General features: G+C 72.2%; 28 protein-coding genes and 1 pseudogene. 15 read left to right on the forward strand and 14 right to left on the reverse strand.

Features of this window, described 5'->3' with window-relative positions; translation table 11 throughout:
• Window positions 1-16: 16 nt before the first annotated feature.
• Window positions 17-439: a hypothetical protein gene (locus ABT095_RS18030; protein ID WP_350530399.1), complete on the forward strand. Its 423-nt coding sequence runs from the start codon at window positions 17-19 to the stop codon at window positions 437-439.
• Window positions 440-451: 12 nt separating this feature from the next.
• On the opposite strand, the gene ABT095_RS18035 is transcribed toward ABT095_RS18030, so the two are convergent.
• The 7 genes from ABT095_RS18035 to ABT095_RS18065 all read right to left on the reverse strand — a co-directional run bounded on the left by ABT095_RS18035 (window position 452) and on the right by ABT095_RS18065 (window position 14,334).
• A complete protein-coding gene (locus tag ABT095_RS18035) occupies window positions 452-1,816 on the reverse strand; it encodes a serine hydrolase domain-containing protein (RefSeq protein WP_350530400.1) in 1,365 nt (454 codons plus the stop codon).
• Between the two features lie 231 nt (window positions 1,817-2,047).
• A complete protein-coding gene (locus tag ABT095_RS18040) occupies window positions 2,048-3,409 on the reverse strand; it encodes a M1 family metallopeptidase (protein WP_350530401.1) in 1,362 nt (453 codons plus the stop codon).
• The gene (locus tag ABT095_RS18045; protein ID WP_350530402.1) at window positions 3,406-7,272 is read right to left on the reverse strand and encodes a Pls/PosA family non-ribosomal peptide synthetase; all 3,867 of its coding nucleotides are present in this window, start codon (window positions 7,270-7,272) and stop codon (window positions 3,406-3,408) included. The genes ABT095_RS18040 and ABT095_RS18045 overlap by 4 nt, the downstream gene beginning before the upstream one ends.
• Window positions 7,273-7,513: 241 nt before the next feature.
• A complete protein-coding gene (locus ABT095_RS18050) occupies window positions 7,514-9,412 on the reverse strand; it encodes a condensation domain-containing protein (protein ID WP_350530403.1) in 1,899 nt (632 codons plus the stop codon).
• Window positions 9,378-10,868 (reverse strand): AMP-binding protein, encoded by a 1,491-nt coding sequence (locus tag ABT095_RS18055; RefSeq protein ID WP_350530404.1) that lies wholly within the window; start codon window positions 10,866-10,868, stop codon window positions 9,378-9,380. The genes ABT095_RS18050 and ABT095_RS18055 overlap by 35 nt, the downstream gene beginning before the upstream one ends.
• A complete protein-coding gene (gene asnB / locus ABT095_RS18060; RefSeq protein WP_350530405.1) occupies window positions 10,868-12,706 on the reverse strand; it encodes an asparagine synthase (glutamine-hydrolyzing) in 1,839 nt (612 codons plus the stop codon). Before asnB ends, ABT095_RS18055 begins: the two co-directional genes overlap by 1 nt.
• Window positions 12,707-12,858: 152 nt before the next feature.
• A complete protein-coding gene (locus ABT095_RS18065; RefSeq protein WP_350530406.1) occupies window positions 12,859-14,334 on the reverse strand; it encodes an ArnT family glycosyltransferase in 1,476 nt (491 codons plus the stop codon).
• Between the two features lie 104 nt (window positions 14,335-14,438).
• On the opposite strand from ABT095_RS18065, the gene ABT095_RS18070 reads away from it, so the two are divergent.
• Both ABT095_RS18070 and ABT095_RS18075 read left to right on the forward strand, forming a co-directional pair.
• On the forward strand, window positions 14,439-14,951 hold the full coding sequence (locus ABT095_RS18070) for a hypothetical protein (RefSeq protein ID WP_350530407.1): 513 nt from the start codon (window positions 14,439-14,441) through the stop codon (window positions 14,949-14,951).
• A 68-nt stretch (window positions 14,952-15,019) separates the two neighbouring features.
• Window positions 15,020-15,697: a DUF5995 family protein gene (locus ABT095_RS18075; protein ID WP_350530408.1), complete on the forward strand. Its 678-nt coding sequence runs from the start codon at window positions 15,020-15,022 to the stop codon at window positions 15,695-15,697.
• 1 nt (window position 15,698) lies between these two features.
• Here the strand turns inward: ABT095_RS18075 and ABT095_RS18080 are convergent, their stop codons facing one another.
• The gene (locus ABT095_RS18080; protein ID WP_350530409.1) at window positions 15,699-17,048 is read right to left on the reverse strand and encodes an SMI1/KNR4 family protein; all 1,350 of its coding nucleotides are present in this window, start codon (window positions 17,046-17,048) and stop codon (window positions 15,699-15,701) included.
• A 97-nt stretch (window positions 17,049-17,145) separates the two neighbouring features.
• Window positions 17,146-18,612 (reverse strand): GuaB1 family IMP dehydrogenase-related protein, encoded by a 1,467-nt coding sequence (locus tag ABT095_RS18085; RefSeq protein ID WP_350530410.1) that lies wholly within the window; start codon window positions 18,610-18,612, stop codon window positions 17,146-17,148.
• A 1,092-nt stretch (window positions 18,613-19,704) separates the two neighbouring features.
• Between ABT095_RS18085 and ABT095_RS18090 the strand changes: the two genes are divergently transcribed.
• The 3 genes from ABT095_RS18090 (at window position 19,705) to ABT095_RS18100 (ending at window position 23,285) form a co-directional block, all read left to right on the forward strand.
• On the forward strand, window positions 19,705-20,466 hold the full coding sequence (locus ABT095_RS18090) for a hypothetical protein (RefSeq protein ID WP_350530411.1): 762 nt from the start codon (window positions 19,705-19,707) through the stop codon (window positions 20,464-20,466).
• A 695-nt stretch (window positions 20,467-21,161) separates the two neighbouring features.
• Window positions 21,162-21,323, forward strand: a complete 162-nt coding sequence (locus tag ABT095_RS18095) for a hypothetical protein (RefSeq protein WP_350530412.1) — start codon at window positions 21,162-21,164, stop codon at window positions 21,321-21,323.
• Window positions 21,324-21,410: 87 nt separating this feature from the next.
• Window positions 21,411-23,285 (forward strand): DNA/RNA helicase domain-containing protein, encoded by a 1,875-nt coding sequence (locus ABT095_RS18100; RefSeq protein WP_350530413.1) that lies wholly within the window; start codon window positions 21,411-21,413, stop codon window positions 23,283-23,285.
• A 14-nt stretch (window positions 23,286-23,299) separates the two neighbouring features.
• Here ABT095_RS18100 and ABT095_RS18105 read toward each other — a convergent pair whose 3' ends face one another.
• The 3 genes from ABT095_RS18105 to ABT095_RS18115 form a co-directional block, all read right to left on the reverse strand.
• Window positions 23,300-24,049, reverse strand: coding sequence for an amidohydrolase family protein (locus tag ABT095_RS18105; RefSeq protein WP_350530414.1), 750 nt, complete (start codon window positions 24,047-24,049; stop codon window positions 23,300-23,302).
• 1,299 nt (window positions 24,050-25,348) lie between these two features.
• Window positions 25,349-26,359: a TRM11 family SAM-dependent methyltransferase gene (locus ABT095_RS18110; protein ID WP_350530415.1), complete on the reverse strand. Its 1,011-nt coding sequence runs from the start codon at window positions 26,357-26,359 to the stop codon at window positions 25,349-25,351.
• A 62-nt stretch (window positions 26,360-26,421) separates the two neighbouring features.
• Window positions 26,422-27,126: a hypothetical protein gene (locus tag ABT095_RS18115; RefSeq protein ID WP_350530416.1), complete on the reverse strand. Its 705-nt coding sequence runs from the start codon at window positions 27,124-27,126 to the stop codon at window positions 26,422-26,424.
• A 546-nt stretch (window positions 27,127-27,672) separates the two neighbouring features.
• Here ABT095_RS18115 and ABT095_RS18120 point away from each other — a divergent pair.
• From ABT095_RS18120 to ABT095_RS18160, 9 genes are all read left to right on the forward strand, one after another.
• Window positions 27,673-28,437, forward strand: a complete 765-nt coding sequence (locus ABT095_RS18120) for a sigma-70 RNA polymerase sigma factor region 4 domain-containing protein (protein ID WP_350530417.1) — start codon at window positions 27,673-27,675, stop codon at window positions 28,435-28,437.
• Window positions 28,438-28,718: 281 nt separating this feature from the next.
• Window positions 28,719-29,096: a pilin gene (locus tag ABT095_RS18125; RefSeq protein WP_350530418.1), complete on the forward strand. Its 378-nt coding sequence runs from the start codon at window positions 28,719-28,721 to the stop codon at window positions 29,094-29,096.
• 320 nt (window positions 29,097-29,416) lie between these two features.
• A complete protein-coding gene (locus ABT095_RS18130; protein ID WP_350530419.1) occupies window positions 29,417-31,024 on the forward strand; it encodes a TrbL/VirB6 family protein in 1,608 nt (535 codons plus the stop codon).
• Window positions 31,021-31,983 (forward strand): PrgI family protein, encoded by a 963-nt coding sequence (locus ABT095_RS18135; RefSeq protein ID WP_350530420.1) that lies wholly within the window; start codon window positions 31,021-31,023, stop codon window positions 31,981-31,983. Before ABT095_RS18130 ends, ABT095_RS18135 begins: the two co-directional genes overlap by 4 nt.
• Window positions 31,980-33,833: a VirB4 family type IV secretion system protein gene (locus tag ABT095_RS18140; protein WP_350530421.1), complete on the forward strand. Its 1,854-nt coding sequence runs from the start codon at window positions 31,980-31,982 to the stop codon at window positions 33,831-33,833. Before ABT095_RS18135 ends, ABT095_RS18140 begins: the two co-directional genes overlap by 4 nt.
• A complete protein-coding gene (locus ABT095_RS18145; protein WP_350530422.1) occupies window positions 33,830-36,259 on the forward strand; it encodes a DUF8128 domain-containing protein in 2,430 nt (809 codons plus the stop codon). Before ABT095_RS18140 ends, ABT095_RS18145 begins: the two co-directional genes overlap by 4 nt.
• Before the next feature lie 8 nt (window positions 36,260-36,267).
• Window positions 36,268-37,272: a replication-relaxation family protein gene (locus ABT095_RS18150; protein WP_350530423.1), complete on the forward strand. Its 1,005-nt coding sequence runs from the start codon at window positions 36,268-36,270 to the stop codon at window positions 37,270-37,272.
• Between the two features lie 15 nt (window positions 37,273-37,287).
• A complete protein-coding gene (locus tag ABT095_RS18155) occupies window positions 37,288-38,247 on the forward strand; it encodes a C40 family peptidase (protein WP_350530424.1) in 960 nt (319 codons plus the stop codon).
• Window positions 38,248-38,437: 190 nt separating this feature from the next.
• On the forward strand, window positions 38,438-39,373 hold the full coding sequence (locus ABT095_RS18160) for a hypothetical protein (protein ID WP_350530425.1): 936 nt from the start codon (window positions 38,438-38,440) through the stop codon (window positions 39,371-39,373).
• On the opposite strand, the pseudogene ABT095_RS18165 reads toward ABT095_RS18160, so the two are convergent.
• Both ABT095_RS18165 and ABT095_RS18170 read right to left on the reverse strand, forming a co-directional pair.
• Window positions 39,333-39,545, reverse strand: a pseudogene (locus tag ABT095_RS18165) (transposase); the annotation flags it as partial. The gene ABT095_RS18160 and the pseudogene ABT095_RS18165 sit on opposite strands and share 41 nt — an antisense overlap.
• Before the next feature lie 34 nt (window positions 39,546-39,579).
• Window positions 39,580-40,479 (reverse strand): IS3 family transposase, encoded by a 900-nt coding sequence (locus ABT095_RS18170; RefSeq protein WP_350530426.1) that lies wholly within the window; start codon window positions 40,477-40,479, stop codon window positions 39,580-39,582.
• Window positions 40,480-40,544 lie beyond the last annotated feature (65 nt).

Raw genomic sequence — 40,544 nt, forward strand, 5'->3', positions numbered from 1 at the left:
TCGAGAGGTTTTCGACGTGACCCTGCACACCGACACGGCCTGGATACTCTTCTTCGCGGGCGTCATCTTCACGGTGGCGCTGCTGCTCGGGGTGTGGAAGTGGCAGAAGATGTCCACCTCGCCGACCGGCCAGGCGCACCCCTACGTCGACATCGCCCACCGCTCGGCCCTGCTCTACTCCTTCGCGGCCGGGCTCGTCTCGGCCTTCGTGCAGTTCTCCGAGTGGCCCGCGGGGGTCAACCTCGCGGCCGGCGGCACCATGGTGGCACTCTTCCTGATCACCATCGCGAACTACACCCGCCTCGGCCTGCAGGGCACCACCGAGAACCAGATGCACAACCCCCCGAGCAGCATGCGCGGCGTCCTGGCCCTGCTGATCGTCGGCGAGATCGGCGGCTTCCTGGTCCTCCTCACCGGCTTCGCCGCCGCCCAGCTCTGACCGCAGGCGCCGTCAGTACGCCCGCCAGCCCTCCTCGTCCACCCCGCCCGGGACGGCGGCGGCCGGGCCGTAGGGCTCGCGGGTGAGGACGAAGGAGCCGAGGTCGAGGTGGCTGACGGCGCCGTCGGGGGTGTGGACCACCCGGAGGGTCTCGCCCGCGTAGTAGCCGTCGAGGCCGGTCCAAGTGCCGTCCGGCTCGGGGCGGAAGCGGGAGTCGCGGGTGCCGCCGCCGAGGGGGGCGAGCTCCAGGTGGCGGTCGGCCTTCACCCGCAGCACGTTCGGCGCGGCGCCCCAGTACCAGGGGCCGGTGAGGGCCAGCAGCTCCTGGTCGACCTCGGCGAGCGGGCGCCAGGGCTCGGGCAGCCGGGGCTCGTGCTCGGCGGTGAGGGCGATCAACCGGGCCGCGAGCAGCGGGGTGTTGGCACCGCTGGTGGCGTTGGAGAGGGCGAAGGCGGCCAGGCCGTCCGGCTCGCTGATCCACAGGCCGGCCGTGAAGCCGGGCATCGAGCCGGAGTGCCCGTACAGCACCCGGCCTTCGTGGCGGCGCAGTTGCAGCCCGAGGCCGTACGCGGAGGTCCAGCCGTCGTCCTCCGGGCCGACGGCGGGGCGGCGCATCTCCTCCAGGCTCGCCAGGCTCAGCACTGTCGCGTCCCCGCCCGCCAGGAAGGCCGCCCAGCGGGCCAGATCGGCGCCGGTGGACCAGAGTTGGCCCGCCGGGCCCATCAGGCCGGTGTCGGTGAGGGGCTCCGGCAGCATCACGTCCGCCCAGGGGTGGACGGCGAAGCCGCCGGCGTGCGGCGCGGCGGGGAGCAGCGTGGTGCGGGTCATGCCCAGCGGGGCCAGCACCTCCCGCCGCAGCACCTCTCCCCAGGGCCGGCCGCGCAGCCGCTCCACCAGCGCGCCGAGCAGGGCGTAGCCGGGGTTGGAGTAGTGGTGGCGCCGCCCGGCGGGGTGCTTGGGCGCGGGCTCCACCAGGTCGCCGACCGAGGGCCGGAGCGAGCCGTCGGTCCGCTCCCACCAGGGCGCGGGCGTCTCGGCGGCGAGCCCGGCGGAGTGCGCGAGCAGCTGGGCGACGGTGGCGCCGTCGGCCGGGGTGCCGGGCAGGTGGCGGGCCAGCGGGTCGGCGAGGTCGAGCAGGCCTTCGTCGCGCAGGCGCAGCACCAGGACGGCGACGAAGGTCTTGGTGAGCGAGCCGATCCGGTACTGCACGTCGAGGTCGGGCGCGTGCCCGTCGACCATGCTGCGCGCGCCGTCCCAGACCAACGACCCGTCCCGCAGCACCCCGGCGACCAGCGAGGGCGTCCGCCCCTCGGCCTGCGCGACGGCGAGCCGGTGCAGCAGGGCACGCCGGGTGGTCGGGAGCAGCTCGGCGGTCATCTGGGCCTCTCGGTCGTGCCTGGTGGTCGGACCCAACCTAGGTCACACCCCGTCAGCACGGCCAGCCGTTAGGGTCTGTCCGGCCGATCACGTCAGATCAGCGGGCGGCGTTGGGGTGCGTGCATCGGCGGCGCCGACGAAGAAGTCCATGCGGAGCATCGGCGACTGAGGAGAAGCCGGCGAGGCGCGTGCCCCGGCGTCGCCCGCCTGGCGTGATCGGCCGGACAGACCCTAAAGCCGTGGCAGCTCCGGCTGCTGGAGCCAGGCCTCGAACAGCGGGCCGAGCGGGGTGGTGGCGTAGCGCGAGGCGTGCGCCACCAGGTCCGCGGTGGCGACCACGCCGTGCCGGTTGAGCGAGGCCCAGTCCCGCAGCATGGCGAAGAACGGCTCTTCGCCGAGGGCCTGGCGCAGGGCGTGCACGGCCAGGCCGCCGCGCTGGTAGAGGCGGTCGTCGAACATGAGCTTGCGGCCCGGGTCGCCGAGCACCAAGTCCTGCGGGAGGCCGGCGAGCAGCCGGTGCGCGGCGGCCGCGTGGGCTGCGGCGACGGGGCCGCCGGCCTGCTCGGACCAGAGCCACTCCGCGTACTTGGCGAAGCCTTCGTTGAGCCAGATGTGCCGCCAGTCGGCGATGGTGACGCTGTTGCCGAACCACTGGTGGGCCAGCTCGTGCGCGATCAGCCGCTCGCGCTCCCAGCCGCCGCCGAGGTGGTTGGTGCCGAAGGTGGCCACGCCCTGGGCCTCGACCGGGACGTCGAGCTCCTCGTCCGCGACCACCACCGCGTACTCGCCGAACGGGTAGGGCCCGAAGACCTCGGTGAAGTGGGCCATCATCTCGGGCTGCCGGGCGAAGTCCCGGGTGAAGGCGGGCACCAGCCGGTCGGGCACGTACCCGGTCTGCGGCACGCCCGGGCGCGCGGCCACCGGCACCGGGCGGTAGTGCCCGATCGAGACCGTCACCAGGTACGGCGAGGTCGGCGCGCTCTGCTCGTACACCCAGGTGGTGCTGGAGGCCTTGGTGGTGCGGGTCAGCAGGCGGCCGCTCGCCACCACGGTGAACGGGGATGGGGTGGTGACGGCGATCTGGTAGGTCGCCTTGTCGGCCGAGCGGTCGTTGCAGGGGAACCAGGACGGCGCGCCGATCGGCTGGCTGGCCACCAGCGCGCCCTCCGTCAGCTCCTCCCAGCCCAGGCCGCCCCAGGGGCTGCGCACCGGGCGCGGGTTGCCCGCGTAGTGCACCTCGACGGTGAAGGCCGCGCCCGCCGCGAGCACCTTGGCCGGGCGGATCCGCAGCTTGCCGCCCCGGTGGGTGTACCGGGCGGCGGACTTGCCGTCGACCAGCACCCGGCCGATCCGGAACTCGGCCAGGTCCAGCGCGAACTCCTCCAGCGCTGTGTTGGCCACCGCGCTGACCCGGGCCTTGCCGGCCAGCCGGTTCGGGCCGGGCTGGTAGTCCAGCGTCAGCTCGTAGCGGTGGGCACGGAAGCGGTGGTCGCCGCTGTTCGGGAAGTACGGGTCCGGGGCGCCGGCGGCCGCGGGGGCGTGCTTGGACTTCACGGGGGCGAGGGCTTCCTGCGGGCCGGGACTGGTGGTCATGACGTGGTCTGCCACGCCTCGATCGGGTTGCCCAGCCACCGCGTGTCCGCGGGTACCGACTCGGCCCCCATCACCAGCGAGGCCGGGCCCAGCGTGCTGCGCTCGCCCACCGTGCTGCCGGGCAGCACGATGCCGCCCGGGCCCAGGGTGGCGCCCTCGCGGAGTTCCACAGTATCCATCCTCATGATCCGGTCGTGGAAGAGGTGGGTCTGCACCACACAGCCACGGTTGATGCTGACCCCGTCACCCAGCGTCACCAAGTCCGCCTCGGGCAGCCAGTAGCTCTCGCACCAGACGCCCCGGCCGACCCGTGCGCCGAGCGCCCGCAGCCACAGGTTGAGCGCCGGGGTGCCCGGCACCGACCCGATCAGCCACGGCACCGCGAGCACCTCGACGAAGGTGTCGGCGAGCTCGTTGCGCCACACGAAGCCGCTCCACAGCGGGTGCTCCACCGCGCGGAACCGACCGACCAGCACCCACTTGGCCACCACCGCGACCGCGCAGGCCACCGCACCCGCGCCCAGCAGCACCAGGCCCGAGAGCAGCCCGGCCGCCACCGGCGACCAGGCCGTGGCCAGCCGGGACAGCGCGGCGGCCGTCAGCAGGCCGAGCGCCCCGGAGGCGAGCACCGGCAGCACCCGGCCGACCTCGACCAGCCCGCGCGCCCAGAGCAGCCGGGCCGGCGGCTCGTAGGTCAGGCTCTGGTCGGCCTGGTCGGCGGCGCGCGGCAGCTTCATCGGCGGCATGCCCAGGTACGAGCTGCCCTTCTTGGCCTTCTCCGGGGTGGCCGACAGCACGCCGACCAGTCCGCGCTCGGGCACCGAGCGGCCGGGCGCGGTCATCCCCGAGTTGCCGAGGAAGGCCCGCTCGCCGACCTTCGCCTCACCCAGGCGCAGCCAGCCGTTGCCCAGCTCGTAGGGCGCCATCAGGGTGTCGTCGGCCAGGAACGCGCCGTCGCCGACCGTGGTCAGGCTGGGCAGGGCGAGCACGGTGGACACCTCGGCGCCCTTGCCGACCCGCATGCCGAGCGCCCGCAGCCACAGCGGGGTGACCAGCCCGGCGTACAGCGGGAAGAGCACCTCGCGGGCCTGGTCCATCAGCTGGGTGACCGTCCAGGCCTGCCAGCCGACCCGGCCGTGCAGCGGGTGCACACCGGTCACCAGGCCGACGCTCAGCAGCCGCACCAGGGCGACCAGCTGCGCCGCGTAGACGGCGCCGTACGCCAGGGTGGCGGGCAGCAGCCCGAGCAGCGCGCCGCCGAGGGCCTCGCCGAGGCCGACGCCCTGCGGGACGGTCAGCGAGAGCACGGCCAGCGCGGCCAGGCCCGGCAGCACCGGGAGCAGGCTCAGCACGGCCCCGCCCGCGCCGTACAGCGCGGCCCAGCCGGCCCGGCGCGGCGCGCGGGACTTGGGCCAGAACCGCTCGGCGCGGCCCAGCTTCACGGCGGGCGCGCCGCCCCAGCGCTGGCCGGTCGGCACCTGGCCGGTCACGCTGGAGCCGGCCACCACCTGGGCCCGCTTGCCGACCTTGGCGCCCGGCTGCAGCGAGGAGCGGGTGCCGACCACGGCGCCGGAGCCGACCTTGAGCTGGCCGATCTCCAGCCGGTCGCCGTCCAGCCAGTAGCCGGAGAGGTCCACCTCGGCCTCGACGGCGCAGCCGCGGCCGAGCTTGAGCATCCCGGTGACCGGGGGCAGCGAGTGCAGGTCCACCTCGGGGGCGACCTTGGCGCCCAGCGCGCGGGCGTAGCGGGTCAGCCAGGCGCCGGAGAGCGAGGTGGCGCCGGACAGCTCGGCCAGGCGCTCGGCCGTCCACAGCCGCAGGTGCACGCTGCCGCCGCGCGGGTGGCTGCCGGGGCGCACGCCGCGCAGCAGCAGCCGGGCGCCGCCGGCCGCCAGGGCGAGCCGGCCCGGCGGGGTCCAGAGCACCAGGGCCCCGGCGGCGACCGCCCACCAGGAGGCGGTGGGCGCCCAGGGGAAGTCCCCGAGGCGGGTGAGCAGGTTGCCGGCCGCGAGCAGGGCGACCGTCCAGCGCAGGCCGACCACGGTGAGGAGCGGGATCAGCAGGAGCAGCTGCAGCACCTTGGCCCTGGTCGGCACCAGGCTGACGGTCCGCGCCTCGCCGCCCTCGGCGGCGGAGCCCTCCAGGTGCCGGGCCAGCTTGCGCAGGGTCGGCTGCTGGTAGATGTCGAGCACCGCGACGCCCGGGTAGCGGGTGCGCAGCAGGGTGGTCAGCCGGGCCGCCGCCAGGCTGCCGCCGCCGATCGCGAAGAAGTCGTCGCGCGGCCCGCTCACCTGCACGCCGAGGATCTCGGCCCACTGCTCGGCCAGCCAGGCCTCGGTGCCGTACAGCTGCTCGCTCGGCCCGGCGCTCTCCAGCTCGGGCAGCGGCCAGGGCAGGGCATGGCGGTCGACCTTGCCGGAGGTGCGGGTGGGCAGGCTGTCGACCGGCGCGAGCAGCGGCACCAGGGCGGCGGGCAGCTCGGCGCGCAGCCGCTCGACGGCCTGCTCGCGGTCGAAGCCGTCCTGGATCACCAGGTAGCCGACCAGGAGCTGGTTGCCGCCGCGCGCGGTGCGGACGGCGGCAGCCGCCCCGGCCACGCCGGGCAGGGCCTGCAGGGCCGCGTCCACCTCGCCGAGCTCGATCCGGCGCCCGCCCAGCTTGATCTGCTCGTCGGTGCGGCCGAGGAAGCGCAGGCCCGCCGGGTCGGCCTGCACCAGGTCGCCGCTGCGGTAGGCGCGCTGCCAGCCGAGCGAGTCGAGCGGGGCGTACTTCTCGGCGTCCTTCTCGGGGTCGAGGTAGCGGGCCAGGCCGACGCCGCCGATCACCAGCTGGCCGGTGCCGCCCGCCGCGACGGGCTCGCCGGCCTCGTCCACCACGGCGAGGTCCCAGCCGTCCAGGGGCAGGCCGATCCTGACCGGGCCGTCGCCGGTGAGCAGTGCGGCGCAGGCGACCACGGTGGCCTCGGTGGGGCCGTAGGTGTTCCAGACCTCGCGGCCCTCGGTGACCAGGCGCTGCACCAGCTCGGGCGGGCAGGCCTCGCCGCCGAAGATCAGCAGGCGGACTTCGTTCAGGGCCTCGGCCGGCCAGAGCGCGGCCAGGGTCGGCACGGTGGAGACCACGGTGATCTCCTGCTCGGCCAGCCAGGGGCCGAGGTCGGCGCCGCTGCGCACCTGGGCGCGGGGCACCGGCACCAGGCAGGCGCCGTGCCGCCAGGCCAGCCACATCTCCTCGCAGGAGGCGTCGAAGGCCACCGAGAGCCCGGCCATCACGCGGTCGCCCGGGCCGATCGGCTCCTCCTGGAGGAAGAGCGCGGCCTCGGCGTCCACGAAGGCGGCGGCGCTGCGGTGGGTGACGGCCACGCCCTTGGGCTTGCCGGTCGAGCCGGAGGTGAAGATGATCCAGGCGTCATCGGCCGGGGTGGGGCGGCGCTCCTGGGCCCCCGGTCGCGGCGCCGTCACCTCGATCGAGCGCTCGGCGCCGATCACGGCGGCGACCTCGGCCTCGCCGAAGACCAGCTCGGCCCGCTCCTGAGGGTCCTCGGCGTCCACCGGGACGTACGCGGCGCCGGCCGCGAGCACGGCCAGGATCGACACGTACAGGTCGTTGGTGCCCGAGGGCACCCGTACGCCCACCCGGCTCCCCGCCCCGATCCCGGCGGCGGCCAGCCTGCGGCGCAGCTGCTCGACCTCGGCGGCCAGCGCGCGATAGCTCAGCACGGTGCGGCCGTCGTCCAGGGCGGGCTCGCCCGGGTGGTCACGGACGGTGGCGTCCAGGAGATCGACCAGGGTGCGCGGCGCGGCGGCCGGGCGGCCCGGGAACAGCGCTCGCGCTGTGGTGATCGGCAGGATCGGTTCTGCAGTCATGGCGCCCATCTGCTCCTCGCTCCGGACAACCCGACCGATGCTAGCCCGGGGCCGGAGCGGGCGCCTGGGGGCCTTTCCGGCCCAACTGGCCTTTCGGCGATCGAATCTGACGATCCGTCAGTGAACAATCAGGGCTGCCCGTACTGGACATGACGATCCGTCAGCTGTTTTGACGGTCTGTCAGATGAAATTCCGCCACGTGACCCACACCACAGCGAATACTGCTCCTTCCGGGCCGTGATCACCCGTTCAGGCGCACCTCGGACACCTGCGGCCAGCCGGGCGGCCACACCCGCCGTACGGCGCGGCGCCAGGTGCGGGGGTCTGCGGCAGCCGGGTCGGCGAGGGTCAGTGTCACGACCGCCCGCAGGGCGCCGGCCTCGCCGGTGAGCTCGACCGCTGCCGCGTGGACGCCGGGCAGGGCGGCCACCGCGGCCTCGGCCTCGGTGAGGTCGAGGCGGCGGCCGACCCAGTCGCGGACCCGGTCGGCCGGGCCGAGCAGCCGGATCCGGCCCTGGCCGTCGATCCAGGCCCGGTACCCGCTGGGCCGGGGGTCGTCGGCGAAGGCGAGCAGCCCGGGCACGCCCTGCGGCAGGGCCCGCCCCGCCGGGGTCACCACCCGGTAGCGGCGCCCGGCCGGCCCACCGGTCAGGACCGCCCCGCCGGCCGGCCACTCGCAGCGGCCCAGCCACCCCAGGGCTTCGTCCTCAAGGTCCAGCTGCTCCGCCCGGGCCGGCTGGAACCGCACCACCGGCCGCCCCGCCGGCTCACCGGGCGGCGCCGCCGCCTCCGCCCCGGGCTCGAAGAGCTCCGCCAGCGGCCGGCCGGGCTCCGCCGTCGCCGCCGCGAGCAGCCGGGCGTACCCGGCGGCGAACCGCCCGGCGGCGGCGCCGTCGAGCACCAGGGTGGAGTGGTCGAGCCGCCCGTACGCGCCCTCCCCCTCCCGCCGCAGCTGCAGGGTCAGGTCGAAGGACTGGGTGGAGTTCGGCGCGAAGAAGTCCCACTCGGCCTCGAGCCCCGGCACCTCGCCGAGGTCACGGACCACCGTCGGGTAGGAGACCCCGACTCCGTCGAAGGCGCCCTGGGTGACGTCCACCCCGTGCCGCTGCCGCAGCTGCCGCAGCACCCAGGCGAACGGCACCCGCCGGTGGCGCTGCACCAGCGCCAGCGCCCGCCCGCTCACGGCCAGCAGGTCGGTGAAGCTCGCCCCGGCGGGGACGTCGACCAGGCAGGGCACCACGTTGACCTGCAGCCCGATCAGCTCCCTGGTGCCCGGCTCGCTGGTGTCCGCCGGGATGCCGAGGACGAAGCGGGTGTTCCCGTACTCGTGCAGCCGCGCCGCCGCCCCGGCCACCAGCCCGGTGAAGAAGCTGACCCCGGCGGCCTTGGCCAGCGCGGCCAGCCGGGCGCAGGTCTCGGCGGGCAGGTCGAAGCGCGGGGTCGGCTCGACCGTCCGGCCGCCGGCCGGGAGCGCGCTCTCGCGGCGCGGCAGCACCAGCCCCGGCAGGTTGGGCAGGTCGGCGGCCAGCCAGTGCCCGACCACCTCGGCCAGCTCGGCGTCGATCGACGGATGTTCCGGGATGTCCACCGCCGCCCGTGGCCGCAACCCCTCCGGCGAGCGCAGCTCGCCGAGCGCGCTCAGGAACTGCCGGGCGAAGAGGAACTTCGACCGCCCGTCGAAGGCGATGTGGTGCACCGCCACCACCAAGGTCCGCCGCAGCTCGTCGTGTTCGAGCAGGTAGAAGGCGATCGGCGGCCGTTCGGTCAGCCGCCACGGCCGCAGCCGGTGCTCGCGGTGCCACCGGCGGGCGCAGCTCAGCTCCTCCCCGGGCGGGGCCGCGACCGTCACCTGCTCGAAGCTGAGCACCTGCTCCGCCGGGTGCACGGCGATCCGCGCCGGCGTCGCGCCCTCCCCGGGCACCACCAGCCCACGCAGCTGCGGATGGTCCGCACACACCGCCAGGCAGGCCGCCCGCAGCTGCCCGGCCGTCGCCGCGCCGCGCACCAGCACCGAGAAGATGCCGCCGTTGATGCTCTCGGGGTGGAGCAGCTGCTCCAGCCACATCGACTCCTGCGCGGGCGACAGCGGGACAACTACGGGCTGGTCAGGCGAGGGCCTCGCCGGTGCCGTCGAGTTCACGTCGTTTGACCTTCCCGCTGGTGGTGAGCGGCAGTTCGGCCACCCGCAGGAAGCGGGTGGGGACCATGTAGTCGGGCAGTTCCGCCGCGCAGGCGGCCCGCAGGGCCTCGGCGGTGGGCTCGGCCGCCGGGTCGAGCACCACGTAGGCGTGCAGGGTGGTGGAACCCGCCCGGGTGCGGCCGACCACGGCGGCCCGGCGCACGCCCGGCAGTTGACTGAGCACGGCCTCGATCTCCCCGGGCTCCACCCGGTAACCGCGCACCTTCAGCTGATCGTCGGCCCGGCCGACGAAGTGCAGCAGACCGTCCTCGCACCGCACTACGTCACCGGTGAAGTAGACCCGCCGCAATTGGCTGTCTGCATCCGCCAGTTCGCGGAACTTCTCGGCGGTGAGCCGGTCGTCACCGAGGTAGCCGACGGCCAGGCAACGCCCGCCGACCACCAGTTCGGCCTCCTCGCCCTCCTCGAAGGCCCGCAGTCTGCCCTCCGCCACCCGGTACAGCTCCGCGCTCACGGCGGGGCCGCCGAGCGCGGGGAGCACGGGCCAGTCGGCCGGATCCCCGGAGAGCCGGTGCTCGGTCACCACGTGCGTCTCGCTCGGCCCGTAGTGGTTGACCAACTCGGCGTCAAGGCCCGCGAAGAACGCCCGCACCTCACGGTTGACCACCAGCCGCTCCCCGGCCACCACCACCTCCCGCAGCGCCGGCAGCTGCCTGCCGGTGGCGCCGCAGGCGATGGCCAGCGCGTGCAGACCGGTGACCGGCAGGAAGGCCCGCACCACCGCCTGCTCGGCGAGCAGCCGGCCGAGCAGGAACGGATCGCGCCGCTGCTCGTCGTCCGCGACCACCAGGGCAGCGCCACTGGCCCAGGCGGCCACCAACTCCTGGTAGCCGACGTCGAATCCGACCGAGGCCGCGTGGCAGGTCCTCGGCACCTCGGGCAACACCCAGCCCGCCCGGTGCCAGTCCGCGATGTCCGCGAGCACCACCGAGGGCACCGCGACGCACTTGGGCGCACCGGTCGAGCCCGAGGTGCCGATCACGTACGCCAGCGGCCCGCTCTCGGCCAACATTGCTCCGCAGACGGGAAGTTCGTCGACCGGGAGCTCGGCGACCCCGAGCCCGGCCTCCGCCGTGCCCGGGTCGCGCAGCACCAGAACCGTGCCCGAGACCTTCACCAGGTGGGCCGTGCGCGCCTGCGGCACCGACGGGTCGAGCGAGTTGACGGCCGCGCCGGCCCGCCAGACGCCGAGCAGGGCGGCGCACCGCCACCAGCCGCGCGGGGCCAGCAGCCCCACCACCTCGCCCGGCCGGACCCCGCGTGCGGCCAGCCCGGCCGCGATCTCCCCGGAGAGCCGGTCGAGTTCGGCGAAGCTGTGCTCCCGGCCGCCCGCCACCACGGCGGCCCGCCCTGGGTGCGCCGCACAGGCGGCCAGCAAGCCCTCGACCAGGGTCATCAGAGCTCCACGGTGACGCCGGAGGAGAGCCAGTGGTGCAGCTGGACGGCGGCCTCCACACTCATCCTGGTCACCCCGGCCCGCAGGCCGAAGGAGGCTTCGTACAGCGCGGAGTCGACCCGGTCGGCGTCGAGCAGCTCGTTGACCGGGGCGCTGCGGTCGGCCCGGATGGCGCGCAGCTGCTCGCGCAGCGCGATCCGGTAGGCCGGGTCCTGCACGGTCGGGTACGGGGACTTCTTGCGCTCGAGGACGGCGGCCGGCAGCAGGTCGCGCACGGCGGCCCGCAGCAGGCTCTTCTCCCGCCCGTCGGCGACCTTCATCTCCCACGGCACGTTGTAGACGTACTCGGCGAGCTCGTGGTCGCAGAACGGCACCCGGCCTTCGACCGAGGCGGCCATCCCGAGCCGGTCCTTGCGGTCGAGCACCACCCGCAGGTAGCGGGTCATGTTCAGGTAGGTGATCTCGCGCATCCGCCGCTCCCGCGGGCTCTCGTCACCGCTGAGCGGCACCTCGGCGAGCGCCTCCCGGTAGCGCTCGCGGACGTACCCGGGGAAGTCGAGCTCGGCGTACAGCTTGCGGTCGAGCAGGCCGGAGAGGAACTCCATCCGGTGCGAGGCGCCGAGCCAGGGGAAGGTCTTGGAGTCCACGTAGAACGGGTCGTGGAACCAGACGTACCCGCCGAAGAGTTCGTCGGAGCCGTCGCCGGTCAGCGTGACGGTGGAGAACTTCCGGACTTCCTGCGACAGCCGGTGCAGGGACACGTACATGTCCAGTCCGGCCGCCGGGCGGTCCATCGCCCGCACCACCTCGGCCTGGGCCCGCGGGTCGGCCAGGTCGTCCCGGTGGATCAGCAACTCCCGGTGCTCGCTGCCGAGATGGGCCACCATCTGGTGCACGTACGGCGCGTCCGCCGAGTCGTGCACCTCGTCGGGGCGGAAGTTCTCCAGGTGGTAGGCGAACTCCATCGAGAAGGTCCGCAGTGGCGCCTGGCCGCCGAGCTGGCGGTTGACCAGCGCGCAGACGGCGGAGGAGTCGAGGCCGCCGGAGAGCATCGAGGAGATCGGCACGTCCGCCTCGACCTGCCGCCGGACGATGTCCTCGAGCAGCTCGCGCACCCGGCGCTCGGTGGCGGCCAGGTCGTCGGTGTGCGCGGCGGGGGCGAACTGCCAGTAGCGGGCCCGGCTCACGCCGTTTCGCCCGTAGCGCACCACCTCGCCGGGGATCACCTCGCGGGTGTGCTTGAAGACCGAGTACCCGGGTGTCGGGGTGAAGGAGAAGGCCTCGAGCAGGCCCTCGCGGTCGACCACCGGGCCGACCAGGCCGGTGGTGAACAGCGCCTTGGGCTCGGAGCCGAAGGCGAAGCCCCGCGGCGTCTCGGCGTAGAACAGCGGGTAGATGCCGAACCGGTCGCGGACCAGCACGAGTTCCTCGCGCCGCACGTCCCAGACCGCGAAGGCGAACATGCCGCGCAGCCGCTCGGCGCAGGCCGGGCCCCACTCCTGGTAGGCGCGCAGCACCACCTCGGTGTCGCTACGGTCGCGGAACTCATGGCCCCGGCGCCGCAGTTCGTCCCGCAGCTCGGTGAAGTTGAACACCTCGCCGGTGTAGCTGAGCACCACGCTCTCGCGGCCCTCGGCATCGGTGGCGATCGCGGGCTGGTGCCCGCCCTCCAGGTCGACCACCGCCAGCCGGCGCGGCACGAACACGGCGCACGGGGAGACCCACTCGCTCACCGCGTCGGGCCCGCGAAGCGGGAGGGCGTCACGCATCGCGGTGACGAGATCCTGCCGCCCGGAGAGATCGTCAACGAACGAGACCAGGCCAACTATGCCGCACATGAATCGGATCTCCCCGCCGCTACGAAGATTTGCCACAACTCCGGTTGCCGGATGATCGATTCAACAATTACCCCCGAGGAGCGTCAAGGCTCCCGGAGGGCGGCGGGGTTTCATCAACCTGCCATCATTGCTGGCCAGTTCGCCTTTCGGGATCAGTAGTAGTGCCGCAGCCGGGGCCAGAGCCGCGCCCAGGGCGCCACCGGCCCGGCGCAGAGCACCACGGCCGCGTGCTGCTCCTGGTTCGCCAACCCCTGGCCGTTGTCCACCCGGCCGACCTGTCGGCAGCCGGTGAACTCCCGCTCCACCGCGCCGAGCCCGTCCGGGTGCACGATCAGCACCGGCCCGTCCGCCGTGGCCGGCGGCGGCCCCCAGTCGGCCAGGCTCATGTGGCCCGAGTACGGCGCGGGCAGGCCGAGCGCCGGACCGTAGTGGGCCAGCGCCCCGGCCTCGCCGTAGTTGGCGGCGAACAGCACGGCCCGGGGCCGCAGTTCGGCCGGGATCTGCCGCCAGCCGTCGGCCGCGGCCATGGCCAGCTGCGGCCAGCCGACCTGCTCGCCCTGCTCGGGGTAGATCCAGGTGACGGCCGGCAGCAGCTTCGGCGGCAGCACCGGCAGCGTGATCACCACGTTCACCAGCGCCGCCGCCAGCAGCCCGCCGGTCAGCACCCGCCCGGTACCGGCGGCGGCGGTCGCGCAGCCCGCCGCCGTGAGCACGAGGAGCAGCGGCAGCGCGTAGTACGGCTTGCCGCCGCTCACCAGCACCGCCACGCACAGCAGCGGGTACGCGTAGCCGAGGGCCCGCGCCCACCGCAGCTCGGGGCTGCGGGTCAGGCTCCGGTGGCCGCGCAGCCAGACCGGTACCAACGCCGGGGAGAGGTACAGCAGTTGCATCGGCACGAACATCAGCCGGTTGCCCAGGCCGTCCTTGGCGCTGATCCCCGCCGCCACCGTCAGCTCGGGCCAGCCGTGCGCGGCCTCCCACCACAGGTCGGGCAGCGCGACCGCCAGCCCCACCGCCGCCCCGGCCAGCGGCCACCAGCCCCGCAGCACCCCGCGCGGGCCGCCCGCCAGCAGGGCGAGCAGCAGCGAGGCCACCAGCAGCAGCACCAGGTCCTTGTTCAGCAGCGCCAGGCCGGTCACCGCCCCGACGGCGGGCCACCAGCGGCCGTCACCCGTCCGCAGCAGCCGGGCCGTCAGCAGGCAGACGGCCAGCCAGGCCGTCACGTCCACCGAGCTGGTCAGCAGCAGGTGCCCGACGGCCAGCACGAAGGCCGAGCCGGCCGCCGCCCAGGCGGCCAGCAGCTGCCCGCGCCGGGCCGCCCCGAACTCCCTCGCCAGCAGGGCCGTCAGCAGCACGCTCCCGGCCGCCAGCAGTGCGGGCACCACCCGCAGGCCGGTCGGGCTCTCCCCGAACACCGCCGTCGAGGCCCGCGCCAGCAGGGGCGTCAGCGGCGGCTGGTCGACGTACCCCCAGGCCGGGTGCCGCCCCGCCATCAGGAAGTACAGCTCGTCCCGATGGAAGCCGTACCGCCCCGACAGCACCAGCAGCAGCCCGGCCACCCCGGCGGCCACCCCCGCCACGGCTCTCCCCGCGAACGGCCGCAGCCGCGGCACACCCCCGCCGTCCATTCCGCTCCCCCGTCCCCCGATCGGCCCCGGGCCTGTCATCCGCACCACCCCGGGAGAAGCATTCTGCCGTGCAGCGGGGCTCCTGGTCCCCGAAGGTGGGGTGCATGGACCACGACAGCGGCTGGGCCGTAGCAGAGGCGGTCGCCGCCTGCGTCACGGCCGGCACGGTGCTGTTCGGCGCCCTGCTGGCCTTCCCTCAGGCCAGACGCAACCGCCAGCGCGAGGTGTCGGACATCTACGTCAGGCGCTACTGGCAGCTGCTGGACCAGATGCCCGAGTCCGTCCTGCGCGGCTTGGACGTCGGGGAGGCGGATGACCGTCTGGTCCGCCTCTACCTCCGGCTCTGCGAGGATCAGGCGGAGCTCCGCGAGGAGGGCTGGGTCTCCCGGGCCAGGTGGCTGGAGTGGCGCGGTGCCATCCGGGCCCAGCTCGAGCTCCCGCTCTATCTGCGCGTCTGGGAGGAGGCCCTGACGGACTCGGACAACGGCCAGGGTGGAAGCTTCCGCCACCTGCGCCAGCTCGTCTGGGACGCCCACTACGACCCCCGTCCGCTCTGGCCGGGCAGCTCGCTCCAGCGGCTGCGGCTCGGCGTCCGCCGCCTGCTCGGGCTGGACTGACCCGCCCCGCCCGTTCCCCCGCCCGCCCCGCCGTGGGAGGCTGGCCGCCAACCCCGAGGGAGGCCCGGATGGACACCGCCCAGTCCCTGACGGTCGATCAGGTGATAGCCCAGCTCACCGCGCTGGACGCCGCGCTGCCCGAGGCGGACGGCGTCCGGGTCTTCAACGACATGTACCTCACCGTCACCGAGCTGGTCCGCGACCACCTCGCGGCCGCCTACTTCGAGGACGCCCCCGGCATGGCCGGCCTGGACGCCGTGTTCGCCGCCCGGTACCTGGCCGCCGTCTCCGCGAGCGCCGACGGCGGTACGCCGAGCGCCTGTTGGCGCCCGCTCTTCGAGCTGCGCACCCGGCCGGGCATCGCACCGATCCAGTACGCCCTGGCCGGGATGAACGCCCACATCGAGTACGACCTGCCGCTCGCCGTCCTGGCGCACTGCCGCACGGCGGGCCGCACCCCCGCCCAGGTCGAGGCCGACTACCACCGGATCAACGACCTGCTGGCCCAGGTCGAGGGCCAGGTCCGCCGCGAACTCCTCCCCGAGCCGGGCCCGTTGCAGCTCGCCGACCCCCTGATGCACGTGATCGGCGTCTGGTCCGTCGACCGCGCCCGCGACGCCGCCTGGGCCACCGTCGTCAGCCTCTGGGAGCTGCGCCACGTCCCCTTCGCCGCCGAGGCCCTGACCACCGCCCTCGACGGCTCGGTCGGCATGGTCAGCCGGGCGCTGCTCGCTCCGCTCGCCTGACTCAGGCCGCCGGGAGCCGCCCCTTCACGCTGGTGCGGGCGATCGGCTGGCGCCCCCGGAGGGCGAGGAGTTCGTTCGCGACCTCCACGACCGCCAGCGGGTGCTCGTCGCCGCGCACCTCGATGCCGGCGGCGGACAGCCCCGCGGGGACGGCCCCGGCGTCGAGCAGTACGCGCCACTCCTGCGCACCGAGCCCCAGGTACTCCAGGCCGGTCAGGCCGGCGACCTCCAGCGGGGAGGCGAGTGTGCCGGGGTACGCGACCAGGGTGCGCACCTTCGGCAGTCCGGCGATGGGGGCGAGACCGAGGGGCGGCCCGCTGTGGCTGAAGATCTCCACGACCTCCAGGTCGGGGTGGGCGGCCGGCCCGAGCTCGGCCAGGTCGCGCCCGTCACCGATCCACGCTGTGTGCGGCAGCCGCTGCCCCTCGCCGACGGCGGCCCGACCGGCCGGCACCGCCTGCTCGAAGCCGTTCAGGACCAGTTGTGTCAGGGACTCGCCCCACAGCTCCGCACCGATGTACTCGCCGTGGTTGATGAGGACGACCTGCCCGAGGTGGCCGCGCGGGCCGGGCGTCAGGTCGACGGCGAAGCAGTCGCCGCCGTTGGTGCCGAAGACGATCCAGCCCGGCGATCCGGCCAGCGTCTGGACGGCGGCGTCGGGAGCGGCGACGGCCACCGTGGTCGCGGCCTCCTCCCACGGCGCGGCGCGCGGGGCCGCCTCGGCGAGGAACAGGAGCTCCAGGGGGAACGCCTCGCAGCCGATCGCGAGCGCCGCGGGCGGAGGCCAGCCGTCCAGCGCGCCGGGCTCCGCCCCGACCGCCCGGTAGAGCGCCTTGAGCTCCTCGGGCAGCGGGACGCCGAGCCGCTGCTCCGCTGCCGCGAACTCCTCCTCGGTCGCCGCCACGGCCCCGGGCAGCCGCTCCCGGAGCGTCCGCTCCAGCAGAGCCGGGTCCGCGGACGGCGCCGGCGCGGCTGCGGGCACCGGCTCCGGCAGTCGGCGCCACGGCGCGGCGACGGCGCCCTCGGCCAGCAGGAGCGTGCCCGGGGCCGGGCTCACACCGCCGTAACGGGGCTCCACGGCAGGGCCGGTGACGAAGACGTGCAGCTCCGTCCGCCCGTCCGGCGCGAAGTCCGCCGCGAACAGCACCTCGCCGACGCCCGCCTCCGCCAGAGCGCGCTGCACCGGCGCCGCCTCGGCGGCCGGCCCCTGGTGGCTCAGCGGCAGGCTCCACCCCGTCGTACTGACGCGTCCCGTCACGTGGCCGGTGCCGACCGCGAGACGGTCGGCGTGCTCGGTCCGCAGGAGCGCCAGCAGCGGTTCCCAGGTGGCGAAGTCGTGGAGCGCGGGCACGGGTGTCCTCCGGTGGGTACGGCAGTCGTGGTGACGGCCCGCAGGACCCTACCGACCGTCACCGACAGCCGCGCCACGCGCGGGTGCTCCGGGCCGCTTACGCCCAGCTGGAGTGCAGGGGCTTGCCCTCGGCGTAGCCGGCGGCGCTCTGCAGGCCGACGATGGCCTTCTCGTGGAAGTCCTCGAGGTTCTCCGCGCCCGCGTAGGTGCAGGAGCTGCGGACGCCCGCGACGATCGAGTCGATCAGGTCCTCGACGCCCGGGCGGGCCGGGTCGAGGAACATCCGGGAGTGCGAGATGCCCTCCTCGAACAGCGCCTTGCGGGCGCGGTCGTACGCCGACTCGGCCGAGGTGCGGTTGCTGACGGCCCGCTTGGAGGCCATCCCGAAGCTCTCCTTGTACTGGCGGCCGTCGGCGGTGGACTGCAGGTCGCCGGGCGACTCGTACGTCCCGGCGAACCAGGAGCCGATCATCACGTTGGAGGCACCGGCGGCCAGCGCCATCGCCACGTCACGCGGGTGGCGGACACCGCCGTCGGCCCAGACGTGCTTGCCGAGCCGGCGCGCCTCGGCGGCGCACTCCAGGACGGCGGAGAACTGGGGACGGCCGACGCCGGTCATCATCCGGGTGGTGCACATGGCGCCGGGGCCGACACCGACCTTGAGGATGTCCGCGCCCGCCTCGACCAGGTCGCGCACACCGGCGGCGGAGACCACGTTGCCCGCCACGATCGGGATCTGCGGGTCCAGCGAGCGGACGGCGCGCAGCGCGCTGATCATCGACTCCTGGTGGCCGTGCGCGGTGTCGACCACGAGCACGTCCGCACCCGCCTCGATCAGGGTCCGGGCCTTGCCGGCCACGTCGCCGTTGATGCCGACGGTGGCGGCGATCCGGAGCCTGCCGTTGGCGTCCACCGCGGGGGTGTAGAGGGTGGCGCGCAGCGCGTTCTTGCGGGTCAGGATGCCGACCAGCTTGCCGTCGGCGTCCACCACGGGGGCGAGCTTGCGGTGCGCCTCGTTCAGCTTGTCGAACGCGACGCGCGGGTCGATGCCCTCCTCGAGGAGCAGCAGGTCGCGCGACATCACGTCGGCCAGGCTGGTGAAGCGGTCCACGCCCTGGCAGTCGGAGTCGGTGACCACGCCGACCGGCCTGCCGGCCGCGTCCACGACCACCAGCGCGTTGTGCGCGCGCTTGGGCAGCAGCGACAGCGCGTCGGCGACGGTGTCGCCGGGGGTCAGGGTGAGCGCGGTGTCGTGCACCAGGTGACGCTGCTTGACCCAGCCGATCACCTCGGAGATGACCTCGGTGGGGATGTCCTGCGGGATGGCCACCAGGCCGCCGCGCCGCGCGACGGTCTCCGCCATCCGGCGGCCGGCGATCGCGGTCATGTTGGCGACGACCAGCGGGATGGTGGTGCCGGTGCCGTCGTTCGACGACAGGTCCACGCCCTGCCGGGAGCCCACGGCGGAACGGCTGGGGACCATGAAGACGTCGTCGTACGTCAGGTCGTACGGTCCCGAATAACGGTCGTCAATAGTGCCGGTCTGAGGATTCAAGAAACGCATGAAGAAGGCTCTCTGACTTCGGGAGGGTAGACCTCGGGTGCAGTTAGGTCCGGCCGACCGAGCGCACTCGGGCGCCCCGCACCCAACCGTCAATGCTTGCCGATACCCAGGCCGAAAGCGAGTTCACACGCAATCCTTGAAGATCCACACAGAGATCACCAATCCGTACACAGGATGGCTTGTAGGAACATACAAGAACAATGCCTGAGGCATCTTTCGGCGCAGCTTGCAAGGAGGTCGACTGCCGACCCGGGACAGCCTCCGCCTCACGCAAAGTGCTCATCACGGTCGAGGCGCAGGGCTAGGGGCACCGTGCCCGGCTGCAACGGCCCCACCCGCCGGCTGACCACCACGGGCAACTCGCCTCTGACACATACCGTCGGACACCAACCAGACGGAGAACGGCACCAAACCACCGAACCCCGGAGTCGCCAGAAGGCGAGGGCGGCGGCGCCCTGCACACCGACGAAGCCCCAGCGGCGAATCCAAGATCGCGCCCGGCCAGCCGACCGAATGCTCCTGGGCCCCCTGCGTGCACACACCTAGCAGGACAGGAAGCCCACCAAGATCTCCCATGCGCTGGAGCGTTCCTCGGGCGCTATCTCCAACGCGCCGACCACTTTGGCACCCTGGATGAGGCTGATGTGGACTGCGCCCAGCTCCGCCGCTGCCCAGAGGTCCAGCCCGGCTCTCTCCCGACCGCCGAGCCCGGCAGCTGATGGACCCTGCGAGCCTCGGAAGGCAGCTCTCCATCGCGGGCATCCCCACTCTCGACGGCCGAACCGCGACTCTGCAGCAGTTGGCCCTTCAGGCGCCACCATCCGTCGTCGCTGAAATGCTCGGCTACCACACCGTCCACACCGGGGTCGTCGGCTGACAAGCCCGTGGAACCTGGAAGAAGTACGCTCGCGGCGACCAAACTCGCTGAAATCGACGACCCCTCTCAATGAGTAAGACTTCGACGACTCCAACGCTGAGTCAGTCCGAATCGACGGCCCCTATCACCTATTCGGACGATAGACGATCTCGACTCCTGGCCGATGACCATACGTTGGCCATGCGGGGCGATCCAGCACGGATAGCGAGAGCTGAGTGTTCAAGCACAAGAAGACACACGATGAAGTGAAACTGCAGGCCAGTGCACAACTGATGACTTGGCACTGGTATTCCCAGGACCAAGTACTCGCAGCTGCGATGTTCTCTCGGAAATGCGGGGAAATGGAGGCAAACCGGGCCACCCCCACTGACGACGAGAAGCGCCGGGGACTCACCTGGGCTGAGGCGGAGCAGACGGAACACCGCTCCTACGTCGTGGCCTCGGTCCTCGCCTCGGTTGCCTTCCTGGAGGCGTCGCTCAACGAGCTCTTCGCCTCCGCACCTCACGAGAACCTGGAGGTCGGAGGGGGCCGCGGAGCCCTCTCAGCGGGTGAGCGGCGATCTCTCACCGACTTGACAGGGATGTTGGACCGGAACGACTTCCTCGACAAATTTCAGCTCGTACTCCACCTGCTCGGCAAGCAGCCGTTCGACAGGGGCGCACAGCCATACCAAGATGCGCAGCTGCTTGTGCAGCTACGAAACGTTCTCGTGCACTACAAGCCGCGATGGCGCCCAGGAGGGGATGACTCAGGCCAATCCATCCAAGCGTCAGGGCTGACGAAGGGCTTGGCAGACCGAAAATTCTCCCTGAACCCTTTCACCGGCCAGGGCAACCCATTCTTTCCGGATAAATGCCTTGGACACGGCTGCACCACTTGGGCATTGACTGCAGCGCTGGATTTCGCAGACGGCTTTTTCGCCCGGCTCGGAGTAACTCCTGTGTACCAAGGCGTTCGGGGTCGACTGGCACCTTGAACTCGCCCCAGAACATACGGGATGAGGTCCCGGTCGTTGGTGCGTCCGGGACAAGGCGCCCTTCCAACCTGCGCCGCCTCGCGGCGGCAACGGCTTGATTCAGGCGGTGGGCTCGGTCAGTCGTGGGCCGGAATCCAGCGGGGCCTGCTCAGGACACCGATCGCGTGTCACGCGTGCGGCCACCCCGTGAACCGCCTCTTACTCCCGCTGGTTCGGCCTGCGAGGACCTCGGGCGCTCCGGCGGCACCTGTTGTCGGGACGGTCCGACCTTGCCACAGCCTCCCCGCGCCTCGCCAGGTGATTTCCCGAGGCACGGGACCAGGCTTGACAACGGGATTGGGAAGTTTCCGCCCTCCCACGCCTCCGGACGTGCTATCGTGACCGCCACTAGTCCACTAGTACGGTCCCGACGGGCTTCCGAGGTTTGGATACGCCCCCCATCCGCTAATGGAGTTGCCTTATGCTGCCCTCGCGCATGCCCGCGAGCGCCACGGCCTTGTCCGCGAGCGCCACGCCGAATTCTCACCTCACCTGTGTGACACGGCCACAGGTGTCTTCCGCTCGCAACCTTCGGGGCGTCTGACCAGCGAGCTGAGGCGCGGGCTCGATCCGCACGCCCGGCACCTTCTTATCCGGCATAAGGCCTTGCCTGCGTTCGGCGTGCCTCCGAACGTGGCCTCCTCCAAAGGACTCCCGTGCTGTCCGCATTCTCCGCCATCACTCCTGGGCTCCTCGCCCTCGCCGCGATCGTCCGCGTCATCGTCCGGGCTCGGATGACACGCCAAATCGCCCGTGAGGCCCTCGCCGACTCCGACCCCAAGGACAGGCCAGAGATCCTCAGGGCGCTGCCCAAGTGAGCGTGCCTGCTCACGATTGCCCGTCTTGTTACAGTCACATAGCCAACTGGACCGGAGAACCGGTGCCGGTCGATGGAGGAGTGCACAGTGTTCTACCGCGGCCCAGCGTCCGTCCTCGCTGTACGGGCCCTCTCCGGGGACCTGGTCTCTGCGGTCGAGCAACAAGCCCTTCAGGTAGGCGGGCGACTGCCAAGTCCCGGCGACCTGCAGGTGTGGGAGCGTGGTCTTCCAGCGGTTCTCGGTGTCCTCCTGGAGGCGGGTCTCGACGAGGTCGAGGTACTCGTCGGATACACGCTCCCATTCACCAGCAAGTCTGCCGACCTCGTCCTGGCGGGCATTCATCCCGTAACCGGGGCCCCGTCCTACGTCCTCGTCGAGGTCAAGCTCTGGTCACGGGCCGAGCCCGAACACGAGCACCCCTCCTTGTACCGGGTCGCCGGCCTCGCACATCCTGTTCTCAACCCGATCGAGCAGGTGAGTGGGTACTGCGAGTACCTGATTTCGTACAACGAAACGCTCACGGGCCATCCTGAGCGGGTCTCCGGTGTGGCATTCCTGCCCAGTGCGACGGACCTCATGGTGCAGGACGTCCACAACGCCGACACGGGCGTCCAGGTCGCGCTCTTCACCGGTGATCACCGGGCAGAATTCATCGGCTTCCTGCAATCACGAGTTGCCCCGAGGGGTGGCGCAGAGTCCGCCGACCGCCTTCTCTCCGCCAAGGTCGGACCGGTGCCACAGGTCATGTCGGCCGCGGCTGCCGAGGTGCGCGAGCACGAGCAGTTCGTCCTGCTGGACGAGCAGAAGGTGGCGTTCGAGCTGGTGCTCGACGCGGTCCGGCGGGCAGGCCGGTCAGACCGGAAGGAAGGGGTGCTGGTCACCGGCGGCCCCGGCACGGGAAAGACCGTCATCGGCCTTTCCTTGCTCGGTGAACTCTACCGTGGGGGCTATGCGGTGATGCATGCGACCGGATCGCATGCCTTCACCCACACCTTGCGGAAGGTGGCCGGTGCCCGCAAGCGCGAGGTACGCGACCTGTTCAAGTACTTCAACTCCTTCCTGACTGCCGAGCACGAGTCCCTCGACGTCCTGATCTGCGACGAAGCGCACCGCATCCGGGCCACCTCGGCCAACCGCTACACCTCGCAGGCGCAGCGAACAGGCCGCTCACAGGTCCAGGAACTCATCGATGCGGCCCGCGTCCCGGTCTTCCTGCTGGACGAGGACCAAGTCGTACGCCCTGGGGAGATCGGCACAGCAGCAGGGATCAGGAAGGCTGCGCAGGAAATGGGCGTGAGTCTCCGTGAGGTCGAGCTGGACAAGCACTTCCGTGCCGGTGGCAGTGATGCCTATCTTCAGTGGGTCGTCCGACTGCTGGGGCTTGCGCCAGGCGACCCGCTGGAATGGACGTCTGACGGCAGGATGACACTGACGGTGGCCGACAGCCCTCAGGAGCTCGAGGATTTCCTTGCAGCTCGCCTCGCGGAGGGTTACAGCGCCCGCATCACAGCCGGATACTGCTGGAACTGGACGAAGAAGACCTCGTCGGCAGATCCGCTTCCGCTGGATGTGCAGATCGGGGACTGGGCCCGACCGTGGAACGTCTTCGGTGACCGCGCAGTCGGCGGAGCGCCTCCGGCTGCTCTCTGGGCCACCGATCCGGCCGGGTTCGGCCAGGTCGGGGTCGTCTACACCGCCCAGGGATTCGAGTACGACTGGTGTGGAGTGATCATCGGCCCCGACCTCGTCTGGCGGTCCGACCGCTGGGTGTGCGACCGTACCGAATCCAAGGATCCGGCCCTCAGCAAGTCTGTCAGTGACGCCGACGTCGACCGCTTCGTCCGCAACACCTACAAGGTTCTGCTGACCCGCGGGATGGTCGGCACGGTCATCTACTCGACGGACGCCGAAACTCGCGCCAAGCTCCACGAGCTGGTATCGCCAGGCTCGGGCCCTCACTGAGCAGGATGTGACTGCTACTCCACCTCGGGCCCGTGGACCATGGTGTCGCCGAGCAGGGTGTGGCTGGGAAGGAGGGCGTCGAGGGCTGGGCTGGTGAACGGGTTTTCGGGCCAGGCGGTGAGGTCGGCGAGGCGGCCCGGGGTGAGCAAACCGCGGAGGTGAGCCTCAGTGGTGAGGCGAGCCGCGGCGGCGGTGTGGAGGTGGACGGCTTCGGCACGAGTGGTGACCTGGCCCGGGCCGAGGACGCCGGCGACGGTCGAGCGGGTGGTCAGGCCGTGGAGGAAGTGGGCGGCGCCGTAGCTGCCGACGGGGTAGTCGGAGCCGGCCGAGATGTCAGAACCCGCGTCGAGCCAGGCCCGGGTGGCCAAGAGGGCGGTCACTCGTTCGCCGCCCCAGTACTCGGTCTGGATCGCGGCAGCGTCGTGGAGCAGCGGCTGCTGGATGTGTCCGGGATGCCCAGGTGGACGGCCCGGCGGCGCTGGGCCCGGTCCGCGAGCCCGCCGTGCTCCATCGCCAGGGCACCGTAGGGCAGGCCGGAGGTGCGGCGCTGCACGCGCTCGTACAGGTCGAGCGGGGGAACGGCCGCCGCGGTCGCCGTAGGCGTGGATATCCATCCGCCAGCAGCGCCAGACCGCTGAAAAGACGGCCTCCTCTAACTCGTAATATTCCCAGGCGAGTTGGCTGGCGCAACCGGGGCCGAGCAGTATAGCGTCTCCAGGACGCTGGCTTCGATGCCGCCGTCCATCCAGAACCTCACGTCCCATACGCGCAGCTAGGAAGCGCTGACGTAACGCTAGACGATTCTGGGGCCCTCACTCTGATCCGATGGCCGAACCGTCCGACCGGCGCACCTGCCCAGTGACCGCGGTGGCCGTCAGCTCGACCATGGCAGGCCCTCTGGTCTGCGCGGCGTGGTCCGACGGGCTCATCCGGGTACGGAGCCTATGCAAGGGGGCGAAGCGCAAGACCTACGACTGGGTTCGGAAATCTGGTCGATGGCGCTCATCGGCAACCCGCTGATGCTCGGTATCCCGGACGGCGTGGCGGCGATCGACCTGCAGGCCCGCGCCGCAGGAGCCCGTGACACACATTGGGCATCGGCGACGCCAAAGCTCCGCTCCTGGAGCCCCTCACACTGCTGACGACTTCACGGTGAACCCAGGCTCAGCGCACGTCGGGCAACACCTGACCTGACCAAGGGTCATATCCCATCCAGAATATGGATCCTGGGAGCGATGTACGAGGCAATTGCCCGACCATGAGGGGCCGCCAGTGCCCCTTGGGCCAGGGAGAGACGAATAACTACACTGCCTTCCCGCGACGAGAGCCGGCGACTCAATTCGCTCACGGCGGGCATAAGCGACCACGCCGAGGAGATAAAACCGAATCTTCCCAGCCCAGGATCACTCAGCAACCCAAAGACAACAGCAATGTGAGGCCTCGGCGCAGATTTCAGAAGGGAGCCTTCTACTCGCCTGCGATATCCCCCTACGCCCGCCCCATATATGGGACTCCGCACCCCATCTGCCAGCCAGAAGCGACCATCCTCGGTAAATCCGCCAGAGGCGTCCGGCATCCGCATCTCGGCCATAAGGTCGCCACAGTGATCTACGACCACATCCACACCTTTCGCGCGAGTGAGGATCTCCCAGCTACCCCGATGCGGCGGCTCCCAGCATCGCGGACGGCCTCCCAGGATGCGGGACACAGCGCTTGCAAGCGATGCGTCGCCAACAGTTACGCGCCATGCGTCCGCAAAAACTGGAACAGCCCCGAATATCGACCCGGCTCTAAACATTCCCACTACTACGCCCAGGCGCCCGTCACCCAAATCCACAGCACCCCAAGCAGACCGGTCTGATGCAGGCTGGGTAGGCCTGGCCAATCCGGCCTGCCGAAGATGTACATCGCTCATTCGGGCTCGCCTTCAATTCGAGTGACGAGGAGTCTCGACACGTGGCTGCCTGGTGAGGGGCAATCACGTATCCGAGGAGCCGCAAGCGGGCGGGGTGCAGGAGGCCACTGTGGGCAGGCCGCGGCCTGCCCACAGAGCATGGTGGAAGTCACGTAGCCGCTGCCCGGCTGCTCGGACCTCCCTGAAGGCCCGTCATCTGCGCCGGGAGCTGCGGGGTCTGCGGCTTGGTGAACACCAGGACGTCCTCGTGGACGATCAGGTGCATCGGCACGCCAGCCGCCCTCGCGGCACGTACGTTCTTCAGCTGGAAGAAGGAGGGGCGGGCGACCAGCCGGTCGTCTCGCAGGCCGGCGAGGAGCGCGACGCACCGCTCGACCGGAACGAGTCCGGCCGCCTGTCCGGCGGCGATGACGGCGGCGGGCAGGTCGACGAGTTCGCCGTGATGACGCCAGGGCCGCGCGGTCACCGCGACCGTACCTCCCGGGGCGAGCAGCGGCAGGCAGTTGGTGAGGATGGTGGTGAAGGCCTCCAGGAGGTCGTCGGTGGGGGCGTGGGCGAGGTTGGCGGGGTTGTTGCCGTAGGTGGTGTCGAACTTGCCGATGCCGCGTCGGCCGGTCTCGCGGGTGGCGCGGACCTGGCCGTGGACGGAGGCGCCGTAGGGCGGCGAGGTGAGCAGGAGCTGGGCGCGGCCGTGGTGCTCCTCGCCGATGACGGTGTGCGCGGTGCGGGCGTCTCCGGTGTGGACCGTGGCGCGGCCGGTGGCCCCGCTCGTTCGGGCTTGGTTGAGGTTCGCCTTGGCGACGGCTGTCCAGCGGCCTTCGAGTTCGACGCCGATGGCGTCGCGGCCGAGGTGCACCGCCTCGACCAGGGTGGTGCCGATGCCGCACATCGGGTCCAGGACGAGCTGGCCAGGGGTGGTATAGGTGGCGATGGCGTGGGCGGCGATGGCGGGGAGCATCTTGGCGGGGTGCGCGGCCGATTCGGGGGTGTAGTGGTCGCGGCGCTGGTTGCGGGCGTCCTTCTGCGCGGTGACCCACACCGAGGTCGGCAGGCAGGCCAGGGTCACGGGAGCGACGGTGCCGACGGGCACGCGGGGCGTGGGCGGTCCGGCGGTGCAGACCTGCGCCTGGGGGGCTGTCTCGTACGGGCTGGTGGTCATGATCGGCTCCTCGCGGTCGGTGCGGCTGGGGGGCTGTGAACTGCCTGAACCCACGTGGTCGTTCACGGCTTGACCAAGACGAGCAGGTCGTTGTGGATCAAGGCGTGACGGCCCGGGATGGACTGGGAGTGGTGGCAGACGCAGTCCCGGCGGTGCTGGACGCGGCCGGGGACTGCGGGTGCGAGATGGCCGTCGGTGACGGTGGCTTCGACGGCGGCGATGTGCTGCAGGTAGACCAGGCCGGCGGCCTGGGCGTGGGCGACGAGGTGTCCGGCGGTGTCCTGTCCGGTGCTCTGGCGGGTGGTGATGACCAGCACTCCGTCGGGCTTCAGCGCCCAGGCGCAGGACTCGGTCAGCGCGGCGAGCTGGGCTGGGGTGGCGAAGGCGTGGGGCGCGGCGATGGCCAGTTGCGCTTGGCCGCTGTGCCGGTCGGCGGCGGGCGGGAGGTTGCCGGGGGCGCCTCGTCGCAGGACGGCGAGGGAGGCGACCTGGACGGCGTGGGTGTGCAGGGTGTCGTAGGCGAGGGTGGCGGCCTGGTGGGTGGGGGCATAGGCGAGGACCTTGCGGCCGGTCTGGACGGCGGCGGTCAGGCAGGCGGCGTTGCCGGCCTCGGGGACGTACACGAGGTCGCCTCGGGCGGTGAACGCCTCGACGATCTGCTTGGCCAGGCCGGGCGGGAGGCGGTGGGCACAGGCCGCGCCGATGGGGGTTTCGCAGATGGGGCAGCAGCCGGCGAGCGGTTCGCTCAGCCACACCGACAGGGGCACGCCAGTGGGGTTGGAACGCGGGGTGCGCGGCCGCTGGTCGGCATCCCGGCGGGTTCCCGGGAGGCCGGGCTGGGGCGGGGTTGCGGTGGGGCGGGTGGGCTGGTTCATGCGGGTTGGCCCGACGGCCGCCGCCTGACGCTGACACCTCTACAAACCGGATTTTGGGCCGTTTTCTAACGCACCGTCCATCCGATCGCGGATAAGTCATACCGCTGCCCGGTACGCGCCGCGCGTCCCTTCGTGCTTTCCCCGCAGGCCGTAAAGAGGGCCTCGCAAGGGGGCCGTCCAAAGAATTTCCGGGAGTTTCTCCACCACCGCCTCCCCCAGCGCACCCCCAGCCGCGTTCGGCACATTCGTGCTGGTCACGGCCGGATTGGGGACGCAGCGGGACTGTCTCCACGGTCCCGGAGACCACTGCTCCCCCAGCTGGTCCCCAGGGCTTGCCCACGGCCTGCCCGGCCGGGCCCCGGATGGTCCCCAGCGGTCCTGGCGGACTCGGCGCAGACGGCGAAAAGCCCGCCGTCATCGCCGAAGGGAAGAACCGTCATGCGTGAGAACACCACCGCCCGTATGGAGCCGCTGCGGGCCCTGGAGGAGGAGCTGCGCCGCCTCGTGGAGCGGCCCCGTCCGCTGACCCTCGTGGTCGGGGACCTGGATGCCGCTCTGCCCCGGCACCCGCTGGACATGGCGTGCCTGCGGGCGCTGCTGCTGCACCCCTCGGTCGGCTACCAGGCGCGCGGGGCGATCTGGGTGCGCCTGCTCGGCCTGACCCAGACGCCCGGGTGGCGCGGTGAGGAGTGGCCCACCGTGCTGTGCGCGATGGCGCTTTCCGGGCTGTGGCGCACCGCCGCCCGGCTGCGTCGCGAGGCGCCCGAGCTGTCGCAGACCGACGTGCAGCAGGCGGCCCTGGCCGGCTTCTGGGAGGCGGCGGTCGACCTTCGCTCGCGCCTGGACACCCTGGCGGACCCCGGCCGGATCCCGGCGAGTCTGTGCTGGGCCGCGGACCGGGCCGCCCGCGCCTACCGGACGGAGCAGCTTCGCCACGCCGAGGTGCGGGCCGACCTCGGCGAGCAGCCCGAGCAGGAGGGCGTCCCTGTCGGCTGTCCCGATGAGGTGCTGGAGCGGGCGGTCGAGCGCGGGCTGCTGGGCCGTGAGCAGGCGGAGCTGATCGCCCGCACCCGCCTCGAGGGCGTCTCGGTGCGGGAGCTTGCCGAGCGGGCGGGCGTGACGGTGGAGGCGATGGGGATGCGCCGCCACCGGGCCGAGATGCGGCTGGTCAAGGCGGTGAGGGCGGGCCTCCTGAACGGCTGACAATTCCCGCGATTTTTCTGATTGGGCGTTAGACACGCCGTCCGATCACGGTTTTAGACAGTGAGAGGGCGCCACCGGCCAGCACCGGCGGTGGCGCCGAGGGATCCGCCGCAGACGCTGACACCGCTGCACCCGTTCGCCACCGATTCCCGCGAGGGAGGTGATGGCCCACGGACCCTCCACGCGCGCACCCGCCCCCGGTGGCGCCCTCTCACCCCGCCGCCGGACACGCGGCTTCCCACTCCCCTCGCCCGCTCCCCGTCCTGCCAGTCAGGAGTGCCATGCCGAGCAACCACCCCGGGCGCAGGCCGCGCCGCCCGCCCCGCTCCCCCTACGCCCTGCCCGCGGTGCTCGCAGCGATCGTGCTGCTGCTCATCCTCACCGCGCACGTCGCCTCCGCCGCCCCGGCCCGGCTTGCCGGTCCGGCGACGATCGACCAGGTGTTCGCGAACATCACCGCGTGGATCGTGGGGATCGTCGCGGCGATCGCCACCACGTTCCTGACCATCGGCGGCCTGCGCTACCTCATGGCCGCGGGCGACCCTGGCGAGGTCGAGAAGGCGAAGGGCGCGATCAAGTCCGCGGGTATCGGCTACATGATCGCGATCCTCGCCCCCGTCATCCTCGACATCCTCAAGGGCCTGGTCGGCGCCAGGTGACGCCACGTCAATTCCCGAGAAGACCCTGGTGGGCGTGGGCGGTGGTGGCCGGTGCCACGCTCGTGATGCTCGCCGTGGTGCTGGCCTGCTCGCAGGTTCGGGCCCACGCCGACCCCGGCGGGCCGCAGCCGGCGCCCGGTGCGACCCCGGCCGCGCCCGTACCCTCTCCGCCCACGAGCACGCTCGAACCGACACCCGGCCTGACTCCGACCCCGTCGGTCAACGAGAAGCCCCGGCCGACTCCCACGCCAGCGCCGTCCCCCGGACCCGCGCCAACTGCGCCTCCTGACGGCGGGCCAGGTGGTGGCGGCGGGGAATCGGTGTCGTTCTGGGACGTCCCCGGGCAGATCCGCCAGGCCATCACCGGCTGGCTCGCCGACCTGATCCGACCGCTCGTCAACCCGCTCATCAACTCCGTGGTCCGCGCCCTGCTCACCACCCCCGACCCCGCCTCCTCCTCCCGGATCCGGGAATTGTGGGAGGCGATGCGGGTCATCGCGGTCGCCGGCTACGGCCTGTTCGTCCTCGCCGCCGGGATCACCACCATGACCCACGGCAGCGTCCAGCAACGCTGGGGCGCCCAGGACCTCCTGCCCAGGCTGGTCCTGGGCATCGCCGCCTCCAACCTCTCCCTGACGATCTGCACCACCCTGCTCGACCTGACCAACGCCGTCGCGGCGGCGATCTTCGGGGACGGCGTCAGCGCGGACGACGTCGCCGGCACCCTGATCGGCCTGCTCCTCGCCCAACTGACCGGCGAAGCGCCCCTGTACATCCTGGTGATCCAGCTCGTCGCTCTCACGCTCGGCGCCGTCCTGCTGGTCACCGTGCTGGTGCGGACCGCCGCGATCATCCTGCTCACCGTCGCCTCCGCGCTGATGCTCGCCTGCCACGCCCACCCGCTCAGCGACGGCGTCGCCCGCCTGTGGTGGCGCGCGTACCTCGGCTGTCTGGGCACCGAGATCGCCCAGGCCATCGCCTTCCTCGTCTGCGTCAAAGCCCTCCTCGACCCGAACAACTACGGCCTGGTCATCCTCGGCTCCAGCACTCAGCTCATCAACCTCATGCTGCTCTGCTGCACCCTCTACCTCCTCATCAAGATCCCCTCCTGGATCCGACGCATCGTCACCACCCCTGCCCGGACCATCACCGGCGGCACGGGCGGGCCCAAGGTTCCCGGTCTGCGGATCCTGCGCAAAGTCGCCCTCGGCGCCCTCGGTATGCCGCTCGGCCCGTACGCCTTCGGCGCCAGACTCGCCACCGGATTGGGCATCGGCAGAGGCGCCACCAGGGCTGCCAGGACGGCGAGGACCGCGACGGCAGCGACCGGTGCGGGAGGAAGACGGCCGGGACGAGGCGGTCCCGGCGGAGCGGGACTCGGCGGCCCGGGACTCGGCGGCCCGGGGCCGGCCAGGGGGCCGGGCGGCCCAGGCGCGGGAGCGGGCGGGGGCAGGCCCGGCCCGGGCCCCGGCGGTGGGGCCCCACCGCCGCCGACCGGCGGCCCCGGCACGGCACCCGGCCCCGGCGGCGGTCCCGGCGGTGCGAACACTGCATCGGCCTACCAGTGGGGCCGCCCCCGCAGACACACCCCCGGCAACACTCTGGGCGGGCCGAACCCGCCGCCCACCCCGGGCGCCGGTCCGGGTCTTCCGCCCGGGAACCCCGGCGGCCCGGGCAACCGCCCCGGTACCGGCGGACCACCAACTGGCCCCGTCAGTCCCGGAACGCGCCCGCCTCGGCCGCTTCCTGGCGGCACGGGTGGCAGCGGCCGGACCGTGCCACCGCCGCCCGCCGTGCGACCCAACGCGGCGTCGAACCTGCGCCCTGCTCGCGCCAACCTCCCGCCCCCGCTCCCCAGACCCGCCGTCCTACGCCCGCCGCTGGACGACCACCCGCCCGGCACCCGCCGAAAGAGGAGCCCGAGATGAGCAGCCGCCCGAGCGACGACGAGCCGTGGACCTCGATGGTGAAGATCCCCGACGTCGACAAGGAGGACACCGTTCTCGGACCCCTGACCGCCCGTCAGGCCGTCCAGCTCGCCGCCGGCCTGCTGATCGTGTGGCTCGGCTACAACGCCACCAGGAGCGTGGTGCCGCCGCTGTTCTTCGCCGCCGGCGCCCTGCCCCTCGCAACGGCGGCAACGCTCGCGGTCCTCACCCGCCGCGACGGCCTGCCCCTGGACCGGTGGCTGCTCGCGGCCCTTCGCCACCACCGCTCGCCCAAGCGCCTGACCCCGACCGGAGGCCTGGCGGACGTGCTGCCGTGGCAGGCCGAGATTCTGGACGGCCAGGCGGCGGAGAGTGTCGGAAGACTCTGTCTTCCGGTCGCGGACGTCGACGAGGACGGCGGCCTGGATCTCGGGCCCGGCGGGTCCGCTGCGATCGGCGAGGCCGGTACCGTCAACTTCGCCCTGCGCACCGGGGCCGAGCAGCAGGTACTCGTCTCGGCGTTCGGCCGCTGGCTCAACTCGCTCAGCGGCCCCGTGCAGATCCTGGTCCGCACCCGCCGCCTGGAGATCGGCTCGCGCGTCGCCGACCTCGAACAGGCCGCGCCCGCGCTGCCGCATCCGCTCCTGGAACAGGCCTGTCTCGCCCACGCAGACTTCCTCGCCGACCTCGCCCAGCAGCAGGAGCTGCTGCAACGCCAGGTGCTGATCGTGCACCGGGATAACAGCACCGACCCGGGCGCCGCAGGACGAACGCTCCGGCGCTGCGACGAGACCGCGGGGCTGCTCGCCGCCGCAGAGATCGCCGTCCGGACCCTGCGAGGAGCCGCCGCCTACGCCGCGCTCAGCGCTGCCTGCGAGCCCGACACGCCGCCCCACCCGTTGCCCGCCCTGCCGCACGTCCCCGTCACGACCGCGACCACTCCCGGAGAGTCCTGGTGAAGATCCCCCGTCACCTGAACGCCGATACCCGCGGTAGCCTCGCGCTCGGCCCCGACTCCGTCCAGGTCGAACCGCGCGTGCTCGCCGTCGGCGACCTGCTCACGACCACCCTCATCGTCACCGGCTACCCCGCCGAGGTCGGCCCCGGCTGGCTCGATCCCCTGCTCGCCTACCCCGGCCGCCTCGACGTCTCCCTGCACATCGAGCCCCTCTCCACACAGACCGCATCCGACCGGCTGCGCAAGCAGCGCGCCCGTCTGGAAGCCACCCGCCGCACCGGCCACCAGCACGGCCGACTCGAAGACCCGGAAACCGAGGCCGCGGCGGCCGACGCCGCGGAACTCGCCTGGCGCGTCGCGAGGGGCGAAGGAAAGCTCTTCCGCGTCGGTCTCTACCTCACCCTCTACGCCGCCGGCCGGGAGGAACTCGCCGACGAGCTGTCAGCCGTCCGGGCACTGGCCGAGTCGATGCTGCTGCGCTGCCAGAGCGCCACGTGGCGCGCGCTGCAGGGCTGGACCACCTGCCTGCCGCTCGGCATCGACCAGCTGCAGGCCTCCCGGACCTTCGACACCACAGCCCTGGCCACCTGCTTCCCGTTCTCCTCCCCCGACCTGCCCAGCACCGACCCGGACACCGAGAACGGGGTGGGCGCGGTGCTGTACGGACTGAACACCGCAGCCTCCGGGCTGGTGATGTGGGACCGCTTCGCCCAGGACAACCACAACTCCGTCACCCTCGCCCGCTCCGGAGCCGGCAAGTCCTACCTCACCAAGCTCGAAGCACTGCGCCTGCTCTACCAAGGCGTGCAGGTCTTCGTCATCGATCCCGAAGAGGAGTACACCCGCCTCGCGGACGCCGTCGGCGGCACCGTCATCCGCCCCGGCGCACCGGGCGTGCGGATCAACCCGCTCGACCTGGCCGCCAACGGCCCGGTGGACCAGCTCACCCGCCGGGCCCTGTTCCTGCACTCCTTCCTCGCCGTCCTGCTCGGCCAGACACCCTCCCCCTCCGAGAAGGCCCTGCTCGACACCGCGATCCTCACGGCGTACCGGCAGGCCGGGATCACGCTCGACCCGCGCACCCATACCAGGCCGGCGCCGTTGCTCGCCGACCTCACCGCCGCCCTCGAAACGAACAGCGATCCGGCTGGCAAGCTCCTCGCCGACCGACTCGCCCCGTACACCACCGGCACCCACAGCCAGCTCTTCGACGGCCCCACCAGTCAGCAGCCCGGCGGGCACCTCACCGTGTACTCGCTGCGCGACGTGCCCGAGGAGCTGAAGACCGCTGCCACCATGCTCACCCTCGACCAGATCTGGCGCACCGTCACCGACCCTCACGACCGCAGGCCCCGCCTGGTCGTCATCGACGAGGCGTGGCTGCTCATGCGCGACGAGCACGGCGCCCGCTTCCTGCACCGGATGGCCAAGTCCTCGCGCAAGCACTGGGCCGGCCTCGCCGTCGTCACCCAGGACACCGCCGACCTTCTCGCCACCGACCTCGGCAAAGCCGTCGTCGCCAACGCCGCCACCCAGATCCTGCTCCGCCAAGCCCCGCAGGCCATCGACGCTGTCGCCGACGCATTCCGCCTTTCCGCCGGGGAAGCCGCCTACCTCCTCGCCGCGGCGAAAGGCGAAGCCCTGCTCTGCAGCGGACCAGGCCAGCGGGCAGCGTTCACCACCGTCGCCTCCGACGTCGAGCATCAGCTCGTCACCACCGACCCCGCCGAGCTCACAGGCACTGCGGCGCCGTACGGCAGACAAAACGACCAGGAAGAGCCGGCCAGTAGTCAATACGCCGTGGCCGATCTGCCCGCAGCGTTCCTCAACGGCCCTGAGGAGAACGGGTGACCGCCCCCGTTCCGGGCGGGCCGCTCAGCCACGTTCTCATCGACCCGCACAGCTGGTGGCAGGCCATCACCGATGCCGTGATCTCCGTCGGCACCACCGACTGGCCGATCCTCATCCCAGCAGCAGCCGGGTCAGCAGCCGCCTACTCGACGACCCGATGCGCGGTGCACCACCGACGCCAGCGGCGGCTCACCACCGACGGCATCGCGGTCACGATCCTCTCCCCACCCACCGTCGACCCCGCCGCCGCAGAAGCACTGTGGAGCCACCTCGTCGGACTGCTCCGCCCCTGGTACCGGCGCCTGCTCACCGGCCAGCCCCACCTCGCGTTCGAATACCACTTCACCCCTGCCGGACTCACCGTCAGACTCTGGGCGCCCGCCTCGGTGCCGCAGGCCCTGTTGCGCCGGGCCGTTGAGGCGGCCTGGCCCGGCGCCCACACCCGGACCGAACGCGCGGCGGTCCCGCTCTCGAAGCAGGACCTGTTCGTCACCGGCGGCGCGCTGCGCCTGGCCCGCCCCGAGACCCTGCCCCTCAGGACCGACCACGACAGCGACCCGCTGCGCGCCCTGCTCGGCGCCGGACTCGCCCTCCAAGACGGCGAAACGATCACCGTCAGCATCCTCGCCCGACCCTCGACCGGACGGCGCGTTCGGCGCGCCAAGCACCAACTGCGGCGACTGCGGACCGGCGCCGGCAGCCCCACCCGGGCCGGGCGGCTGTTCGACCTGCTCACCCACCAGCCCTCCCGCGCCACCCCCACCGCCAAGGACCCCGAGCAGAACGTCGAGCTGCGCGCCGCCCTCACCAAAGCCGCCGGGCCCCAGTGGGAAACCGCCATCCGCTACGCCGTCAGCGTCCCCGTCCAGCAGCTCTCCGCCGACCCCGGCCGTGAGAAGGAAGCCGCCCGCGAAGCCCTCAATACGGCTCGCGCCCGGGCCAGGGGTCGCGCCCACGCGGTCGCCTCCAGCTTCGCCGTCCACTCCGGCCGCAACTTCCACACCCGCCACCGCCTCCGCGACCCCGCCGGACGCATCGCCGAACGCCACTTCCCCCGCCGCGGCGACCTGCTCTCCATCGCCGAGCTCGCCGGCGTCGCACACCTCCCCCTCGACCCGGCCGCCCCCGGCGTCCAACGAGCCGGCGCCCGCTCCGTCCTGCCCACCACAGCCATCCCCGTACCCGGGCCCACGGCGAAGCCGCTCGGCACCGCCGACATCGGCGTACCCCGGCCCGTCGGCCTGGCAGTAGCCGACGGCCGTCACCACCTGCACATCATCGGCGCCACCGGCTCCGGCAAGTCCACCCTGATGGCCAACATGATCCTCGCCGACGCGGAAGCCCGGCGCGGCGCACTCGTCATCGACCCCAAGGGCGACCTCGTCCACGACCTCCTCGCCAGGCTCCCGGAGTCGGCGCTCGGCCGGACCGTCCTCATCGACCCCGACGACCACGCCATGCCGCCCCGGCTCAACGTCCTGGAAGGCCCGGACGCCGACGTCGTCGTCGACAACCTCGTCGGGATCTTCCGCCGCATCTTCACCGCGTTCTGGGGCCCGCGCACCGACGACGTCATGCGCGCCGCCTGCCTCACCCTCATGACCTCCACCACCACCCGAGGCGCCGTCACCCTCGCCGACATCCCCCGCCTGCTCACCGAACCCTCCTACCGCCGCCGCACCACCCAGGGCGTCAACGACCGTGTGCTGCGCGGCTTCTGGAACTGGTACGAACAGCTCTCCGAACCCTCCCGCGCAGCCGCCACCGGCCCACTCATGAACAAACTCCGCGCGTTCCTGCTGCGCCCGTTCGTCCAGAACACCATCGCCGCCGGCCCCTCCACCTTCGACCTCGACACCGTCCTCGACGGCGGCATCGCCCTCATCCGCCTCCCCAAGGGCGTCCTCGGCGAGGAGACCGCACGCCTCCTCGGCTCCTTCGTCGTCGCCAAGACCTGGCAGGCCGCCGCCCGCCGCGCCGGCACCCGAGAACACACCCGCCACGACGCCGCCATGTACCTCGACGAAGCGCAGAACTTCCTCACGCTGCCGTACCCGCTGGAGGACATGCTCGCCGAAGCCCGCGGCTACCGCCTTTCCCTCGTCCTCGCCCACCAGCACCTCGCCCAACTCCCCCACGACCTGCGCGAAGGCATCTCCGCCAACGCCCGCAACAAGGTCGTCTTCAACGCCTCCCCCACAGACGCCCGCGAACTCGAACGCCACATGGCGCCCAACCTGACCGCCCACGACCTCTCCCACCTCGGCGCCTACCAAGCCGCCGCCCGCCTCGTCACCGCCAGCGCCAACACACCCGCCTTCACCCTGCGCACCACCCCGCTGCCCCCGCGCGTCCCTGGGCGGTCCACCGCCATCAGGCAGTCCTCCCGCGCCGCCTACGGACCCACGCCTCCACCCGGAAAGTGAGAACGCCCGTGCAGCCCACCGCTCCGCCCCGCCAGCGCGCCACCACCCCCTCCAACCGCCACAGGCCGGCACTGGCGGCCCTCGCCCGGCGGCTGACCCCCCGCGACATCTGGCTCCTCGAGATGCTCCAGGAGCACACCGTCCTGACCTCCAGCCACCTCACCGACCTGCTCGGCACCTCCCGACGCTCCGTCAACCGCCGACTGGCCACCCTGATCGGCCTCGGTGTCCTGCACTCGTTCCGCCCCCACCACCGACCCGGATCCGCCCCCGAGCACTACGTCCTCGGCCCGGCCGGCGCGGCCCTGCTCGCCGCCCGCTACGCCACCACCCCCGCAGCGCTGGGCTGGCACCCCGACCAGGCCACCCGAACGATGTTCTCCCCCTTCCTCGCCCACGACCTCGGCGCCCGCACCTTCTTCACCCACCTCACCCGCCCCACCCGGCCCGGCGAACAGCTCACCACCTGGTGGTCCGAACGGCGCTGCGAACACCTGTGGGCCGACCTCGCCCACCCCGACGGCTACGGCCACTACACCGGCCCATACGGCGAGTTCTCCTTCTTCCTGGAGTACGACACCGGCACCGAGGCCCTGACCCGCCTCGCGGGAAAGCTCGACGACTACGCCGAACTCGCCAACGCCACCCACACCCGCCCCCTCATCCTCTTCACCCTCCACAGCAGGGCCCGCGAGACCAACCTCCACGACCGCCTCACCAACCATCCGGCCCTGGAACACCTCGCGGTCGCCACCACCAGCCGCGACCAACACCACCCCGCAACCGGCCATCACCACCCCGCCGACCCCGTATGGCTCCCCGTCTCCCACCCCGGCACCCGCACCCGCCTCGCCGACCTGCCCGCCGCCTGGCCCGTCCACCAGCGCCCCGGCACGGTCACCACCGGCCAGGACACCGGCGACCGCAACGACGGGCGGCGCCACATCCCCGCCCCCGCACCGACCCCACCGGCCCACGCCGCGCCCACCGCCCGCCCACCGGGCGGGAACTGACCCGGCGAGGCCGCTGTGGCGTCCACCCCCGCGCGGATCGCCACCGGGGCCGGGGCGGGCTGCCTCGCCTTCCTGGCCCTCGTCATGGCTGCCGCGACCGCCGTCGTCTCCACCCTCTCCGGCGGCGGGCTCTTCGGCTTCCTCCTCGCCGGCGACGGCTCCCCCAGCGGCGAAGCCCTCGCCGACATCCCGCCCCGGATGCTGATGCTCTACCAGCAAGCAGCTCCGGCCTGCCCTGGCCTGCCGTGGACCGTGCTCGCCGCCATCGGCAAGATCGAGTCCGACCACGGCCGCGCCCCCAGCCAGGTGTCCAGCGCCGGGGCCATCGGGCCGATGCAGTTCCTCCCCGACACCTTCAACCAGTACGCACTGCCGGTCCCGCCCGGCGGCGCCAACCCGCCCACCCCCTGGGACCCGCCCGACGCCGTCTACGCCGCCACCCGCCTGCTCTGCGCGAACGGCGCGCGCGACGCCCACGACCTGCACGCCGCTATCTACGCCTACAACCACGCCGACTGGTACGTCAGCAAAGTCCTCGCCCAGGCCCGCGAATACGCCGAGAACGCCAACCAGCAGCCCGGCCCCGTCAACGCCCCCAACCACGCTGCCGCGACCGCCATCACATTCGCCCGCTCCAAGATCGGCATCCCCTACGAATGGGGCGGCACCGGCGAGCCCGGCCACGGCTACGACTGCTCCGGCCTCACCCAAGCCGCCTACGCAGCCGCCGGACTGCACCTACCGCGCGTAGCACAGGACCAGTACAACGCCACCGCCAAGATCCCCGACGGAGCGCCGCTCCTACCGGGCGACCTCCTCTTCTACGGAGACGACCCCACCCGCATCGTCCACGTCGGCCTCTACACCGGCAACGCGCGGATGATCAACGCCCCCAGAACCGGCAGATCCGTCACCGAGACAGCCTACCGCTACCCCGGCGACCACTACCTCGGCGCCACAAGGCCAACCCCATGACCTCGACCAGGAAGTGCCGCTCACCACCGGCCCGCACGAGGCATCAACCCCGCCGGTGAACGTCGGTCAGAAACAACAGCGCGTCCTCCCAGTCGGGGGACAGGTGACCACCCACACCCCAGCCGGTGCGCACCCGGACACCAGGGTGCGCACCCGTCCCCGACCCGAGCACCCTCAGGAGCCTCCGGCCATGACCAGCGCGTACCCGACCACCCCGCCTACCCGTACCGAACTGCGCCGTACCGGCCGCATGCTCACGGCCGGCACCTGGGTCCTGATCGGCGCGGTGTGCACCTTCTCCGCCATGACCGGAGCCCAGTTCATCGGTGCGCACTCCCCCTGGCACTGGTCGGGCTGGGTCCTCGCCGCCGGCATCGACATCGCCTTCGTCATGGCACTCCAGGCCGACGCCACCCTCGCCCGCTTCGGCTCCGCGGGCGGACGCTGGCCCTCGGCCTTCCGCTGGCTGACCGGCGCGTTCTCGGTGTTCGTCAACATCGGAAACGCCGCCCTCCAAAGCGACGCGGTCGGCATCGCGGTCCACCTGATCGCCCCCGCCCTACTGCTCGTGCTCGGCGAGGCGGGACCGGCCTGGCGTCGCCAGCTCGTCAACCTGGAACGCTCATCGGCCGTCATCAGCCACCACTTGTCATCGGAACGGCAGGTACCCACTCGCGGGCCTGCGTACCAGCCCGAGGTGACCACCTGGGGTGCACACCTCGGGAGCGCGGTGCGCACCGCAGCCGAAAAGCTGCGCACCCTCGAGCCGCCTGAGCAACCCGTGGTGCCCGCCCAGCCGTCGGCACACGCCGATGAGGTCGACGCCGATGACACCGATGAGTTCACCGTGGGCGACGGGGGTGAGCACGGCGACCACTGCACCGTAACCGAGCCCCCCGCCGATGCCCGAGAGGCACGTTCTCGAATCGTGCGTGGTCGCCTCGACGGCCTGAGTCAGCGTGAGACCGCCCGCTGGGCGCACCGCAGCCCCACGTTCGTACGCAAGATCTGGGCCATCCTGGATGAGGACCACCAGCACAAACTCGGGTCCGACGAAACCAGGGCCCCAGGTCCAGGCGAAGTAACCAATCACGCCGCGCCCCGCGCGGCCGGCGGTGTGGGATGACCAGGTTGGTGCCCGGATAGCCGCCGTCGGCGATGGTCGTGGTCCTGCCGACGGCGGCCTTCGCGCCGGATTCCTCCCATGCCTTGCAGTCGTTGCGGTTGCCCGGCAGGGGTTTGCCGACAGCGACGACGAGCCGGGTGTGGGCGTCGACGACGACCTGGTGGTTGGTGGAGCGGGCTTTGCCCTATTTCGTGGACACTCGCCAGTTATGTGACCAGCTCCAGGTTAGTGACGCTGGCGGCGTGCTGTCGCTCGTAGTCGACCGGGCTGCGGTAACCGAGGGCGGAGTGCCGCCGCTTGCGGTTGTACCAGGCCATCCACGCGAACACCGCCGTACGAGCCTGAGGCCGGTTCAACCAGCGTGAACCGTAGAGCAGTTCCCGCTTGAGCGTGGCGAAGAACGACTCCGCCATCGCATTGTCGTAGCTCGAACCGACCCGGCCCATCGACCGGCGTATCCCGTGCGCCCGGCAGACCTCGGCGAAGGCCCTAGAGGTATATTGCGCCCCGCGATCGGAGTGAAAAATCACCCCGCGCACATCGCCGCCCCGGGCGGCGATCGCAGCCTTGACCGCGTCGACGACCAGGCCCGCGCGCATGTGCTCCGCGAGTGACCAGCCCACGACCCGCCGCGAGTGCATGTCGATCACCGTCGCCAGGTACATCCACGCCCCGCCGACCGGCAGGTACGTTATGTCCCCGCACCAGCGCACATCCGGCGCCGACGCGGTGAAGTCCCGCCCGACCAGATCCGGGGCCGGCGGCACGTTCCGGTCCGCGATCGTCGTGCGAACGGTACGCCGCAGGTGCCGACCCGCGATCCCGCGCTCGCGCATCAGCCGGGCGACCCGCTTGTGGTTCACCGGCCCGTGCCGCTCCCGCAGCTCCCGGGTGATCCGGGGGACGCCGTAGGCGCCGTTCGACTCTCCGTGGATCTCCTCGATCCGCGCGCCGAGGTCGTCGTCGGCCGTCTTCCGGGCCAAACGGGTGGCCGCCGCCGCGATCCACCGGTAGAAACCGGACGCGGACACGCCCAGCACCCGGCACAGCCGCTGCACTCCGTACAGCCCTCGGTGATCGGAGATGAACCGCCAGCGGCCGGTCATCGGCCCATCTCCTTGGCAAAATACTGGGCTGCCTTCCGCAGGATCTCCTTCTCCAGCTCCAGCTC

The organism is Kitasatospora sp. NPDC002227 (assembly GCF_040296285.1).
Lineage (GTDB): Bacteria > Actinomycetota > Actinomycetes > Streptomycetales > Streptomycetaceae > Kitasatospora.

Coding starts and splice junctions, on each gene's coding strand:
- ABT095_RS18065 (WP_350530406.1), bottom strand. CDS start 14,334: ATGGACGGCGGGGGTGTGCCGCGGCTGCGGCCGTTCGCGGGGAGAGCC.
- ABT095_RS18085 (WP_350530410.1), bottom strand. CDS start 18,612: ATGCGTTTCTTGAATCCTCAGACCGGCACTATTGACGACCGTTATTCG.
- ABT095_RS18110 (WP_350530415.1), bottom strand. CDS start 26,359: ATGACCACCAGCCCGTACGAGACAGCCCCCCAGGCGCAGGTCTGCACC.
- ABT095_RS18035 (WP_350530400.1), bottom strand. CDS start 1,816: ATGACCGCCGAGCTGCTCCCGACCACCCGGCGTGCCCTGCTGCACCGG.
- ABT095_RS18040 (WP_350530401.1), bottom strand. CDS start 3,409: ATGACCACCAGTCCCGGCCCGCAGGAAGCCCTCGCCCCCGTGAAGTCC.
- ABT095_RS18160 (WP_350530425.1), top strand. CDS start 38,438: ATGACCAGCGCGTACCCGACCACCCCGCCTACCCGTACCGAACTGCGC.
- asnB (WP_350530405.1), bottom strand. CDS start 12,706: ATGTGCGGCATAGTTGGCCTGGTCTCGTTCGTTGACGATCTCTCCGGG.
- ABT095_RS18045 (WP_350530402.1), bottom strand. CDS start 7,272: ATGACTGCAGAACCGATCCTGCCGATCACCACAGCGCGAGCGCTGTTC.
- ABT095_RS18070 (WP_350530407.1), top strand. CDS start 14,439: ATGGACCACGACAGCGGCTGGGCCGTAGCAGAGGCGGTCGCCGCCTGC.
- ABT095_RS18120 (WP_350530417.1), top strand. CDS start 27,673: ATGCGTGAGAACACCACCGCCCGTATGGAGCCGCTGCGGGCCCTGGAG.
- ABT095_RS18125 (WP_350530418.1), top strand. CDS start 28,719: ATGCCGAGCAACCACCCCGGGCGCAGGCCGCGCCGCCCGCCCCGCTCC.
- ABT095_RS18105 (WP_350530414.1), bottom strand. CDS start 24,049: ATGGGACGTGAGGTTCTGGATGGACGGCGGCATCGAAGCCAGCGTCCT.
- ABT095_RS18075 (WP_350530408.1), top strand. CDS start 15,020: ATGGACACCGCCCAGTCCCTGACGGTCGATCAGGTGATAGCCCAGCTC.
- ABT095_RS18170 (WP_350530426.1), bottom strand. CDS start 40,479: ATGACCGGCCGCTGGCGGTTCATCTCCGATCACCGAGGGCTGTACGGA.
- ABT095_RS18055 (WP_350530404.1), bottom strand. CDS start 10,868: ATGACCCTGGTCGAGGGCTTGCTGGCCGCCTGTGCGGCGCACCCAGGG.
- ABT095_RS18135 (WP_350530420.1), top strand. CDS start 31,021: ATGAGCAGCCGCCCGAGCGACGACGAGCCGTGGACCTCGATGGTGAAG.